The sequence below is a fragment of the Actinoplanes italicus genome, from assembly GCF_003001815.1.
In the GTDB taxonomy this organism is placed as follows: Bacteria; Actinomycetota; Actinomycetes; order Mycobacteriales; family Micromonosporaceae; genus Actinoplanes; species Actinoplanes italicus.
Genome location: NZ_PVMZ01000032.1, coordinates 1 through 56,015 on the forward strand (window position 1 = coordinate 1; position 56,015 = coordinate 56,015).

Here is a 56,015-nt window from a genome sequence, read left to right on the forward strand (position 1 = left end):
GCGCTGCTGCCCACGCCGAGCCACCGCGATCGTGCAGGCCATCCTCGTTCTGCACCACGTCGAAGCCAACCGCTACGCAGGATGAAAAAGGCTCACTGGATCGGGGACGAGTTCGGCCCGTACCTGCTGCACTTCGACCGGGCCGGCCGCCTGCTGTCCGCCCCCGTCGCGCTTCCCGGCGTGACCGCTCCGGAGACGGCCGCCCGTACCGGCAGTACCGCCAACCTGGGCGGCAGCAAGGGCTTCGAGGGCCTGGCCGAGTCGCCCGACGGCCGCTACCTGTACGCGCTGCTGGAGGGCTCGGTCACCGGTGACACCGCCGGCGACCTGCGGCTCAACGAGTTCGACACCCGCACCGGCAGGTACACCGGCAAGCGGTACACCTACCGGCTCGGCGCCGCGAACCTGGCCATCGGCGACGCCGTCGCGATCGACCGCAACCGTTTCCTGATCATCGAGCGCGACGGCGGCCAGGGTGCCACCGCCGTGATCAAGCGGATCTACATCGCCGACACCCGCGACCGCGACCGCGACGGCCTGCTCGACAAGACCCTGCTCGTCGACCTGATGAACGTCGCCAACCCGCGCGGGGTCGGCGGCTTCGGCACCACGTTCACCTTCCCGTTCCAGACCATCGAGGACGTGGTGATCCTGGACGAGAAGACTATCGCGGTATTGAACGACAACAACTTCCCGTTCTCCAGCGGACGCACCGCTTCAGCGGCCGACAACAATGAGTGGATCAAAATTGCGCTGCCCGGGTCGCTCCACCCCGACAAGCGCATCTTTCCAGATCGCAGCCGGTAGATAGACGTCGGGTAAACCACGGGAAAACGTTCGGGCGCGCCGTCGCGGAATTGCGGGAATGAATTACCGTGACGGCGTGCCCGCGATGATTCTTCGGCGCGAAACACCGATTCGCCTGCGATTGATCGCCACCCTCACGGCGGTCCTCGCCGCCGTCCTGCTGCTCGCCCTCACCCTCGTCATGATCAGCGTGCAGGACCGGGTGCGGGTCATCGGCCGGGAAGCGGCTCCGCAGGCCGCTACCGCCGCCGACCTCTACTTCGCCCTCAGTGACCTCGACGCCCAGGTCACCCGCATCCTGCTGGCCGGCGACAGCGACGAACTCGCCGGCAGCCGCGTCGACGCGCTCGGCGCCTACCGTGACCGCGGCTACCAGGCCGACCACGACCTGCAGACCTTCCTCAGCAGCGGCGCCGGAGAGGCCGAACAGGCGACCGCGCTGCGAATCATGGACGGGCTCGCCGTCTACCGGCAGCGGGTCGGCCAGGCTCTCGCCGCCCAGGCCGCGGTCGCGTCGACCCCGGCGGGGAAGGTCCCGCCCGACGCTCTCGGCTACTACACGCAGGCCACCGACCTGCTGCACCTGCGTCTGCTGCCGGAGGCCCAGCAGTTGCGCCGGCACAGTCAGGGCCGCCTCGACGGGGCGTACGCCCAGAAATCCGCGACCGAAGCGACCGGGGTGACCATCGCCGTCCTTCTCGGCGGTGCCCTGCTGGCGTCGCTGATCCATCTACAAGTGTGGATGACCCGCCGCTTCCGCCGCACCTGGAACCCGGCGCTCACCGCCGCCACCGCCCTCGGCCTGCTGCTGCCGCTCGCCGCGACGATCGTCCTGCAGGCGCAGTCCCGGCAGCTCGCCGACGGCCGCGACCACGGCCTCGCCCCGTACCTCGCGCTCGCCGAACTCCGCGCCCTCGGCTACGACGCCGCCGCCGACACCGGCCGCTACCTGGTCTCCGCCAACCTCTCCTACTACCGCGACGACTTCACCCAGAAATCCGCCTGCCTCACCGGCGACCCGGCCTGCAGTCCCGCCTCCGCCCGCGGTGGCCTGCCCGAACTGGCCGGAACCCGCGCCGCCGACCGGTGGGACGCCTACCGCACCGTGCACGACCGCATCCTGGAGCTGGCGGACGCGGGCCGGACCGGTGAGGCGGTGCGGCAGCTCACCGGCATCCGGCGCGGCGACGCGGCCTTCGACTTCGCCTACTTCGACGCGGCGGTGGCGGAGACCACCGCAGCCCGTGAACGGGACTTCGACCGGGCGCTGCGCGCCGCGGAGACCACCATGACCGGCTGGTCCCTGCTGCCCGGCGTGATCCTCACGGTGGTTCTGGCCCTGATTCCCTTGGGCGTACGCCCACGCCTGGCCGAATACCGATGACCCCTGTGGTTTCCGGCCCGCGTCCGGTTCCGGCTGTGCCGTTCCGCTGTCTCGGCCCGCTGGAGACAGCGGTGAGAGCCAGCTCGTTGATTTCAGGAAGGATGCGATGAAGCTGCGAGCCGCCGCCGTCACGGCGCTGCTGCTGGTGGCAGGTTGTGAGTCACCCGCCGAACCCGGGACGCCGATCGCCTGCGCCGCCGGGTCCGCCGCCGGTCAGGGCTCGTCCGCGCAGACCAACGCGGTCAACGCCTGGATCAAGGCGTACCAGATCGCCTGCCCCGACGCCTCGATCGAGTACAACAGCACCGGCTCCGGGGCGGGCGTCCGCGCCTTCCTGGCCGGAACCGGCGACTTCGCCGGCACCGACACCCCGCTCACCGCCGCCGACGAACAGCGAGCCGATGCCCGCTGCGGAACCGGCCAGGCGATCCACCTGCCACTCGTGATCGGCCCGATCGCCCTCGCCCACAACGTGGCCGGCATCGAGGACCTACGGCTGTCCCCGCCGACCATCGCCAAGATCTTCAGCGGGAAGGTCACCGTCTGGAACGACCGCGCCATAACCGACGACAATCCCGGTACGGCCATGCCCGCCACGAGGATCCGCGTCGTCCACCGGTCCGACGGCTCGGGCACCACCGACAACTTCCTGCGCTACCTGACCGCCGCCGCCCCGGCCGACTGGCCGCACGGCACCGGCAGCGAATGGCCCCTCCCCGGCGGCCTCGGCCAGCGCGGAAGCCACCGGGTCGCCGCCGCCGTCGCCCGCACCGACGGTGCGATCGGTTACGTCGAGTCCTCGTACGCCCGCGTCACCGACCTGGCAACCGTCCAGGTGGGCACCACCGACGGCAGTTTCGTCCCACCGACCGACCACGCGGCGGCCCAGACCGTCGCGGCGGCCCGGGTGACCGACGACCTGCGCCTGGAGATGGACCACGCCGCCGCGAACGGCGGCGCCTACCCGATCGTCCAGGTCACCTACGAAGTCCTGTGCGGCAGCACGATCTCGGGGACGGCGCGGAGCTTCCTTGTATACGCGGCGAGCGAGGCCGGCCAGCAAGCCGCCGAACGGGCCGGCTACGCACCACTCCCCGCTTCCCTCCGTGCTCAGGTGACCCAGGCGATAGCGAACCTCCGCTGACCACCCGCCGGTTGTTCTCGGCATTGTGGTGGTTGGCGACTCTCTGCTGTCCGTCGGCCGGTTGTTCTCGGCATTGTGGTGGTTTGCGGGCCTCCGCTGACCGCCGGCCGGCAGGCATCGCGCCGGGAGCCTCGTTGGTTACCGGCTCGACTTCCGCACGTTCTGGCCTGGCGCCACCTGCTGTGTGGTGACTTGTGCCCATGCGCGTGCCGTGGTTCACCCCCGCGACCGGGAAGGAGGCCTGCCGATGCGGGCGGCAGAGACGGTGGGACCTGGAGACGGAGCGGCAGGACGGGCCGGACGTCTCGATAACCGCATCATCACTGAGCTGGATGATCATCTAGGCCGGTTTTCAGAGGCCGGCTGTGCACTATGGCTGCTTCCCGGGCTGGGAAGGATGCACCAAGCGCAGCCGGCCGATCAACTAGCGCGCTCCGCCTCGGCGCTCGGTCTCGGCGCTCGACCTCCGCCCAGCCCTGACCTGCCGCTGACACATGAGGAAATACACCAAGCACGGCTCGAGCCCGCCCCTGGCGGCTTGCGTGGTGACCTGTGGCGCGTATGTGGGCGTAGGTCACCACGCTGTCGGGGGTGGCGGTGTGCGTGGTGACCTGTGGCGCATATGTGGGCGCGGTTCACCACGCAGCCAAGGGTGGCGGTGTGCGTGGTGGTCTGTGGTGCGTATGTGGGCGTAGGTCACCACGCTGTCGGGGGTGGCGGTGTGCGTGGTGACCTGTGGCGCATATGTGGGCGCGGTTCACCACGCAGCCAAGGGTGGCGGTGTGCGTGGTGGTCTGTGGCGCGTATGTGGGCGTAGGTCACCACGCTGTGCGTTTGACGGGGTGTGCCGGGCAGCCGGTCACGGACGGGGGTTGCCGTAGTAGGCGCCGGGCCCGTGCTTGCGCTTGAAGTGGCGCTCCTGCAGGTGGGCAGGGGTGCTGGCGTTCGGGTTGAGGGCCAGCGTCTTGAGTGCCATCTCGGCCACCGCTTCGAGGATGATGCCGTTCTCGACGGACTTCTGCGGGGTGGCGCCCCACGTGAAGGGACCGTGGTTGGCGACCAGGGCGGCGGGGGTGGCGGCGGCTGCCTCGTCGTCGCCGATGGTTTCGATGATCACTCGGCCGGTGTTGAGTTCGTAGTCGGTGGCGCACTCGTCGGGGGTGAGGGTGCGGGTCACCGGAACGGGGCCGTTGAAGGTGTCGGCGTGGGTGGTGCCGAGTACGGGGATGTCACGGTTCGCCTGGGCGAAGGCCACGGCGTTCGTCGAGTGCGTGTGGGTGACGCCGCCGATGGAGGGCCAGGCCAGGTAGAAGGCTCGGTGGCTCTCGCTGTCGACGGACGGGCGCAGGTCGCCGGCCAGGACCTTGCCGGTCTCGAGGTCGACGGGTACCAGGTGGTCCTCGGTCAGCTCGTCGTAGGCGACGCCGGACGGCTTGATCAGGTAGAAGCCGCCCTCACGGTCGATGCCGCTGACGTTTCCCCAGGTCAGTTGGGCGAGGCCGGCCTTGGGGATGGTCTGGTTGGCCAGCAGCACGGCCCGGCGCAGGGCCGGCGAACCGTAAGTCACGTCGCTCTTCTCCTCGACCGCGGAAATGTTAGCGCTAACGATAACCGAACGGATGTGCGCCGACACAAGGCCGCGGTGGTCCCGACTTGGTCGCGTTCAGTGGCGGGTGGCCTGGGTGACGACGCGGACCATGTTGCGGAGACGGGAACGGAGGCCGCCGGCCGGGGTCGGGGCCGGGGTGCCGCGGGTGTTGTTGGTGCGGGGTGGCGGCGTACGCAGGTTCCGGGGGAGATTCGACGCGGCCGGGCGCTGCTGCGGGATGCCGTTGGGCGGCGTCGACGATGCGCGCCACGTGAAGGTCACGTCGTCGAGGGCGATGGTCTGCCCGGCGGCGCAGAGGCCGGATGCCAGCTCTTTTGCGGATTCGTCCCGGCTGTAGACGATCATGAGGCTGGTCTCGGCCGCCGGGGCGGTGGTGTGCACGGCCCACACCTCGCCGTACCCGGAGAGCCCGGTGCCGCCCGCGGTCAGCAGTGAGGCCCGCCCGCGCAGCGTGATCACCAGCTCGTGACCGGTGGCGTCGCGGATGTGCAGGGTGCCTGAGAGCCGGGGTGTCCGTCGGCGGAACCATCCGTTCGATCCCGGAGCCATGGGCTCACCGTCCCTTTCATCGCGTCGTTGCGGCGTTGGGTGCTGGAGAAGACGAGTGTGTCGTCGCGGCGGTGGGCGTAGAAGAGGGAGCGGCGGGCAAGGCCGGTGGTTGTTGGAGGGGGAGCGGTGGGCGTAGGCAAGGCCGGTGGGCGCTGGAGGAGGAACTGTAGGCGTAGGGAAGGGCGGTGGGTGGCTGGAGGAGGAACGCGACGGGCGCGCTCGGGTGGGCGAACTGTCGGTGCAGGGGTCGGCGTCCCTGATGGCGAGCGTGTCGTCGCTGCGGTGGATGTCCTGGAGGCGAACGTCTCGTTACCGGAGGGCGTGGCTCCGGGGGCTAGCGGGCGTCGGGCACTCCTCGGACTGTAGCGGCGTGAAGCCACGACGCAACCGCCCGTCACCGCCGTGGGTGAGCGGGGGTGGGTGAGCCGGCCACACCGGAGAGTGTGGCCCGGCCCCGGACCGGGGTGCTGGCGCCGGTCCGGGGCCGGGGGTCGGGGAAGAGCCGGGTGCGGAGTTCAGGCGAGGGACGAGGGCGGAGGTCAGGAGACGGACGAGGGTGGGGCCGGGGACGGCCGGGGCGGGATCAGGGGAGCGATGGTCGAGGAGGGATGGCGCTGACCCGGGGGATCAGCCGGGGCGCGACCACCACGTCCTCCGGAGCGTCGCCGTCGGGGAGGCCGAGGTTGCGCAGCAGCAGGGCGAGGGCTCGCCGCCCGAGTTCGGCGAAGTCCTGGTGAACGGTGGTCAGCGGGGGCAGGAAGTAACCCGAGTCGGGCATGTCGTCGAATCCGACGACGCTGACGTCGTCGGGCACGCGGCGGCCTGACTCGTGCATGGCACGGAGCACGCCGAGGGCGATGCGGTCGTTGGCGCAGAAGACCGCCGTGACGGAGGGGTCCTCCGCGAGGCGCCGGCCCTGTTCGTATCCGGCGGCGGCGTCCCACCAGCCGGCGGTCACGGGAGGAACCACGGCGCCGGCCGCGTACAGCGTGTCGCGCCAGCCGTCGACGCGGGCCTGGGCCTCCGGCCAGTCGAGCGGGCCGGCCACGTGGTGGACGGTGGCGTGTCCCAGGTCGAGCAGATGCCGGGTGGCGAGACGGGCGCCGGCCGCGTTGTCGACCCGTACGGTCGGGAAGCCCGCCTGTCCGCCGTCGCCGCCGACCGCGACGCACACCATGCCTCCGGGGGCGTGGGTGAGTGCCGTGGTGACGGCCGGTTTGGGGGCGATCGCGATGATGCCGTCGACGCCGTGCTGGACGAGCCGGTCGACGGCTTCCATCACCGGGCGGTGTGACAGGTCGCGGACGGTGGCGACGCTGACCAGGTATCCGGCGGCCCGGGCGGCGCTCTCGATCCCGTACAGCATGGATTCGGGTCCGAAGAGGGTCGTCTCGAAGCCGACGATGCCCAGAGTGTGGGACTCGCGGGTGGCGAGCGTACGCGCGGCCAGGTTGCGCCGGTAGTTGAGCGATCGCATGGCGGCCAGCACCCGTTCCCGCGTCTCGGCGCGGACGTTGGGATGCTCGTTGATCACCCGCGACACGGTCTGGTGTGAGACGCCGGCCAGTTTGGCCACGTCACGCATGACGCTGCCGCGCTCCTTGCCGGATCTCGGCCGGGGCGCGGGCACGGGCAGATCGGTGGCCGGTTGGACGCCCGGTACCGGGTCAGATGTCGCCATTGAACGATTCCTAGCAGCTTCCGTTCGATCACCCCGGGTGAGGTGGGAGCTATTGCAACAGATCTGAAACAGCGATCCAAGTCTCTTGACGACCGGGATGAGAACGGTAACACTCCAGAAACGCAAGCTGTGACGGCGGTCGCAGAAGGACGCCGAACTTCGCGGATCTGGGCTGGTAGCCCTACCCGCTGCTTATTTGTGAACGGTAACAGTTTCTGGAGGTTGTAGTGCGTAAGAGCCTGTCTGTGGCGGTGTTCGGTGGCCTGCTGGCCGTCTCGGCTCTCGCCGGTTGTGGTGGCAGTGACAGTGGCGGCGAGAATGGTGGCGGCGACGACGGCAAGATCGTCCTCGGCTTCTCCCAGGTCGGTGCCGAGAGTGGTTGGCGTACCGCCAACACCGAGTCGATCAAGGCGTCCGCTGCGGCTGCCGGCATCGAGCTCAAGTTCTCCGACGCTCAGGGCAAGCAGGAGAACCAGATCAGCGACATCCGTGGCTTCATCACGCAGAAGGTGGACGTCATCGCCTTCTCGCCGGTGGTCACCTCCGGCTGGGACGCGGTGCTCAAGGAGGCCAAGGACGCCGGCATCCCGGTGATCCTGACCGACCGTGCCGTCGACTCGACGGACACCTCCCTCTACGAGTCCTTCATCGGCTCGGACTTCAAGGTCGAGGGTGAGAAGGCCGGCGACTGGCTGGTCAAGGAGTACGAGGGCAAGACCGGTGAGGTCGCCATCGTCGAGCTGCAGGGCACCACCGGTTCGGCTCCGGCCATCGACCGGCAGACCGGTTTCGCCGAGAAGATCAAGGCGAACCCGAACCTGAAGATCGTCAAGACCCAGACCGGTGACTTCAAGCGTGCCGACGGCAAGACGGTCATGGAGACGTTCCTGCAGTCGGTTCCGAAGATCGACGTGCTGTACGCCCACAACGACGACATGGGCCTCGGCGCCATCGAGGCGATCAAGGCGGCCGGCAAGAAGCCCGGCCAGGACATCAAGATCATCACCGTCGACGCGGTCAAGGACGGCATGACGGCCCTGGCCGCCGGCGAGATCAACTTCATCGTCGAGTGCAGCCCGCTCCTCGGTGACCAGCTGATGGAGACCGTCAAGAAGGTCAAGGACAAGCAGCCGGTGGAGAAGCGGATCCTCACCAAGGAGGGCACCTTCACCCAGGAAGAGGCCAAGGCGGCTCTGCCCACCCGCAAGTACTGATTGATTGCCCGCAGGTCGCCCCGGTCCGCCGGGGCGGCCTGCGGAGCTCGAAACGGAGCAAGTGATGGGCGAGCAGTCTCCGGTCCTCGAGATGACCGGAATCCGAAAAGTATTCCCCGGCGTCGTCGCCCTCGACGGCGTCGATTTCCGTTTGTTCCCCGGTGAGGTCCACGCCCTCATGGGTGAGAACGGGGCCGGCAAGTCGACCCTGATCAAGACCTTGACCGGCGTGTACGAGATCGACGGCGGCGAGATCAAGCTGGGCGGGGTGCCGGTGCGCATCTCCGGGCCGCTGCAGGCGCAGCAGGCCGGTGTCAGCACCGTCTACCAGGAGGTCAACCTCTGCACCAACCTCTCCGTCGCGGAGAACATCTTCATCGGCCGTGAGCCTCGTAGGTTCGGCAAGATCCAGTGGGGCAAGATGCGGCGGCGTGCCGCGGAGCTGCTCGCCCGGCTCGACCTCGACCTCGACGTGTCCGCGCCACTCAGCTCCTACTCCCTGGCGATCCAGCAGATGGTCGCCATCGCGCGCGCGATCGACATCGAAGCCCGGGTGCTCATCCTCGACGAGCCCACCTCCAGCCTCGACACCGCCGAGGTCGCGCAGCTCTTCCGGATCATGCGCCGCCTCAAGGAGTCCGGCGTGGCGATCCTCTTCGTCTCGCACTTCCTGGACCAGATCTACGAGATCTCCGACCGGCTCACGATCCTGCGCAACGGCCAGCTGATCAGCGAGCACCGGGTCGAGGAACTGACCCAGGTGCAGCTCGTCGAGAAGATGATCGGCAAGGAGCTCGCGGCCCTGGAGGACCTCGAGGACAAGGCACAGAGCAACCGGGAACGCGCCGCCGAGGCCAAACCGATTCTGGAAGCCAAGGGCCTTGGTCGTACGGGTGCGATCGCCCCGTACAACCTGACCATCCACCAGGGTGAGGTGGTGGGTCTGGCCGGTCTGCTCGGTTCCGGCCGCACCGAACTGGCCCGCCTGCTCTTCGGCGCCGACAAGGCGGACTCCGGCGAGCTGTGGGTGGACGGGAAGAAGACCACGCTGCGTGACCCGCAGGCCGCCATGAAGCACCGGATCGCCTTCTCCTCGGAGAACCGGCGCACCGAGGGCATCATCGGTGAGCTCAGCGTCCGGGAGAACATCATCCTGGCGCTGCAGGCCGCCCGCGGGTGGACCCGTCCGATCCCGCGCAAGAAGCAGGACGAGATCGTCGACAAGTACATCAAGGCGCTGCAGATCAGGCCCGCCGACCCGGAGCGCCCGGTCCGCAACCTCAGCGGCGGCAACCAGCAGAAGGTGCTGCTCGCGCGGTGGCTGATCACCGAGCCCCGGCTCCTGATCATCGACGAGCCGACCCGCGGTATCGACGTCGGCGCCAAGGCCGAGATCCAGCGGCTGGTGGCCGAGCTGTCCGACGGTGGCATGGCGGTGCTGTTCGTCAGCGCCGAGCTGGAGGAGGTCCTCCGGCTCAGCCACAAGATCGCGGTGCTGCGGGACCGGCGCCTGGTCGAGGAACTGGAGAACACCGCGGACGTCGACGCCGACCGCATCATGCAGACCATCGCCAGCGGAGCAACCTCATGACGACCATCTTCAAGAACCGGCTGTTCTGGCCGGCGCTGATCCTGGTGGTGATGCTCGGCATCAACGCGTTCACCTCCAACCAGTTCATCACGATCAAGGACGGGCACCTCTTCGGCTCCCTGATCGACATCCTGCGCGGCAGCGCCCCGCTGATCCTCGTGGCGCTGGGCATGACGCTGGTCATCGCGACCGGCGGCATCGACCTGTCGGTCGGCTCGGTGATGGCGATCTCCGGTGCGGTCGCCTGTCTGCTGATCAGCGACCTCGACAATCAGAACAGCCTCAGTGGTGTGTTCATCGCGATCGGCGCCGCGATCCTGGTGTCGCTGGCGGCCGGACTCTGGAACGGCACGCTGGTCGCGGTGGTCGGGATCCAGCCGATCATCGCGACGCTGATCCTGATGGTGGCCGGGCGCGGCCTTGCGCAGCTGTTCACCGAGGGCCAGATCATCAACGTGCAGTCCGGGCCGTACTCGGCTCTCGCCTCCGGTTTCTTCCTGACCCTGCCGATCGCGCTGCTGATCGCCGCGGCCGCGGTGGGCCTGACCGTCCTGCTGACCCGGCGCACCGCTCTCGGCCTGCTGCTGGAGTCGGTCGGCGGAAGCCCGACGGCCAGCCGGCTGGCCGGCATCGGCGCGCGCCGGATCACGATCATGACGTACGTGGTGGCGGGAGCGTTCGCCGGTCTCGCCGGCCTGATCGCCAGCGCCGACATCAAGAGCGCGGACAGCATCTCGGCCGGCAACCTGATCGAGCTCGACGCCATCCTGGCCGTGGTCATCGGTGGCACCGCACTCATCGGTGGCCGGTTCTCGATCATCGGCACGGTGCTCGGTGCGGTCATCATCCAGACGCTGCGGGTCACCGTGGTCGCGATCGGCATCCCCGCCGAGGCGAACCTGCTGTTCAAGTCCGTCGTGGTGGTGGCCCTCTGCCTGTCGCAGTCGCCGGAGTTCCGGGCGAAGGTCTTCGGGCGCTTCAAGTCACGTCCTGCTGCTGAGAAGGTTGGAGTACCGGCATGACCACCACGGACATGACTCCGGTCACCAAGGGCGGGGAGGGTCCGGAGCTCAACAAGCGGCGCCGGGTCTACAAGCCGAACACCAAGTACGTCCCGATCCTGGCGACGCTCTTCCTGCTGATCGTCATGTACAGCAGCGGTGTGGCCAACTACCGGAACTTCGACGACCCGAGCGTCATCGTCAACCTGTTCCGGGACAACGCGGTGCTGCTGGTGGTCGCGGTCGGCATGACCTTCGTGATCCTCACCGGCGGCATCGACCTGTCGGTCGGCGCGGTCATCTCGCTGACCACGATCCTGACAGCCACCCTGCTCAAGGCCGACTGGCCGCCGCTCGTCGTGCTGCCGGCGGTGCTGCTGCTGGGCGCGCTGATCGGCGCCGGCCAGGGAGCGGTGATCCACTTCTTCAAGGTGGAGCCGTTCATCGCCACGCTGGCCGGGCTCTTCCTGGCCCGCGGCGCGGCGCTGACCATCAACGACGAGTCGGTCCCGATCCGCGACGACATGTGGCGGGAGATCTCGGACTACCGGATCGTGCTGGCCGACGGCGTCGTCACCAAGCCGATCGCCATCATCGCGGTGCTCGCCGTGCTGGTCGCCGCGGCGGTGCTGGCCTGGACCCGCTTCGGCCGCAATGTCTACGCGATCGGCGGCAACTCCGACTCGGCGCTGCTGATGGGTCTGCCCGTCGGTCGTACCAAGATCGCCGTCTACACCCTGAGCGGTTTCTGCGCGGCGCTCGGCGGTGTGCTGTTCAGCATCAACTCCACCTCCGGCTGGGCCCTGCAGGGCAACGGCATGGAGCTGGACGCGATCGCCGCCTGCGTCATCGGCGGCGTGCTGCTGACCGGCGGTTCCGGTTTCGTGTGGGGCACCCTGCTCGGCGTTCTGGTCACCGGTCTGATCCGGACGATCATCAACTTCCAGGGCGATCTGAACGCGGCCTGGAGCCGGATCATCATCGGCGTGCTCCTGTTCGCCTTCATCGTGATGCAGCGGCTCGTCACGAGAAAAGCGAAGTAATCAGCATGACTTACACAAGTACGAGAAAGGCGACCACATGAGCAACGGGGAAATCTGGTTCCTCACCGGCAGTCAGGGGCTCTACGGGCCGGAGACCCTGGATCAGGTCGCCTCCCAGTCGCGGGAGATCGCCGCCAAGCTGGACGCCCAGCTCGACGCGGACGTGGTCTGGCAGCCGGTGCTGACCAGCGCCGAGCAGATCCTGGACGTGTGCCGCCGGGCCTCGTCGACGCCCGGTGTGCTGGGCGTGGTCGCCTGGATGCACACGTTCTCCCCGGCCAAGATGTGGATCGCCGGTCTGGACGCGCTGCGGGCGCCGCTGCTGCACCTGCACACCCAGCACAACGTCGAGCTGCCCTGGTCCGAGATCGACATGGACTTCATGAACCTCAACCAGGCCGCCCACGGCGACCGGGAGTTCGGGTTCATCGAGGCCCGGCTCGGCGTGCCGCGCAAGACGGTGGCCGGTCACGTCAGCAACCCGGCCGTGGTCGCGCGCATCGCGACCTGGGTGAAGGCGGCCCGCGGTTACTCCGCGATGCGCAACCTCAAGCTGGCGCGGTTCGGCGACAACATGCGCGACGTGGCGGTCACCGAGGGCGACAAGGTCGAGGCCCAGCTGCGGTTCGGCGTCTCGGTCAACACGTACGGGGTGAACGACCTGGTCGCGGTCGTCGACCAGCAGCCGGACGCCGAGATCGACAAGCTCGTCGAGGAGTACAAGGACACGTACGAGGTCGCTCCGGAACTGCTCGGCGACCGGCTCGACTCCCTGCGCTACGGCGCCCGGATCGAGCTCGGCCTGCGGCAGTTCCTGACCGAGGGCGGCTTCCGCGCGTTCACGTCGAACTTCGAGGACCTCGGCGGGCTCCGTCAGCTGCCCGGTCTCGCGGTCCAGCGCCTGATGGCCGACGGCTACGGCTTCGGCGGCGAGGGCGACTGGAAGACGTCGGTCCTGGTGCACACGCTGAAGGCGATGGCCCCCGGCGGTGGCACCTCCTTCATGGAGGACTACACCTACGACCTGACACCGGGCAACGAGGTCATCCTCGGCGCCCACATGCTCGAGGTGTGCCCGTCGATCGCCGCGTCCAAGCCGAAGCTGGAGATCCACCCGCTCGGCATCGGTGGCCGTGAGGACCCGGTCCGCCTGGTCTTCGACGCCGCTCCGGGTAGGGCGATCGTGCTCGGCCTGGCCGACCTGGGGGAGCGGTTCCGCCTGGTCGCCAACGAGATCGAGGTGGTGCCGCCGACCGCTCCGCTGCCGAAGCTGCCGGTCGCGCGGGCGGTCTGGAAGCCGGCCCCGTCGCTGTCCACGTCGGCCGAGTGCTGGCTGACCGCGGGCGGCCCGCACCACACCGTGCTGTCCTCGGCGGTGGGCGCGGAGGAACTGGCCGACCTGGCCGAGATGGTGGGCACCGAGCTGCTGGTGATCGACGAGTCGACCACGACCCGCTCGTTCGCCAAGGAGGTGCGCTGGAACCAGGCGTACCACCGTCTGGCCCGCGGTTTCCGCTGAGCCGTCGCCGCCCCGCCCGGACATCGTGCCGGGCGGGGCAACCGGAATTACCGTAAGATCCGCCGGTCTCGCCCATGTGGCTCGAGGCCCGTTTCTCTTGTGCGTCTCAGAGCCTCACGTTATTCGACTTGTTAACGGTAACTAGAGGCTTCGGGACCATGGCCCCGTAATTCGCAGAGCACCCGGCCGACCACGGTGGAGCGCCGGACGAAACCCCAGGTCCGTGAGTCCGCGCTGTCGGGGTTGTCGCCGAGCACGACGCAGGACCCCGGCGGGACCACGCCGGTCCCGACCGTCGGCACGACGGCGCGGGGCACCGGGTCCCCCGGTAGGGCCGCCATCCGTTTGACCAGGTAATCGCTGGCCCCCCGAGGGCGCGACGCCGCGTCCGGATGCCGGATGAGGATCACGTCACCACGTCGCGGCTGCGCGCCGCGCAGGGCGAGCAGGCGGGCGCCGCTCCGGTGGGCGGGTTCCATGCTGTGGCCGGTCACCTCGACGATCAGCAGCGACCGGCGCAGCGCCAGCACGCCGAGGATGCCCAGCCCGAGAGCGCCCACCAGGCGAGCGATATGACTTCTCATCATTCCCGAGCCTGTGATAGATAGCGCTAACATTCAAGTATTGACATCAATTACAGGCGAGGTTACTTTGCGGTGATCGTGGAGTCGTCGAATTCTTCGCCATGACCGACGTCAATGCGCTCCACGGTAAAACGCATCAGGAACGGGGGTTCCACCTTGATCGTTTTCGCCGTTGCCGTGCTCATCGTCGCGGCCGTCCTTCTCGTTTCCGCCGCCTCGATACCGCGGTCGCGTGACGCGTACGAACGATTCCGCGGTGGAGCCGTGGAGCTCGGCACCGTTCCCGGAAGGCCTGCCGGCCCCGCCCGCTGAGCGGGTTCCCGCCCTGCCGTCCCCGCTGAGCGGCTCCCGCCGGCACCGCCCGACGGGTCCGGCGCTCCCTCGCACCGGCTCCGCTCCCGGGCCGGCCGTGTCTTCGTACCGGAAGGATCTGCTCGTGTTGCTGACCGTAGCGGTCGTGGCCCTGACCGTCTTCGTCCTGATCGACCTCCTGCTGACCGCCGCCGTCATCCGGCGGCTGCGCGAGACCGAGGCCCGTCTCGCCGAGCTCACTCCGACGACCCGGCCGGGGGTGATGACCGGCACGTCCATGCCGGACTTCAGCGCCGCCGAGGACACGTTCACCCGGGCCGGCGTCAGTGGAGCCCCGCTGCTGCTCGCGTTCTTCGCCACCGGCTGCCGCTACTGCCCGACCCAGGCCGAACAACTCGCCCACCGCTCCGCGGAGATCACCGGCCAGGGAATCCGGACCGTCTCCGTGCTGACCGTGATCGACGACGACGCCCCCGACGACCTGACGCCGATCCTGGAGAAGTCCGGCACCGTGGTGACCGAGCACGGGCCGGGCGGCCTGATGGCCACCTTCTCGGTCACCGGCACGCCGACGTTCCTGCTGTACGACCGGAACGGCACCCTCCTCGGTTCCGGCAACGCGCTCGAGGAGGCCATGGAGCGATGGATCCCGTGAGGACCGGCGGCCTCCGGGTCGTCCGCGCGGCGGTCGTCCTCTGCGTGCGGGCCGCACCCGGCACCGTCGCCCTCTCCTTCGTGATGATGTTCGTCGGGGGCGTCACGCCGGTGGGTCTGGCCTGGTCGACGAAACTGCTGCTGGACGGAATCACCGCCGGTGATCCGGCCGGGCGCAACGCCGGGGTGGCCGGGCTGGTCGTCCTCGGTGTGCTGACCGCCCTGCTCTCGCACGTACGCCGCTACTGCGACCAGGAGCTGTCCCGGCGGGTCAAGGTGCGGACGCAAATCGAGCTGTTCACCGCGGTGTCGGCGTATCAGGGCCTGGCCGAGATCGAGGACAGCGCCTTCCACGACCGGCTCCGGATCGCCCGGGACGCGAGCGAGTTCGCCCCGGTACAGATCATGTCGTCGCTGCTCACGCTGGCGTCGTCGGTCATCACGCTGGCCGGGTTCGGGTACACGCTGCTGCGGGCCAGCCCCTGGCTCGCAGGCCTGGTGCTGCTGTCCGCCCTGCCGACGCTGCGGGCGCAGATCCGGCTGGCGCGGCGGCACGGCGAGATGATCGTACGAGCCAGCCCGTTCTGGCGGCGGCAGGCGTTCTACGCCGCGCTGCTGCTCGATCCGCGCGCCGCCAAGGAGATCCGGCTGTTCGGGCTGGCCGGGAACCTGCGTACCCGGATGGCCCGTGAGATCCACGCCGGCCAGGCCGAGGAACGCGCCCAGGACCGGGAGACCCTGCGTGTCGACCTGGGTCTGGCGGCGATGACCAGTGTCCTGAGCGGCGCGGCACTCGCCTATCTCGCGGCGCGCATCGCCGCCGGGCACGGCACGGCCGGGGACCTGGTGGTGCTCATCGCCGCGCTGGCCGCGACGCAGACGGCCCTGACCTCGGCGGTCCTCGACGTGGCCACCACCGGTGAGCTGATCACGACCTTCGGGCACTACATCGATCTGACGAGCCGGGCACGCCCTCAGCCACGTCCGGTCGCCGAGCTCGCGGCGCTCACCGGCGAGATCGCGTTCCATGACGTCTGGTTCCGTTATGCGCCGGGGCAGGAGTGGGTGCTGCGTGGCCTCGACCTGGTGATCCCGCGTGGCAGGTCGGTCGCCCTGGTCGGCGAGAACGGTGCCGGCAAGTCGACGATCGTCAAGCTCCTGTGCGGCTTCTACGCACCGGTCCGCGGCCGCATCACCTGGGACGGCGTCGACCTCGCCGACATCGAGCCGCTCGAGCTGCGCCGCCGGATCCGGGCCACCTTCCAGGACTTCATGACGTACGAGCTGTCCGCGGCCGACAACATCGAGGTCGGCGACATCGGCGGCGGCCGCGGCCGGGCGGACCTGGCGGCCGCCGCTGACTGGGCCGGTATCGGCGAGACCCTGGCCGGCCTGCCGAGGGGTTACGACACCCTGCTCAGCCGTACCTTCAGCGACAGTGCCGGCGACGGCGGCCACGAACCCACTCCCGGCGTGGTCCTGTCCGGCGGGCAGTGGCAGCGGCTCGCGCTGGCCCGCGCGGTCCTGCGTACCTCCGCGGACCTGCTGATCCTCGACGAGCCGTCGTCGGGACTCGACGTCCGCGCCGAGCACGAGATCCACCGGCGGCTGTCGGAGCTGCGCCGGGGGCGTACCTCCCTGCTGATCTCGCACCGTCTCAACACGGTGCGGGACGCCGACACCATCGTGGTGCTGCGCGACGGCGTGGTGGCCGAACGCGGCGACCACGCCGCGCTGATGGCGGCCGGTGGCGTGTATGCCGGGTTGTTCCGGCTGCAGGCCGCCGGATTCGCCGACGAGACGGTCCCCCGATGACCGTCGCGGTGACGCTGCTCGGCCCGCTGCGGATGACCGCCGGCGGCCAGGAGGTGCGACTCGGCGGGCAGGGGCGCCGGGCGGTGGTGGCCATGCTGGCGCTGCGGCCCGGGTCGGTGGTCAGTGTCGGCTCGCTCGTCGACGCGCTGTGGGACGAGACGCCACCGATGACCGCCGTCACCAAGCTGCAGGGCCACATCTGCGGGTTGCGGCGAGAACTCAACCGCCTCACCCCGGGCGCCGGGGCGGCGATAGCCACCGTGGCGCCCGGGTACCTGATGTGCGACGACCTGGTCACCACGGACCTGGCGGAGTTCGAGGTGCTGGCAGCGCGGGGGAGCCGCGAGCCCGATCCGGGCAGCCGCGCCACCGTGCTCGAGAAGGCGTTACGGCTGTGGTACGGCCACGCGTGCTCCGACGTGCGCAGCAGCCGGGTGGCCGCGGCCGCCGCCACGCTCGACGAGCGGCGCGCCCGCATCCGGGAGAACCTCGCCGATGCCCGGCTCGGGCTCGGTGACGTCGAGCCGGCGCTCGACGACATGCACCAGCTCGTGCTGGAGCAGCCTTTCCGCGAGCACGCCTGGGAGATGATCATGCGCTGCCACATCGCCCGCGGGGACTCCGCCGCGGCGCTGGCGACGTACCACCGGGTCGTCAGGCTCCTCGGCGCGGAGCTGGGCGCCACACCCGGCCGGCGACTGCGTTCCCTGGCCGCGGGAGTGGGCGCGCCCGTCGTGCCGGACCTGCCGTTAGCGGCGCGTTAGCGCCGTCGGCCATCGTCGGCAGAGAACCGAAGCGATGAGGAGGTTCCATGACCACCCTGCTCAAGACAGCCGGGGACAGGCTGCTCGGCGCGCTCGTGCCGACCCGTCAGGCAGCGGCCTGTTCCTATCCGGCTGACTGCACCTACGTGAAGCACGGCTGTGGCGGCGGCCAGTGTTACTACTACTACCAGTGGGGCCGGACCTGCTACGTCGGTCAGAGCCCGCCGTCCTGCTTCAACTACTTCCGCAAGTACTCGGGCTGCTGCTGAACGGTCTCCGTCGAGGCGGCCCGGCGGGGCGAGAGAACCGTCAGGCCGCCTCGACGGTTATCCAGTCGAGGTCGCCGGCGTAGTAGTCGCAGCCCACCTCGATCTGGTCGCAGTCGAGTTTGCCGCCGATCGACACCGGCCAGTCGTTGTCGATCGTGCCGGTCCAGCCCTCCCGCGACTTGGCCAGGATGCCGTCGACGGTGAGGTAGACACCCTGGCGCAGCCGGGTGCAGCGGACGACGTGCCAGGCGCCGTCGTTGATCTGGTTCGGGGCGATCAGCTCGATGGTCCCCTTGGAGCCCCGGTACGTGCAGGTGGCCCGGCCGTTGGGCAGCTGAATCTTCCAGCTTCCCCCGCGTACCGTCGCCTGGCCCTTCTGAATGATGTTGCCGAACTTGTGGGTGGTCCGCAGCCGCAGCGTCACGGCGAAGTCCCGATCCACCGGGTCGAGGTCCGAGTGGTCGGCGATCCTGACCACATGGCCGGGCCGGGTCGGCGGGGTGTCGGGTTCCAGGCGTTCGAACGTGTAGCCCATCCCGTACCCGGTGGACATACCTGTGCCGACCTCCAGTCCGATCTGGCCGTGGTGCCCGCGTCCGCTGGAGTCGAGCATCCAGGTGCTTCCGGCGGTCTCGTCCATCGGCCAGATCGCCATCCGATGGTCGGCCGAGGCGGCCCGCACCGGTGCCGGGGTGAGCGCGAACACGCAGGTCAGCACGGTGATTGCGGCCAGTGTGGGTCGGCATCGCATGGATCGTCCTCCGGTGGGTCCGACACAGGATCCAATTGAGCCTAAAACGTGATTTAGTTAGTTTTGTCGTAATCGTGGAAATTGCCTCTTCAGGTGATGGTGCGCGCACCCTCGCAAACGGGCAGCTCAGCTTGGTAGCATCCGCCGATCATGGCCAGCGTTCCGGCCTCCCCTCAGCATTTCCGGCCGGACGTCTGTGGACTCACCCCTCGAGTAAGGATCGTGTCGAAGTGCTGCTCAATGGGACGGACAGTCAGACCTCGGAGCATGCGATGATCGCCCCCAACCCCGGCATGCCGAACCAGGCTCTCCAGGTGCTCGCCCTGGCGCAGCGCACCGCCGAGGAGCACGTGGCGAGCGCCCAGCACCACGCGGACAAGATCCGTACGGACGCGCTGGCCGCGGCCGAGCAGATCGCCCGGGACGCCCAGAACCACGCCGGCAACGTGCGCCGCGAGGCCGACCGGGTGCTGGCCGAGGCCCGCGCCGGCGCCGAGCAGATGGCTCGGGACGCGCAGGCCCGTGCCGAGGAGGCACGGCGCACCGCGGAGAAGATCGTGGCCGACGCCCGCGCCCGGGCGGAGACCATCGGCGCCGACGCCCTGGCCGGCGCGGAGCAGCTCAAGCACCAGGCCCAGCAGCGCTTCGACGACGTGGTCGGCAGCCTGGGCGCCAAGCGCGAGGCACTGCAGCAGCAGATCGAGGCGCTGGAGCAGTTCGACCGGGAGTACCGCGGCCGGCTCACGGCCTTCATGCAGAGCCAGCTGCGCGCCCTCTGGGTCGACGCGCCCCAGATGAACGAGTACGTCGAGGAGGAGCCGGTCGCCGAGGTGATCGAGGCGGCTCCGGTCCAGCAGGCGCGGCACGCGCAGGCTGCCGAGGAGGCCGACCGCCACGACGAGCAGGACGACGACGAAGAAGAGAAGTGAGAACACGGGGCCCCGCGAGGGGCCCCGTTCCTCATGCGCCGTACACCCGGCGGCCGTCGATCCAGGTCCCGGCGACCCGGGCGCCGGCGATCTCGGAGGCCGGCGCGGCGAACGGATCACGGTCGAGCACGATCAGGTCGGCCCGGTTGCCGGTACGGATCGTGCCGGTGTCGTCGAGCCGGTTCACGTACGCCGAACCGGCCGTGTACGCCGCCAGCGCCGTCGCCAGGTCCAGCCTCTGCTCCGGCAGGAACGGCTCGTAGTCCTCACCCTGATGCACCCGGTTGACCGCCACGTGGATCGCCTGCAGCGGGTCCGGTGTGCTGACCGGCCAGTCGCTGCCGGCCGCCAGGTGCGCCCCGGAACGCCACAGGTCACCGAACGGGTACTGCCGCGCGACCAGCGCCGGATCCAGGAACGGGATCGTCAGGTCGTCCATCTGCGGCTCGTGCGACGCCCAGTACGCCTGCAGATTCGCCGTCGCGCCCAGCCGACGGAACCGCGGCACGTCGTCCGGGTGCACCACCTGCAGGTGCGCCAGGTGCGGCCGTGTGTCGGTGAAGCCGTTCTTCGCCCGGGCCGCCGCCACCGCGTCCAGGGCGTCGCGCACCGCCCGGTCGCCGAGCGCGTGGAAGTGCGTCTGAAAGCCGAGCGCGTCCAGCTCGGTGACATAGGAGGGGAGAAGTGAGGGGTCGATGAAGGACAGGCCCCGGTTGCCGGTGGCGCAGCCGCAGTCGTCCCGGTACGACTCGGTCATCGCGGCCGTGAAGTTCTCCGCCACCCCGTCCAGCATCAGCTTCACGCTGTCGCAGCGCAGCCGCCCCACGGTGAGCCGCTCCCGGTTGGCCACCAGCTCGCCGATCTGCTCGGCGCCCCGGTCACGGTCCCACCAGAGCGCGCCGACCACGGTCGCGGTCAGCCAGCCCTCGCTCGCCGCGGCCAGGTAGGCGTCGGACACCTCCGGATACCCGTTGGTCGCGCACACCATGGCGTCCTGCCAGGCCGTGATCCCGAGCGAGTGCAGCAGCTGCTGGGCCCGCTTCAACGCGGCGATCCGGTCGGCCGTGGTCACCTCCGGCAGCAGCGGGGTGATCAGCTCCATGGCGCCCTCCTGCAGCCCGCCGGCCGGGCTGCCGTCGGGCGCGCGGTCGATCCGGCCGTGCGCCGGGTCGGGGCTGTCCGCGGTGATCCCGGCCAGCTCCAGGGCCCGGCTGTTCACCCAGGCGCCGTGATGGTCGCGGTTGGCCAGGAACACCGGCCGGTCCGGAACCACCCGGTCGAGCAGCTCCTTCGCCGGCACCCCGCCCGGGAACGTCTCCATCGACCAACCGCCGCCGACGATCCACTCCACGCCCGGGTGCGCCTCGGCGTAGGCGGCGACGCGGCGCAGATACTCGTCCAGATCGGTGGTCTCGGTCAGATCGCACTGGTTCAGCTCGACGCCGCCCATCACGGCGTGCACGTGGGCGTCCTGGAAACCGGGCAGCAGCAGCCGCCCGGCCAGGTCCACCACCTCGGTCGACGGGCCGCGCAGATCACGCAGGTCGTGGCCGGTCGCGACGATCCGGCCGTCCCGGACCGCCACCGCCGTGGCCGGCCCGCCACCGGCGGAGAACACCGGACCACCGGTGAAGAGCAGGTCAGCGTAGGGCTGCGACATCAGCGGTTCCGATCTGTGGGTACGACGCGTGCCCTCATTCAATCGCGGAGTGCTTGGTCGGCCGCAAGGGGCAAACTATGGTTGGCGGATGGCGTCGACCCTTGTCGATCAAGAGCACGCGTCGTATCGGGACGAGGGTTTCTGCGCCGCTCTCGAGCTCGCCGTCGCCGCCGCCCGTGAACTCGGCCCGCCGCCCGGCCCCGGGGACGCCGGCCTCGACGACCGGATCCAGCGTGAGGCGATCCTGCGGCTGCGCTCCGGTGCCACCGTCAATCCGGCGCTGCTGCCGCTGCTGGCCGACGGCAGGTTCGCCGATCCGGGCGAGCACGAGCCCGGCACCGACGAGGTGAGCCGTGCTCTGGCCGTACCCGATCTGTTCTGTCTCGAGGCACCTCCCGGGACCGCGCGGACCCTGACCGTGCTCGAGATCGTGCGTTCGGCCGCCGGACGCGGTGAGCGCGTGCTGCTCGCGGCCCCTACGGCGCCGCAGGTCGACGCGGTGCTGGCGCGCCTGCCGGACGGCGCGACCGTGATCCGCGTCGATCAGCCGGGCTCCGGTCCCGGCAGCCTGGCGGCCGCGGCGGCCGGTGTGCAGCAGCGCATCCTGGCGAGATCCCAGGCCGCCGCCCGTTCGCTCGAACCGTGGCTGGGGGCGCCCTCGCCGGCTCTCGGGTGGCTGCGGCGGCTGACCACCGCGCTGGACGAGGCGGACGAGGCCCGTGGGCGCGCCGACCGGGCCGCCGCGCACCGGGAGGCGACGGCGGCGGCAGCACGGGAACGTCTCGGCGCCGATCTGCGGGAGCACGCGCGGGCGAGCGAGGCGGCCGAGACGTCCGTGGCGGCGGCGGACGCCGTGGTGGAAGAGCTGAGTGCGGCATTGCGGCGGTCCGAGTCCGCTCTGCACCGCCGGTGGCGGGCCGGGCGGCTGAGGCGTCGGCTCAGCGATGCGGTCCGGTTCGCCGCCGCGGCCCGCTCGCGGTCTTTCCAGGCCCGGGCGGCGTACGAGGAGAGCGCGCATTCGCTCGAACGCGGGGTCGAGCAGGACGCGACGGTCCGTGCGGCGGTGGACCGGGCCGCGTTCGCCGACCTCGCCGCGCGCCGCGCGCTGGAGTCCGCGGAACGCGCCGCTCACCACCTGACCCGGCTGCTCGACGGGGTCGCCGACGTGCCCGACTGGACCGCCGACCAGGCCGGACTGGCCGATCTGGCCGGTCGTTGCCGGGAGCTGGAGCCGGTGCTGCGCGGCCGCGCCGGGCTGCTGCGCGAGTGGCGGCACCGGACCGCCCGGCCGACCGCCCAGTTGCATGCCGAGCTGCTGCGATACGCCGACGTGGTCGCCGCGAGCTGTGTCGGCGCCGGCCGTCCGGAGTACGGCGACCTCGAGTTCGACCTGCTGATCCTGGAGGACGCGTCCCGGGTGCCGCTGCCCGCCGCGCTGGTGCCGATGGTCCGGGCCCGCCGGGCGGTGCTGGTCGGCCAGACCGGCCGGCCGGCCCTGCGCGACCCCGAGGTGGTCCGCGCCTGGGTCGCCGCGCGCTGCCCGGCCGGCGCCGACGCCGAGGAGCTGTCCGCCCTGCTCACCGGCAGTGTGTTCGAGCGGGTGTCGGCCCGGGCCCCGGCACGCAACCGAGCGGTGACTCGTTGAGCGAGGCCGCGCATCTGCCGATGCGGGAGGTGGTCCGGCGGGTCGGCGCGTTGCCGGGAGTGCGGCCGCTGCGGTTCGTGCCGCTGCTGCTGCCGATGTGGGCGGTCGAGGTGGTGGCCACGGTCCGGCAGGCGCACTCCTACGACGTCTTCGACCGCTACCTGTCGCGGGCGCTGGCCGAGGCCGGGCTGTCCGGGGTCGGCGAGCTGGCCCGGTTCTTCGGGGTCGAGCCGGTGCTGGTGGAACGGACCGCCCGGTTCCTGGAACGGATCGGGCACGTGCGGCGGGCTCCGGACGGGCTCACACTGACCGAACTCGGACGGCGATCGATCGCGGACGGGCGTCGCTATCGGCTGTCGCACGGGCGGCGGCTGACACTGCGGTTCGACGGCGGCGCGGGGGAGCCGGTGCCCTGGGCGCACGCCACGCACGCCGTGTGGCTGGCCGAACCCACGCTCACGCTGCCGGACGGGACGGTTTTCACACCGCTCACGGCCGGTGCGCAGCTGCCGCCCGACGCCGTGGACCGGCTGCTGGCCAGGGACGACGTCGTCGAGTTCACCGGGCCGTCGGTGCCGGTCGAGGTGGAGGTGGCGGGGCCGCGGGCGGTGTGGCTGCCGGTCTATCTGGTCGAGTGCGCGGACGATCCGCTGGTCTTCGGCTGGGCGGTGGACGGGCCCGATCCGTACCTTTTGAAGGTTTATCGGGGCTGCGCCGGGTAATGGGATCCCAACGTTCCGCAGTGTGGGGACCGACACGGTCCCCGACGGACCAGTCTGGTCCATAACGGTCTACGGTGGTCCCCATGCCCCGTCCCACCAAGCAGCAGATCGACGACGAGATCCTCGAGGCCGCGGCGCACCTGTTCGCCCGGCACGGGTTCAAGGAGACGTCGGTCCAGCGGATCGCGGACACGGTCGGCTACTCCAAGACCGGCCTGCTGCATCGCTTCCCCACCAAGGAGGCGCTGCAGACCGCGGTCATCGACCGGTGCGTGGAGCAGATCCGCGACACCGCCGGTGACGTCGCCGGGCTCCCGGCCGGGCCGGAGCGCGACCGGGTGGTCCTCACCGGGCTCGCTCACCTCGCCGTCGCTCAGCCCGGCATGGTGGCGTTGCTGCTGTCCTCGATGCTCGCCGAGCCGGAGAGCGACATCGGCCACGCCTGCTCGGTGCTCGGCCAGGCCCTCGCCGAGGCCTTCGGCGACGAGCTGAACGCGGACACCGACCGGGCCCTGCGGGTCACCGGTGCGCTGGGCGCCGTCGCGGTGGCCAGTCTCGCCCTGTGCGACCAGCTCACGCCGGATGCGCCGGCCCGGCTCGCCGAGATCGGATTCGACGCGCTCGGTCACTGATCGGCCTTCACCTCGACGGCTGGCGCCCCTCGTACAGCCGGTTTATCGGTTTTATCGTGAGAAAAGGACCCAGAATGGCAACGCTGCTGCACCGGCTCGGGCTGGCGTCAGTACGGCACCGCTTACTCGTCACCGTCGCCTGGCTGGTAGCCCTCGTCGCGGTCGGCGTCGGGGCGGGCACCCTCTCCGGCGCCACCGCGAACAGCTTCAGCATCCCCGGGCAGGAGTCGACCACGGCCCTGTCGCTCATGAAGGAGAAGTTCGGCGACGCCTCCGCGGGCGCCACCGTCCAGGTGGTGCTCGAAGCCCCGGCCGGTCAGAAGATCACCGACCCGGCGAACGCCGCCGAGGTCGCACAGATCGTCGCGACGCTCGGCAAGCTGCCCGGCGCCGTCGGCGCGACCAACCCGCTCGACCCGAAGGCGCCCGCCGTCTCCCGTGACCAGGTCGCGGCGTACAGCTCCGTCACCTACCCGGTGCAGCCGTCCGAAGTCACCGACGAGCAACGGGCCGCCGTCACCGAGGCCGTCGAGAACGCCCGGGCCGGAGGCCTGACCGTCGAGGCCCGCGGCGAGGCGCTCAGCAACCCGGCCGACATCGGCGGCGCGTCCGAGATCCTCGGCGTCGTGGTCGCGCTGATCGTCCTGGCCCTCACCTACGGCTCCCTGGTCGCCGCCGGGATGAACCTGTTGACCGCGATCGCCGGCGTCGGCATCGGCGCGGCCGGCATCGTCACCCTCACCGGCTTCACCGAGCTGCAGTCCACCACCCCGATCCTGGCCGTCATGCTCGGCCTCGCCGTCGGCATCGACTACGCGCTGTTCATCGTCACCCGGTTCCGGCACGAACTGCGACGCGGCCTGCCCGTCGAGGCCGCCGCCGCGATGGCCGTCGGCACCGCCGGATCGGCCGTGGTCACCGCCGGCCTCACCGTGGTCATCGCCCTGGCGGGCCTGTCCGTCGTCGGCATCCCGTTCCTGTCCGAGATGGGCATCGCCGCCGCGGCCACCATCGTGATCGCCGTCCTCGTCGCGATCACCCTGGTCCCGGCCATCCTCGGCTACATCGGCTCGCGGGCCCTGCCGCGCAAGCAGCGCGCCGTACCATCGGTCGAGGTCGGGCCCTACATCCCGCCGGCGCCTGCCGTCCCCACCGACGACCTGCCCGCCGGCCGTGGCTTCATCCGGGGCTGGGCGCGGGTCGTCACCGAGCAGCGCTGGCTCAGCCTGATCGCCGCGGTCGCCGTGCTCGCCGTCATCGCGATCCCGTTCTTCTCGATGAAGACCACGCTCGCCCAGCGCGCCGCCGAGGGCACCACCCAGGCCCGCGCCCAGGCGATCATCGACACCCGCTTCGGCCCCGGCGTCAGCGCCCCGCTGCTGGTCCTGGTCGACGGCCCGAAGTCGGCCGGGCACGCCGCAGCCGTGCAGAAGCAGGTGGCGACCCTGCCCGGCGTCGCCGTGGCGCTGCCGGCCCGGCCCAACAAGGAGAGCTCCGCCGCCCTGATCACGATCATCCCGGCGTCCGGCCCCGAGGACCAGAAGACCGTCGACCTCGTCCACGCCATCCGTGACCAGGTCGCCGACGCCCCCGGCGCCGAGGTCTACGTCACCGGCAACACCGCGGTCAGCATCGACGTGTCCCAGAAGCTCAACGACGCCCTGCCGGTCTACCTCGGCCTGGTCGTCGGCCTGGCGTTCGTGCTGCTGGTGCTGGTGTTCCGCTCGCTGCTCGTACCGGTCGTCGGCGTGCTCGGCTTCCTTCTCACCATCGGCGCGGCCTTCGGCGCCACGGTCGCCGTCTTCCAGTGGGGCTGGGCCGCCGACGCCGTCAATGCCGGCTCCACCGGCCCGATCCTGAGCCTCGCGCCGATCATCATCGTCGGCATCCTGTTCGGCCTGGCCATGGACTATCAGGTCTTCCTGGTCTCCCGGATGCACGAGGCCCACGCCCACGGCGCCGCTCCCCAGACGGCCATCGTGACCGGCTTCCGGCAGGCGGCCCCGGTCGTCATCGCCGCGGCGACCATCATGTTCGCGGTGTTCGCCGCGTTCGTCCCCGAGGGCAACGACACCATCAAGCCGATCGCGTTCGCGCTCGCGGTGGGTATCGCGTTCGACGCCTTCATCGTCCGCATGATCGCCGTGCCGGCCGCCCTGGCCCTGCTCGGCCGCTCCGCCTGGTGGCTGCCGTCCTGGTTGCGCTGGCTCCCGGAGCTCGACGTGGAGGGCGCCGCCCTCGAACGCCACCCGTCGTCCCCGTCCGACAGCCGCACCCCGTCCGACCAGATCCCGGCCGGCGTCTGACGTCGATCCCACCGTCAGCCGGGCAGATACCGAACCGTCCCGCGTTCGGTGTCTGCCCGACGGGGTCTATCCGGTCATGGGACCAACGCCGTCGTCTCGTGGTGCTGGGTTTCCTTCGTCGGCCGTACAAGAAGGAGAAGCCCGGTCCGGCTTCTGCCGGACCGGGCCGTCAAGCGGGACCGGGGGTCACGCCGTCCACTTGATGTAGGGGTTGACCTTGCCGCCCCAGTCGAAGGTGGCCATGTTGTCCCACCCGTCGCCGGTGCCGTTGATGTTCGCCGGGTCCCAGCCGTTGCCCTTGATGGCGTACCAGGTCGGCTCCCAGTAGAAGACACCGATCGCGCCGGCGTTGCGGGCCGTGTTCTGCACCCAGGTGAACTGCTGGGCCTGGCCCGCCGAGGTGGCCGGGATGTTGTCGCAGAGCACGGTTCCGGGGATGGAGTTCTTCTCGCTGTCGGCGTCGCCGGTCGTGAACTGGTACGCCGTCTCGACGATCGCCACCGGCTTGCCGTACCGGGTCCGCGCGTCGACGATCACGTTGTACAGGTTGGCGAGCGTGCCGTGCCACATGCAGTAGTACGACAGCCCGGTGATGTCCCAGGTCACGCCGGCGTTCCTGATGCCGTCGTAGAACCACCGCATGTTGCTCATGCTGTCCGCGTCCGCGGTGTGGATGATCACCTGCGTGCCGCTGTTGCAGGCCTTCGTCGCGTTGTAGCCCTGCTTGAGAAGCGACGCCAGCGGCGCGAAGTTGCTGTTCACCACCTGCCCCCGCGGCCACAGCATGCCGACGTTGATCTCGTTGCCGATCTGCACGCTGTCCGGCGTGAGCCCGGCCGACTTGAGGCTGGTGCACACGTCGTAGGTGTAGTTGTAGACGGCCGTCTGCAACTGGCTGAGCGAGTAGGAGGCCCAGGCGGCAGGGGGATACTGCTTGCCCGGGTCGGCCCACGTGTCGGAGTAGTGGAAGTCGACCATGAGCTTGAGACCCTTGGCCTTGATCGCCGCGGCCTGCTGGAGCACCTTGGCCTTGTTGTTGTAGCCGCTCGCCGGGTTGTTCCAGACCCGCAGGCGGGCGTAGTTGACGCCCGCCGTCTTGAGGATGTCGTACGGGTTCGCCTGGACACCCGAGGCGTTGTAGTACTTGCCGCCGAGGTCGAGCGTGCGCTGCAGCGACGACACGTCGGCGCCGAGCATGGTGAGGGGGGCTGCTTGTGCGGGGGCGGGTGACACCACCAGCGCGACCGCGAACACCGCGGCCGAGAAGGCGGCTCTGAGGGACGGTTTCATGGACTGCTCCTTTAAACGGGGATTTACCGGAGCCAGCGGACGTAGGGGTTGATCCGTCCGCTGTCGTCGAAGGTCGCCATGTTCTCCCAGGCGTTGCCGGAGTTCTCGATGTCCTCGGTGTCCCAGCCGTTGCGGGCGATGCCGGTCCAGGTGGGTTCCCAGTAGAAGACGCCGATCGCCCCGGCCGCGCGGGCGGTGTTCTGCACGGCGGCGAACTGCTGCGCCTGCCCCTGCTGCGTGGCGGGGATGCCGTCGCAGGGCGCGGGGGACAGGATGATGTTCTCGAGGTGGTCAAAATTCTCGGTGGTCCACGGGTACGCCGTCTCGGCGATCACGACCGGCTTGCCGTAGCGGGCCTTCACGTCACCGATGACCGTGGCCAGGTTGGCCAGGTCGCCGTGCCACATGCAGTAGTACGACAGCGCCGTGATGTCCCACTTGGCGCCGGCCGCCGTGATCCCGTCGTAGAACCAGTGCGCCGCGTCGATGTTGCCGACGAGCGCCGTGTGCACCATGACCTGCGTCTTGCGGCTGCACGCCTTGGTGGCGTCGTACCCGGCGTTCAAGAGAGAGGTGAGCGGGCCGAAGTCGCTGTTGTTGACGTAACCCGTGGGCCACAGCATGCCGACGTTGATCTCGTTGCCGATCTGCACGCTGTCCGGGGTGGTGCCCTGGCGCTTCAGGCTGGTGCAGATGTCGTACGTGTAGTCGTAGACGTCCTGCTGCAGCTGAGCAAGGTCGTGCCCCTCCCAGGCCGCGGGTGTGAACTGCTTACCGGGGTCGGCCCAGGTGTCGGAGTAGTGGAAGTCGATGAGCAGCTTGTGCCCGGCGGCCTTGGCTGCCCGCGCCTGCTTCAACACCTTCTGCTTGTTGGAGTAGCCGCTGGTCGGGTCGTTCCAGATGCGCAGCCGGACATAGTTGACGCCGGCCTGTTCGAGGATCTCGTACGGGTTGCCCCGGCGGCCGCGGGCGTCGTAGAACTTCTGCCCGAGCTCGATCGACCGCTGGAGGGTGGAAACGTCGGCGCCACGCATTGTTTCCTTTGCATGGGCCAGGGCGGGTGCGGGGATGAGGGCCACCGCGAGGAAAGCGGCGACGGCAAGGGACGGTTTCATGGCACTCCTTTGTGGTCGTCCATGACGAAAAGGGGTGTTGACGGGGGAGAAACGTCAGGCGGGGGAGCTGCCGCGGACCACGAGACTCGTGGGCACGGTGATGGAGAGCGGGGTACGCCCGGCGATCACATCCGTGAGCAGCCGGACCATCTCTTCGCTGATGCGTTCCAGCGGATGACGGACCGTGGTGAGCGGCGGTTCGGTGGTGGCCGCCAGCCCGGAGTCGTCGAAGCCGACCACCCGTACGTCGCCGGGCACCTCGCGCCCGGCCTCGCGCAGCACCGGCAGGGCGGCCGCGGCCATCGCGTCGGACGCCGCGAACACGCCGTCGACGTCCGGCACCCGGTCGAGCAGCGTACGCATCGCGGCCGCGCCGCTCGCCCGGCTCCAGTCACCGTGCACGACGTAGGCCGGATCGACGGTGATCCCGGCCGCGGCCAGCGCGTCGGTGTAGCCGCGCAGCCGGAACACCCCGCCGAACGTGTCCTGCGGCCCGGTGATCGTGGCGATCCGCCGGCAGCCCTGGGCGAGCAGGTGCTCGACCGCCGAGCGGCCACCGCCCCAGTCGTCGGCCGACACCGAGCTGATCCGGTCCTCGAAGCCGAGCACCTGGCCGCACGCCACGATCGGCACCTCGGCCTCGACCAGTTGCCGCAGCAGCGGGTCGCCGGAGTGCGGCGACACGAGCAGCACCCCGTCGACGTGCCCGCCGGACAGGTAGGTGACGGCCCGGCTGCGTTCCTCCGGCGTCGACGCGATCATCAGGATCAGCGTCAGCTGCCGGTCGGAGAGCGCCTGCGCCACCCCGCGCAGCAGCACCGAGAAGTTCGGGTCCTCGAAGAGCAGGTGCTGCGGCTCGGTGAGCAGGAACGCGATCGACCCGGACTTGCCGGTCGCGAGCGAACGGGCGTGCGGGTTGGCCGTGTACCCGGTGCGGGAGATGGCGTCGCGGACGGCCCGGACCGCTTCCGGACTGACCCAGTCCCGTCCGTTGAGCACCCGGGAGACCGTCGCGTAGGACACTCCGGCCTCACGGGCGACGTCGCGGATGGTGGGCCGTTTGCGCGACACGTTCGGGATCATAGTCACGCCTTCACACCACCGGCGGCCAGGTCGACCTGCCAGTAGCGCTGCAACGTGAGGAACAGGGCGATCAGCGGGATGATCGAGACCAGGGCGCCGGTCACCACCGAGGTGTACATGGCCGGCTGGTTGGCACCCTGGTTGAGCAGGCCGTTCAGCCCGACGGTGATCGGGTACAGCCGGTCGTCGCCGAGCATGATGTACGGCAGCATGAAGTTGTTCCAGATCGCCACGAACTGGAACAGGAACACCGTCACCAGCCCGGTCCGCATCATCGGCAGCACCACCGTGCCGAACGTGCGCCAGTCGCCGGCGCCGTCGATGCGGGACGCCTCCAGGATCTCGGTCGGCACCGCCGCGGCCGCGAAGATCCGGGCCAGGTAGATGCCGTACGGGCTGATGAAGCTGGGCAGCAGCACGGCCCAGTAGGTGTTGGTCATCCCGAGTTTGGCGAGCAGCAGATACTGCGGGATCGCCAGGATGACGCCGGGCACGAGGACCCCGGCCAGGATCACGTTGAAGACGGTGCCCTTGCCGGGGAAGTCGAACTTGGCCAGGGCGTACCCGGCCATCGCCGAGATCAGCGTGGAGACGGCCGCCCCGATCCCGGCGTAGACGACCGTGTTGCCCATCCAGCGCCAGTAGAGGCCGTCCCGGTAACCGGCCAGGTCGGCGAAGTTGTCGAACAGGTGGGTGCTCGGCGCCAGGGTGAACGTGGAGAACAACTCGGCGGAGCTCTTCGACGAGGCGATGAGCACCCAGAGGACCGGGAGCAGGCAGTACGCGGCGCCCAGCAGGAGCAGCGTCGTGGCGAGCGGGCTGCGCCGCAGCGTCGTGGTCATTCAGTCCTCCTGGTTGAAGGCCCGGCGCCCGACGAGCTTGAGGAAGCCGAAGGACAGGATGAACGTGGCGAGCGCGATGATCACCGAGGTGGCGGCGGCCGCGTAGAGGTCGTTGCGGGCGAACGCGTCCCGGTAGACCTTCATGAGCGGCGTCCACGTCGTGGAGATCGTGTTGGCCAGCGGCTTGAGCGTCATCGGCTCGGCGAAGACCTGCAGCGTGGCGATGAGCGAGAACACGAACGTCATCACCAGTGACGGCATCACGATCGGGATCTTGATACGCCAGGCGATCGCCACCTCCGAGGCGCCGTCGATCCGGGCCGACTCGTAGAGACTGGTCGGTACAGCCCGCAGCGCCGTGTAGATGACGATCATGTTGAAGCCGGTGCCACCCCAGACCGCGATGTTCGCGACCGCCCACAGGGTCAGATCGTTGGAGAGCAGGTTCGGCGCGCTGATGCCGAGCGCTTCGAGGGTGTCGTTGATCGGGCTGACCCGCGGCAGGTACAGGAAGCCCCACAGCAGCGAGGCCACGACGGCCGGCACCGCGTACGGCAGGAAGATCGAGATCCGGGCGAACTTGCCGACCGTCTCCCGCGTCCGGTTCGCGTCCAGCAGCAGCGCGAACAGCAGGGCCAGGCCGAGCATGGTGGGAACGACGATCAGGCCGTACGCCCCGACGCGTCCCACGCTCGGCAGGAAGTCCGGGTCGGTCAGCGACCGGGTGTAGTTGTCGAGCCCGGCCCAGATCTCGGTGCGCGACTTGGCGCCCAGCCCCAGGCCGCTCACCTTCACCTTGCGCAGGCTCAGGTAACCGGCGTAGACGATCGGCGCGGCCAGGAAGGCGGCGAAAAGGATCAGGGCAGGAGCGAGGAAGGCGTACGGGGTGCCGGCTCGCCGGGCGGCCGGACGGCGGCGTGCCGCGGCCGCGGGTGTGGCCGGTTTACTGGGTGCGGCAGTGGTGATCAGCGACATCGCCGACTCTCCTTGTTCGAGGAGCGCTCCTCCCCGGGCGTTCTCTCACAACCCGCCCGGGGAGGAGCCGATCTCATCCGGCGACGTTGAACCCGGAGTTCTTCAGGTCGTCGACGGTGGTCTTCTGCATGGTGGCCAGCGACTCGGTGAAGGCGGCGGCCTTCTTCGACTCGGCAGCCTTGCCGAAGGTGTCGTTGAAGGCGCTGTAGGCGACGTTCACGTTCGGGCCGTAGGTGAACGGCTTCAGCTGCTTGGAGGCCTCACCGGCGATGGTGTAGAAGTCGGCCTGGTCGGCGAAGAAGGCCGGCGGGCTGGTCAGGATGCTGGTCGACTCGTTCGCGGCCGGGTACACGAAGGCCTCGGTGGCGAGCAGCTTCAGGGCCTCGGGGTCGCTGTTGAGCCAGGCCACGAACTGGGCGGCCTGCTTCTTGTGCTTCGACTGGGTGGTCACGCTGGTGGCCGAGCCACCCCAGGCGCCGGTCGCCGGAGCGGCGGCGTCCCACTGCGGCATCGGGGCGGCCTTCCACTTGCCCTTGGTGTCCTTGGCGCTGCCGTCGAGCACGCCCGGCGCCCACACCGCGCTGACCCAGCCGACCTGGGTGCCGTCGTTGAGGGCCGCGTTCCACTCCGGGGTGTACATCGGCTTGTTGTCGATGACGCCCTTCTCGACCAGTCCACCCCAGTACGCGGCGACCTTCTGCGTGGCCGCGTCGTTGATGTTGACGGTCCAGGACTCGCCGTTCACGCCCCACCAGGAGGCGCCGGCCTGCTGGGCGAGACCGGTGAACAGGCCCGCGTCGTTGGCCGAGAAGGTGCCGAGGTACTGCTTCGGGTCCGCCTTGTGGATCTTCTCCGCGGCGGCCGCGTAGTCGTCCCAGGTCTTCGGCGCCTGCAGGCCGTTGGACTCGAACACGTCCGAGCGGTAGAAGAACATCAGAGGACCGGAGTCCTGCGGTACGCCGTACACCGCCTCCGAACCCAGGGTGACGCCGTTCCACGTACCCGCCGGGAATTTGTCCTTGATCGAACCGACCTCACCGGCGATGTCGGCCAGTGCGTCCGAGGAGACCAGGGTGGGGATCTTCTGATATTCGGCCTGCATGACGTCCGGCGCGCCGGAACCCGCCTTGATCGCGGTCAGCAGCTTGGTGACGGCCGGGTCGCCGCCGTCCTGCTTGTTGACCGTGACCTGGATGTTGGGGTTCTTCGCGTTCCAGGCGGCGGCGACCTTGTCCATGTTCGGAGCCCAGGTCCAATAGGTCAGCTCGACCTTCTGGTTCGGGTCGGTCGTCTCCTCCGGGGAGTCGGTGCTGCTGCAGGCGGTGCCGGTGAAAAGAGCCGCCGCGGTCAAAGCCGCCATGAGCGGTGCGAATTTAGTCTTCATCGATCCTCCTTGATCGGCTTGGCCGGATGACGGGAAGCCGTGACGGAAGCCGCCGGGAAGCGTTTCGCTCCGGTCGGCCCCTGTGACCGGTTACAGTGCTGGTGTTACGTCGATGTGTCAAGCCCTTGCGTCCTACCCGTTACGCCTGTGTATCGTTCGGGCTCGCCGGGCTGTGACCGGTTACAGTCAAAGTTGCAAGGAGCTGATCCATGTCCGAGCCACTCGCCGTACGCCACCAGGCCTGGGCGACCCCGCTGCGCCGGCCGCGGATGAGCAACGACGAGGACGCGCGCCCCGGGCTGTCACTGACGAACCGCTACCTCAGCCGTGACGGGGTGCCGCTCATCCCGGTCTCCGGCGAGCTGCACTACAGCCGCGTGCCGCGCGAGCGCTGGGCCGAGCGCCTGCGCCAGATGAAGGCCGGCGGTGTCACCGTGGTGGCCAGCTACATTTTCTGGCTGCACCACTCACCGGAGCCGGGTGTGGCCCGCTTCTCCGGCGGCCTCGACGTCGCCGCGTTCGTCGACCTGGCCGTCGAGACCGGCCTCGACGTGGTGCTGCGGATCGGCCCGTGGTGTCACGGCGAGAGCCGCAACGGCGGCTTCCCCGACTGGGTGCAGCAGGCCCCGGTCCGGCACCGCACCGACGACCCGGCCTATCTGGCGCTGGTCACCGACTGGTTCGCCCAGATCGCGGCGGCCGTCGGTGACCGGTTCGCCCACGTTCTCGGCATCCAGCTGGAGAACGAGTTGTACGACCAGCCGCAGCACCTGGTCACCCTCAAGCGCCTGGCCCGCGAGGCCGGCATGTCCGCGCCGCTCTGGACCGCCACCGCCTGGGGTGGCGCCGACCTGCCGGCCGGGGAGGTGCTCCCGCTCTACGGCGGGTACGGCGACGGCTTCTGGGTCGACGCCGACGCCCCGTGGGACCCGACCTTCCGCGACCACTACTTCTTCTCCCACGTCTGGGACGACGCCGGCATCGGCGCGGACGTGCGGCGCGCCCAGGCGATCGAGGCCGCGTCCGGCGGCCCGCGCACCCCGTCCGACGAGTTCCCGGCCGCCACCTGCGAGCTCGGCGGCGGCATGGCCACGGCGTACCACCGGCGCCCGCGCCCCGAGGCCCTCGACGTCGCCGCGATCGCCCACTGCAAGATCGGCAACGGGTCGGCCTGGCAGGGCTACTACATGTACGCGGGCGGCACCAACCCCGGCCCCGGCCTGCAGGAATCCCACGCCACCGGTTACCCGAACGACATCGCCCGCCTCGGCTACGACTTCCACGCCCCCATCGGCGAGGCCGGCACCCTGGCGCCCAGCCACGCCGCCCTGCGCCGGCAGCACGCCTTCCTGTCCGCTTTCGGCCATGTCCTGGCGGAGATGCCGTCCAGCCTGCCGGACGTGCGGCCGACCGGCGTCGAGGACTCGTCGACGTTGCGATGGGCGCTGCGCAGTGACGGCGAGAGCGGCTTCCTGCTGATCTCCTGGCATCAGCCGCACTTCCCGCTGCCCGCCTACCGCGGAGCCCGCTTCCGGGTCACACTGTCCCCGTCGCAGGTGATCGAGTTCCCCTCCCGGCCGATCGACGTCCCGCCGGGCACACTGGCCCGCTGGCCGATCAACCTCACTGCAGGTGGCACCACGATCACCTGGGCCACCGCCTCGGCCCTCACCCTGCTGCCCGGCGAGGTACCCACACTCGTCCTGCTGGCCGACGACGGCATCGACGTGGAGCTCGCCGTGTCCGGTTCCGTTCACGCCATCACTCCGGACCTCACCCCGCGACGGTTCGGCGGCCTCGACGTACTGGTCCTCCCGGCCACGACCGCCGAATCGGTCTGGGTCGCCGACGACGGCACCCGCCGCCTCTTCCTCAGCGACGACGAGCTGCAGTGGGACGCTTCCGGAGCGATAACGATCAAGTCCTTCAAGGCCGCGGACGTACGGGTGTACGACCCGGCAGTCGGCGCTTTCGCTCCGGTGCCCGTGCCCACGCCGACCACCCCGGTGCCCGTGTCCTCGGTGACCACTCCGGTGGCCGTGTCCTCGGTGACCACTCCGGTGGCTGTGCCTCGAACGGCCGGTTCCGCTCACAGTCCCGTGGCCGTGCCCCGGGCGGCCGACCCCGCGAGCGCCCCCGCGGCCACCCCGGTGACCGTGTCGGGGGCGGCTACCCCGGTGACCGTCGAGCAGCTGCGCCCGGCCGCCCCCACGGTTCCGGTCAGCTACGGCAAGCACGACGGCCGCCCGTCCGCACCGGCTCCGGAGGTCTTCGACGAGCTCGCCGCCGTCTACCGCCTGCGCCTGCCGTCCTGGGCCGCCGACCCGGCCCGAGACCCGCTGCTGCGCGTCCTCTGGGCCGGCGACGTAGGCGAACTGCGCGTCGACGGCCACCCGGTCACCGACCGTTACTGGGACGGCTCCGGCTGGACGGTCAACCTGACCGACGCCGGCTATCGCGAAGGCGCCCAGGTCACCCTCCACCTGCTGCCACTCGCGGCCGGCTCCCCGGTCTCGCTGCCGGCCGAGGCCCGGGCCCGCCTGGCCGCGACCGACACCCAGCTGCTGGCCATCGACGTCGTCGAGGTGTCGGCCCGGACAACCGTGACCGTCACCCCCTGACCGGGCGGGGAGCGCGGGCTCCGCCAGGGCCGGCGCTCCCCGCCCCCGCCGCCCCGTGGTGTTTTGTGGCGCGTCCGTGGGCGTGGTTCACCACGCTGTGGTGCTGGCCGTCGGGCGTGGTGTTTTGTGGCGCGCCCGTGGGCGCTGGTGACCACGCTGTGGTGCTGGTCGTTCGGGCGTGGTGTTTTGTGGCGCGCCCGTGGGCGCTGGTGGCCACGCTGTGGTGCTGGTCGTTCGGGCGTGGTGATTTGTGGCGCGCCCGTGGGCGCGGTTCACCACGCTGTGGTGCTGGCCGTCGGGCGTGGTGACCTGTGGCGCACCCGTGGGCGCGGTTCACCACGCTGCGCCAAGTGCCCGGTTGCGTGGTGACTTGCGGTGCACAGGTGGGCGTAGGTCACCACACAGGGTGTACCGCCCTGTGGCGTGGTGATTTGTGGCGTACGGGTGGGCGTAGGTCACCACACTGCGCGGATGGCGGCGGGTGAGACGTCCGAATCTGACTTCACGCCCGGCTGTTCGTGGAGCCGGGTGGGCGTAGGACGGCGACGAGCTGCCCGACGGGACGGTCGGCCCGCTCGGGGTGATCACGCCTTCGCGTACCCCCGGATATCGGAAGAACCCCCGGCTCACCGCGAGTTTCGAGCTCAACGGGTTCTGGCTCACCGGCGACGTGGCCAGGCGCGACCCCGAAGGCAACTCCTGCCACCTCGACCGTACGGTCGACGTGATCGGCACCTCCGGCGGCCCCGTCTACAGCCTCCCGATCGAGGAGGTGCTGATCGCCGACTGCGCCGACGTGGTCCGCGACTGCGCGGTCATCGGGGTGCCCGGCCCGGACGGGCACGCCCAGGTGCCGATCGCCGTGGTCCAGCCGCAGGACGGCGCCTCCCCGGACGGGCTGCTGGAGAAGGGCGGCAAGGAACTCTCCGCCGCCGGCCTGGCCACGCTCGCCGCCGTGGAGGTCGTCCAGGACTTCCCAAGGGCCTCGCCGAGCTCGTCACCACCTGCCCGCAGTACTGCGGCCACTGCACCCGGATGGACCTGGTCGGCCAGTCCACACCCGCGGTCGGCAGGGCGAGGTTCAGCCTGCGCTCCGGCACCCGCCGGGAGCTGATGCTCGACTATCTGAAACGCATCCCGGCGTACGTGACGTCGTCGTCTCCGGCGGTGACGTCGCCAACGTGCCCTGGCCGCAGCTGGAACAGTTCGTCACCGCGTGCAACCGTCCGTAGTGGAGGGGAGGTGTAGTCCTCCCAGGCTTGCGGTGTGAACTTGATGCTTAGCCGCACGCCGCGGCCTGGGCGTCGCCGTCCGCCCGGTCGTTGAGGGTGTCCGGGGTGACGAGGTCGTGTTCCTCGATCTCGCCCTTGTCGGCCTGAGCGATGCTCTCCAACAGGCGCCGGGCTGGCGGCGCTCCCGAGGACGTGCAGTGTCTCCCGCATCGAGTGCCACTCGTCGAGGGAGACGATCACCACCGCCTTACCCTCACCCCGGGGAATCACCGTCTCCTCGGCGTCGTCGATCACGGCGTCCACCACTGCCGCGAAGTTCCGCCGCACCTCACGGATCGTCATGACCTTCGTGTTGTACCTCCAGACGTACCTCTCAGCGCACGCCGCGTGCGAGGTCTGATTCGTGGTATTCACCAGGTGGAGGACTGGGCCGCGCCGGAGGGTGAGGTCGTCGCTCGTTGAGTTGAGTGGCCGGGTGCGCCGGGCGACCGGACGGGTTGTTGCGTAGTAATGTCCGTTCCATGGGCGATGATCGATCTCCGGCCCGTGCTGCGCAACGCCTGGCCGAGGCGGAGTCCAGTGCACCCGCCGTGCACTACGACGACGAGGAGCGGCCCGCCCGGGAGCTGAGCGGGCGGGTCGGCGCGGCCGTGTCGATCGCCGCTTTCGGGGTCGCCGTGCTGGTGCTGTGGCAGGTGTTCCGGCCGCTCGCTCAGGGCAGCCAGTTCTACCTGATCATCTTCCTGGCCGGGACACTGCCGCTCGTCTTCCTGGCGTACAAGTCGGGGTTCGGCAAAGGGCGGGAAAGGCCCACCGTGACCGACTGGGTTCTCGCGGGCGGTGCATTGCTGGTCTGCCTCTACCCGGTCAATCCGTTCGCCGGTGGATACAACGCGTTCCTGAACCGGCAGGGTCTTCTCGAACCGGTCGACATCGTTTTCGGTGCGGTGCTGCTGATCCTGCTGATCGAGGCCTGCCGGCGCACCACCGGCTGGGCGCTGCCGGTCGTCTGCCTGCTGTTCCTCGGCTACGGCTACTACGGCGGCCTGCTGCCGCAGACCTGGCCGATCGCCCACGCGGGGCTCGATTTCGGACAGATCGTCGACGCTCTCTACAATTCCGGGAGCGGCTTCTACGGCACCCCGCTCGACGTCGCGGCCACCTACATCGTGCTTTTCACGATCTATGGCGCGGTGCTCGACCTGTCCGGTGCGAGCCGATTCTTCGTCGACCTCTCGGTCGCCGCTTTCAGGAGATCACGGAGTGCGGCGGGACGCACGGCGGTCGCCGCCGGGTTCCTTCTGGGCACGGTCTCCGGCTCCGGTACGGCCACCGCGGTCAGCGTCGGCGCGGTCACCTGGCCGATGCTCCGCCGGGCCGGATATCCGCCGGAACAGGCCGGTGGGATGCTCGCCGCGGCCGGAGTCGGCGCGATCCTCTCGCCGCCCACCCTCGGCGCGGCCGCGTTCATCGTCGCCGAGTACCTCAACGTCTCCTATCTGACCGTCCTCGGCTGGGCGATGATCCCGACGGTCCTCTACTACCTGGGCATCCTGCTCGCCGTGGAGATCGACGTGCGGCGGTTCGCGGTCCGCGCGATCGACGCGCCCGAGACGAGCGCCTGGCGCCTGCTGGCCCGTTTCGGCTACCACTTCTCCTCGCTGATCGTCATCGTCGTGCTGCTGGCGCTCGGTCAGAGCGCGACTCGTTCGGTGGTCTACGCGACCGTGCTGGCCGGGCTGCTGTCCTTCCTGGACCGGTCCACCCGCCTGACCCCGCCACGGATCTTCGCGGCCCTCGCGGCCGGTGTCCGCGGCGTGCTGCCGGTCGTCGCCGTCTGCGCCGCCGCCGGGGTGATCACCGCGACGACCACCAAGACCGGACTGGGCGCCCAGCTCGCCTCACTGCTCGTCAACGGTGCCAAGGCGGTCACCGACGAACCACAGGTGGTGCTCGCGCTGACCGTGGTGATGGCGGCGTTCGCGCTGGCACTGCTCGGCCTGGCGGTGCCGGTGACGGCCAGCTTCATCATCGGCTGGGTGATCATCGGGCCGGCGCTGCTGGCGCTCGGGGTGCCGGCGCCGGCCGCGGCCATGTTCGTCTTCTACTACTCGGTGCTGTCCGAGGTCACCCCGCCGACCGCGCTGGCCGCCGTCGGGGCGAGCGCGATCACCGGCGGGCGCACGATCCCGACCATGTGGCAGGCGCTGAAGTACGCGTTGCCCGCGTTCCTCGCGCCGATCGCGTTCGTGCTCACCGCCAACGGCGAGCACCTGCTGGCCCGCGGATCGCTGGGCGGCATCGTGTGGACGACCGCGGTGGCGGCGCTCGCCGTGTTCGGGCTGGCGATCGCGACCGGCGGCTGGATCCCCGGTGCCGGACCGGCCGGTCCGGTGAGCCGGGTGCTGGCGGCGGTCGCCGGGCTGCTCCTGCTCTACCTGGAGCCGGTCGTCGTCGGCGCGGGACTGATCGCGCTGCTGGTGGCCGTACTCATAGCTGGTTTGCATCGCCGTCGAACCGTGCCCGCGGAAGTGCCCGGGCCGGACGCACCGCCGGCGCCCGTGGAACCGCCGGCCGAGCCGGCGCCCCGTCCGCAGAGCCGGACCGAGACCCCCCAGTAAGTCGCCCTTGCCGCAGCACCCTCTGGAGAGGAAACGCATGAGACGAATACTGAACCCCCGGAAGATGGGCAGCATCGTGCTGGCCGGCACGCTGGCGGCCGCCACCGCCGCGTGCGGGGGCCGGCAGGACGCCGCCAGCACCGACACCGGGGGCGCCGTCACCTGTGAGGTGGGTCAGGCCACCCGGGTCGGCATCGCCACCGGTAACGCCACGGGTGTGTACTTCGCCCTCGGCAACGCGTTCGCCGAGCAGGTGAACTCGGCCGGTAAGAACGTCCAGGCCACCGCGTCGGAGACCGGCGCGTCGGTGCAGAACATCCAGCAGCTGGTCGCCGGCACCTACGACGTGGCGTTCTCGCTGGCCGACACGGCCGCCGACGCGGTCAACGGCTCCGGCAGCTTCACCACGAAGCAGCCGGTGACCGCGCTGGCCCGGATCCACACCAACTACACGCAGGTGATCGTCCGCAAGGAAGCCGGTATCAAGGACGTCGCCGGGATGAAGGGCAAGCGGGTCTCCACCGGTTCCCCGAAGTCCGGCACCGAGGTCATCGCCAACCGGGTCCTGAAGGCGGCGGGTCTGGCGGAGACCGACGTGCAGGCCCAGAAACTGGACCTGACGAAGACCGTCGACGGGATGAAGGAGGGCACCATCGACGCCCTGTTCTTCTCCGGCGGCCTGCCCACGCCGGGCATCACCGATCTGCTCACCACCAGCGCGGACAAGGTTGAGTTCCTCGACATCACACCGCTGCTGCCGGAGATGCAGAAGATCAACGAGGTCTACCAGGAGGGCACGATCCCGGCCGCCACCTACAAGACCCCGGCCGACGTGAAGACGATCATCGTCCCGAACCTCCTGCTGGTCCGCGACAACCTGGACCCGAACGTGGCGTGCGTGCTGACCAGGGCGCTCTTCGACAAGAAGGCGCAGCTGGAGCAGGCCAACGCGGCGGCGAGGGAGATCAGCCTGGAGACGGCCCGTAAGACCGCCCCGGTCACCGTCCACCGTGGCGCCGCCAAGGCGCTGGACGACCTCGGCGCTCCGAAGTAAAGAAAGTGTGGAGAGGTCGGTCCGGCGGCCTCTCCACACTTATTTCGGACTTATTTCACTCGTGACACGCGGTTTCGTAATTTCTGAGTGATATCGGTCACAGTCGTGGCCTTGCCGTCAATCCACTTCGGAACTAGCATCCTCCGTGATCAATACGCTCTATTGGAAAACGGGGAGTTCCAGTGCGTAAGGGAATGGTTGCCGCCGCAATGGTGGCTGGGTTGGTTTCGACGGCTCTCGTTGGTGCGGCCCCCGCCTTCGCCAACCAGGTCTGCATCGACAACGACCTGTGTCTCTACGAGGACGGCCGCATGAGCGGCGGCTACACCTGGTTCGAGACGAACGACTCGCTCTACTCCGGCAACAGCTTCGACAACGGTCACAGCATCAACGACCGCGTCAGCTCGGTCTCCAACATGGACCACCGTTGCTGGAGGTTCTACACCGATTCGCTCTACCGTGGCTCGAGCTGGACCATCCAGCCGTACACGGCGACCAACCAGGTGCCGCACAACGACCAGTACAGCAGCCACAAGACCTGCTGACCTGGTCGTCGTGTAGTCGGTTTGCAGCAGTGCGGGGGCGTTCGCTGCGCAGTCGAGGTGTCGTTCCCGCACTGCCGCATCGTTGCTGAACCGAGGATTGTCTTGAGTGGGTCGAAAGTCGCCGCGTTCCGTCGCGTGCTCACCGGCGTCATAGTCGCCTCCGTGCTCGGCGGGTGCTCCGAGACTCCAGCGCGGGACATGCCCGAGCCCGCGATTCCGCAGGTCGTGCCCGTGGTCGAGATGAAGACTCTCACCCTCCCGCTGGACCGGTACGCGCCCGACACGGCGCAGTACAGCCTCGTCGAGCACGCCCGCGTGGTCCTGATCATCGAGTGCCTGCGCGGATTCGGCATCGATCATGAGATCCCGCCGCCGTCACCGCCCGGCCCGTCCGGGAAATACGCCGAGCGTTACGGGATCGCCGACGCGGCGCAGGCCCGCACCCACGGGTACCATCCGGCGCCGCAGGACACCGAGGCCGCCGGCCAGGCCGGAGACTTCTCCCTGAAGCCCGAGGCCCGGGCGATCGCGACGGGTCAGGTGGCCACGGCCGCGGGCAGGAAGGTCCCGGCCGGCGGATGCACGGGCGAAGCGGACCGGAAATTGCTCGAAGGCGTCAAGTACGACCTTCCGGAACTGTTCTACGAGAAGCTATTCTCCGAAGCTTTCGATCGCGCCCGAAATGACAGCAGGGTCCGGTCGGCCTATGCGGTGTGGTCGGCCTGCATGACGAAATCGGGTTTCAAGTATCCGGATCCCTGGGCGGCCAACAACGATCCCAGATGGCTGGAGTCCGAGGTGGCGTCGAAAGACGAGATCGCGACCGCCACAGCCGATGTCACCTGCAAGCAGGAAAGCAATCTGGTGAACATTTTCGCGGCGGTGGAACGTGCTTATCACGAGCAGGTGATCGAGCGGAACCCGGCACCGTTCGCCAAGCTCGAGGCACGCCTGCAGGCCCAGGTCCGCAACGCCCAGGCGGTCACTGCGGCGTGACACGACCGTTCACTGTCGTGAACCGGATGGCGGTCCCGGTGGTACATCCCTGATGATGTGATTTCACAGGGGGAGACCGGGATGACCGCCGTGACCCAGCCACAACCGCTCGCCGTCCGCCGCTATCCCGACCTGCTCGCGCGTGCCGCGATCGGGATGTTTCTCGTCGTCAACCTGGCGATCATCCATCTGATGTTCGTGAGTGCCGGGCCGCCCGCGTACAACGCGTTCGGGTCCGTGGGCCGGCTGCTCGGGCTCTACCTCGCTTTCGCGATGGTGGTGCAGGTGCTGCTGGTGGCCCGTCTGCCGCTGCTGGACCGCGCGTTCGGCATGGACCGGCTGACCGGCTGGCACCGGTGGACCGGTTTCACCGTCTTCTGGCTGGCCGTACTGCACCCGTCGTTCGTGGTCCTGGGTTTCGCCAGTCACGACGGGGTGTCCGTCTTCCGGACCGCGCTCACCCTGTCGGCGCAACTGCCGGTGCTGCTCGGCCTGGTCGCGGTCGCGCTGATCATGCTGATCGTCGGGCTGTCCGTGCGGATCGCGCGGCGCCGTCTCTCGTACGAGATGTGGCACGCCGTGCACCTGCTGCTCTACGTCGTGCTGCTGCTCGGCATCGTGCACCAGCTATACGAGGGCACCGCCTTCGCCATCAACCTGCTGACCTGGCTGTACTGGTGGGGGCTGTGGGTGTTCGCGCTGGGCGCCCTGATCACCGGCCGCCTGATCGTGCCGCTGCTGCGTAACAACCGGCACCGCCTACGGGTCGCCGCGGTGGTCCCGGAGTCCGACGACGTCGTGTCGGTGCACGTCACCGGCCGTGACCTGGACAGCCTGCGGGCGCGATCCGGGCAGTTCTTCCTGTGGCGGTTCCCCGGTCACAACCGGTGGTGGCAGGTGAACCCGTTCTCGCTGTCGGCCGCCCCCAACGAGCGGTCGCTGCGACTGACCGCGAAGGGTGTCGGCAGCACCAGCGCCGGGCTGCGTGACCTGCCGATCGGGGCGCGCGTGTTCGCCGAGGGGCCGTACGGCGCGTTCACCCTGGACCGCCGTACCCGTACGGCCACCCTGCTGATCGCCGGCGGCATCGGTGTCACCCCGATCCGCTCCCTGCTGGAGGACCCGGCACTCGGCGGTGACGTGGTCGTCCTGTACCGGGTTCGCAGCGGCGCCGACGCGGTCCTGCTCGGCGAGATGCGCAACCTGGCCCGCGAACGCGGTGCCCGGCTGCACGTCCTGACCGGCCGCACCGGCGGCGCCAACCAGCCGTTCGCGCCGGAGAACCTGCGCGCCCTGGTCCCCGACGTCACCGATCGCGACGTTTACGTGTGCGGCCCCATGGCGCTGACCAACGCGGTGCTGGTCTCGCTGCGCCGCTTGAAGGTCCCGTCCCGGCAGGTGCACGCCGAACTGTTCCGGCTGGCCGGCTGAGGTCAGTCCCGGTGTTCGCTCTCCATCAGGGCGATCAGGTTCGCCAGGTCGGCGGCGAGCACCTTCTCCAGGCCGGCGAATCCGTCCGCCAGCTCCCCGGCACGCGGGCCGTCGATCCGGGCGTGCAGTTCCAGGCGGCTGCCCGTGCCGAGCTGGTGCGACTCGTGCCGGACGGTCAGCTCGCCGCCCTCGAGCAGCAGCGTGTCCTGGAAGGCGAGCCCCGGCACGAGGTCGCTGACGAGGAACAGCGTCTCCTCGCCCTCGCGCGCCTTCATGACGCCGCGTGCACCGACCCGCAGCGGCCCCTCGAGGCGGATGTACTCCATCCCGGGTGCCCACTCGGGGTGCGTCGCCAGGTCGCACCAGCGGGCGTGGAAGTGCTCCGGAGCGACTCGGGACTCGGCGGTGATCAGCGGAAACTCGATCATGACGGTGGATGCTAGCTCATCCACCTGCGGAGACCAGTCCGCACTCGTACCCGAGGATGACGGCCTGGACCCGGTCGCGGAGGCCCAGCTTCGCGAGGATCCGCCCGATGTGGGTCTTCACCGTGCCCTCGGAGACGCGTAGCTCGACGGCGATCTCGGCGTTCGACAGGCCCCGCGCGATCAGCGTGAGCACCTCCCGCTCGCGGGCGGTCAGCGGGTCCAGCCGATGATCCGGGCGGGCCGTCGCCGCGGCCGGTGCGCTGACGAAGTGGGCGATCAGCCGGCGGGTGGCGCTCGGCGCGGTCACCGCCTCCCCGGAGACCACCACCCGGACCGCGGCCACCAGGTCCTCGGCCAGGGTGTCCTTGAGCAGGAACCCGCTGGCACCGGCACGCAGCCCGGCGAACAGGTAGTCGTCGAGGTCGAACGTGGTCAGGATGATCACCTTCGGGGCGGGGGAGAGGGCCCGGACCCGGCCGGTCGCGGTGATGCCGTCGACGCCGGGCATGCGGACGTCCATCAGCACCACGTCCGGCCGGGTGCGGGCGACCACCTCGAGCGCCGTCGCGCCGTCACCTGCCTCGCCGACCACCTCGATGTCACCGGTCTCGTCGAGGATCATCCGGAAGCCGGTCCGCACCAGGACCTGATCGTCGACGAGCACCACCCGGACGGCCATCAGCCGCTCACCACCGGAAGCGCGGCCGGCGTGAGGGGCAGGCGGGCCAGCACCCGGAACCCGCCGTCCGGTCCCGGCCCGGTCTCCAGGGTGCCGTCGAGCAGCCGGACCCGCTCGGCGATGCCCCGCAGACCGTTGCCGGTGTCCCGGCGGAACCGGAAGGCCGGCGTGCGGCCGTCGTCGCGCACCTCGATCTCCAGGTGATCCGGGGCGAAGCCGAGCCGTACCGCCGCGGCGGCGCCCTCACCGGCGTGCTTCAGCGTGTTGGTCAGCGCCTCCTGCGCGATCCGGTACGCGGACAGGTCGGCCCCGGCCGGCAGCGGCACCGGATCGCCCTCGACGGTGAACGTCACGGCCGTGCCGGTGGCCCGGATCCGGTCGATCAGCTCCGGCAGCGACTCCACACCGGGCTGCGGCGCGAGTTCCGGCTCCTCGCGGACGATGGCGAGCAGGCGCCGCATCTCGGCCAGCGACGACCGGCCGGTGGTGACGATGTCACGGAGCGCGGTCTCCGTACGATCGGGATGTCTCTTCAGAGCCGCGGCCGCCCCCTGTGCCTGGACCACCATGACGGAGAGGCCGTGCGCGACGACGTCGTGCAGCTCGCGGGTGATCCGGGAGCGTTCGGCAGCCGTCGCCAGGGCGACCCGCTGTCTCTGCTCACGCTCCAGGTCGGCGGCGCGCCGCTCCAGGGTCCGCAGATGGATGCGCCGGCCGCGCAGGTTGTCGCCGAGCAGGTAGGCCGCCGCCACCACGAGCAGCAGGCCGCTGCTCTGCATCAGGCGATCCCCCACGCCGTCCTGCTCCTGCTCGACCATCATCGCCGGAGGTCTCTCGGGCCGGAACGCGACGGCCCGTGGATCCGGGGTGAAGGCCGGCTGATCGCCGGCCGAGGTCGGGCCGAGCAGGCTCACCCCGGCGATCGCGGCCATCAGAACGCCGCACGTGATCGCGCCCGCCCGGCGTGGCCGGTCTGCGGCGGCCAGCGCGAACAGGGCGATCAGCACGGTCAGGTCGAGTGCCTCGACGCCGGTCGGCTCGGGCACGTGATGGCCGAACGAGCCGATCGCCGTCAGGACGACCGCGAGCAGCGGGCGGTGCCGGCACACCAGCAGGCCCGCCACCATGAACAGGGTGAAGATCCACCACCGGTCGACGTCGTCGCGCAGCTCCTCGGCGGACGCGGCGGTCAGCACGATCGCGGCCGTGAGGTCGACCGCGAACCACCGCAGGCGCATCAGCCAGGACATTCGTCCAGTTTAGATACGGCGGGCCGCCGCGACGTCGGTCCGTGGTCGGACGTTCGCGTACGACCGGGGGCATACGCGCGGCCCGGACCATCCGACCGCTCGCGGACGCCCGGCGGGTGCCCCGGCGGCCACCCTGTTCCCATGAGAGCCAGGAGAATCGCCATCCGATGCGTGGCGGCCGCCGTGCTGGTCACGCTCGCCGCCTGTTCCGGCAACGGCACACCCACGTCGTCCGCCTCCTCGTACGTCCCGGCCATGTCCGACGAGGCGCTGCTCGCCCTCGGCAAGGAGGTCGTGCAGTGCATGCGGGACAACGGCCTGACCGACATGCCGGACCCGTACGTCGAGGACCACCGCCTCGCCGTGCCCGACGACGAGATGGACGCCGCCGAGGAGAAGGCCGGTGAGCAGAAGTTCGAGGCCGCCAGGGACGCCTGCCAGAAGGCCTTCGACAAGATCCCGCAGGGCGCGATCGCACAGGAGGATCCGGAACAGGCGGCGCCGCCCGGCCCGCAGGACGTCGAGACGCTGCGCAAGCTCGCCCAGTGCTTCCGCGACAACGGCGTACCGGAGTGGCCCGACCCGGACTCGGAGGGCCGGTTCCCGCTGCGTGGCACGGCGCTGGAGGGCGAGCGGCCCGAGCCGGGCAACCGCCTCCACGCCGCCCACGAGGCGTGCGAGGGGATCTGGTCCGGCCCGATCGGGATCTCATGAGCGGCCGGCGAAGGGGCCGGACGGTCGCCGCGTCACTGACCGGGGTGGTGGTCGCGGCCGGCGTGCTGGTCACCGGCTACACCCTCACCGCGACGCCGGAGGCGCCGGCCGGCGCGGCCGAGGTGCCGACCGGCACGGTCGCGGTGAAGAAGGGGACGGTCACCCAGCGGTTCCGGATCTCCGGCACGTACGGCTTCGACGGCACCTACACCGTCATCCACCGCGGCGCGCCCGGCGTGCTGACCGGCGCCGTGGCGGCCGGTTCCACGATCGGCAGGGGCGGCGTCCTGTACCGGGTCGACGGCGCGGCGGTGCGGCTGCTGTACGGCACCGTCCCCGCCTACCGTGACCTGGACATCGGCGTCACCGACGGCGACGACGTGCGCCAGCTGGAGCGCAACCTGAAGGTCCTCGGCATGGATCCGGACGGCGAGATGACCGTCGACCGGGACTTCACCTGGGCGACGGCGGCCGCGGTGAAGCGCCTGCAGAAGAAGTGGGGCGTCACCCGGACCGGCGCCCTGGAGTTCGGGACGGTGGCGTTCCTGTCCGGTGAGGTCCGGGTCGCCGCGGCGTCGATCGAGGTCGGTGCCTCGGTGGGCCCGGATCGGCCGGTGCTCACCGGCACCACCACGAAGCGGGTGGTCACCGCTGACCTCACCGCTGACCGGCAGAACCAGGTCCGGGCCGGCGACAAGGTGTCGGTCGCCCTGCCCGGCTCCGGTGCGGTCGACGGCGAGGTGCTGCGGGTCGGCAGGGTGGCCACCTCCACCACCGGCGACAACGGCGAACCCGGGCCGGCCACCGTGCAGGTCGTCATGCGGATCGCCACGCCGAAGGGCGGCTCCTCGCTTGACCAGGCGTCGGTGCAGGTCAACCTGGCCACGTCGCAACGCAGAGGCGTGCTGATCGTGCCGGTGTCGGCGCTGCTGGCCGGCCCGGGGACCGGTGGGTACCGGGTGCGCCTGGCCTCCGGGGCCCATGTGGACGTCGAGCCCGGCCTGTACGACGACACGTCCGGGATGGTCGAGGTCGGCGGTGCCCTGAAGGAGGGCGACCAGGTGGAGGTGCCGGAACAGTGACAGCCGCCCTGGAACTTCTGAGCGTGCGCAAGACGTACCCCGGAAGCCCGCCGGTCGAGTCGGTCCGCGGTGTCGATCTCACGGTGCGCGACGGTGAGATGGTCGCCGTGGTCGGCCCGTCCGGCTCGGGCAAGAGCACCCTGCTGAACCTGGCCGCCGGACTGGACCGGCCGACCTCCGGATCCGTGCGGATCGCCGGCGAGGCCCTGGAGAAGCTGAGCGAACGACGGCTCGCCGGGCTGCGCGCGCACCGGCTGGGCGTGGTCTTCCAGCAGTTCTTCCTGCTCGACCACGCCGACGCCCGGGACAACGTGGCCACCGGCCTGCTCTATCGCGGGGTGCCGGCCCGGCAGCGGCGCGCCGCCGCCGAGGAGACCCTGGAACGGGTCGGGCTCGGGCACCGGATGAACCACCGGGCCCGGCTGCTCTCCGGCGGCGAACGGCAGCGGGTGGCCATCGCCCGCGCGCTGATCGGGCGGCCCGCGGTGCTCTTCGCCGACGAGCCGACCGGCAATCTCGACTCAGGCACCGGCGACGGCATCCTCGCCCTGCTGCAGGGGCTCAACGAGGCCGGTACGACCATCGTGGTGATCACCCACGACAGCCACGTGGCCGCTGCCGCACAGCGCCGGGTCACCATCCTCGACGGGAGGGTCGCGTCATGAGCCCGCTGTCCCGGCTGCGCCTGGCCGACCTGCTGCCGGTGGCGACGATCGGGCTACGTACCCGGCCGGGCCGCGCCGCGCTGTCGGTGCTCGGCGTGGCCATCGGCATCGCCGCCCTGGTCGCGGTCCTCGGGGCGGTCCGGTCCAGTCAGGCGCAGGTGCTGGCCCAGCTCGACCGGCTCGGCACCAACCTGCTCACCGTCACCAGCGGCCAGCCCCGCGGCGGTGCCGAGGAGCAGCTGCCCGACTCCGCGGCCGCGTCGATCCGGCGTACCGACGGAGTCCTGTCCGCCTCCGCGACCGCACTGCTCGACGACGTCCACGTGTTCCGCAACGATCAGATGCCGGACAACCGGCGTGGTGGCCTGGACGTCCGGGCCGCCGACACCGCCCTGCCGTCCACCCTGGACGCGTCGCTGCTGCGGGGCCGGTTCCTGGACGGGGCCACCGCGCGGTACCCCGTCGTGGTCCTCGGTTTCCAGGCCGCGACCGTGCTCGGCATCTCCGAGGTGACCGGTCAGGACCGGGTCTGGCTCGGCGATCGCTGGTTCGTGGTGGGCGGCGTCCTCGAACAGGTCGAGCTGGCACCGGAGATCGACCGGGCCGCGCTGATCGGGTTCGGGGTGGCCGCGACCGAGTTCGGCTACGACGGGCACCCGAGCCGGGTGTACGTACGGGCCGGCACCGACCTGGTCGGGCAGGTCCGGGTGATGCTGCCCCGCGCGGCGAACCCGGAGAGCCCCGGCCGGGTCGCGGTCAGCCAGCCGTCCGAGGTGCTCACCGCCCGGCTGGCCGTCACCGAGACAACCACGTCGCTGTTCCTCGGTCTCGGCGCCGTGGCCCTGCTGGTCGGCGGGATCGGCATCGCCAACGTCATGGTGATCTCGGTGCTGGAGCGGCGTGGTGAGGTGGGCCTGCGGCGGGCCCTGGGCGCGGCTCGCCGGCACGTGGCGGCCCAGTTCGTCATCGAGTCGATGCTGCTCGGCACGGTCGGCGGGGGAGTGGGCGTGCTGCTCGGAGCCGCGGTGACCGTGATCCTGGCGAACCATCAGGGCTGGCAGCCGATCGTCCCGCCGGAGGCGGCCGCGGGCGGGCTGGCGGCTGCCGTCCTGGTCGGCACGCTCGCCGGTCTCTACCCCGCGTTGCGGGCGGCCCGGATGGCCCCGACCGAGGCCCTCCGGACGGCCTGATCACACCGTTACGGCCCGCTTCGAGACGACGCCGAGCAGGGTGTCGCTGAGTTTGCCGAGCACCGCCAGCAGGATGATGGCCAGCAGCATCACATCGGTACGCCCGGTGTTCTGGCTGTCGATGAGCAGGAAGCCCAGCCCCATCGACGAGGCGATCAGCTCCGCCGCCACGAGGAACAGCCAGCCCTGTGCCAGCCCGAGCCGCAGCCCCGACAGGATCGCCGGGGTCGCGGCCGGGAACAGCACGGTCGCGAGCAGTGGCAGTCCCCTGCGCCCGTACGCCCGGCCGACCTCGATCAGGTGCGGGTCGATGTGCGCGAGCGCCGCCGACACGGTGGTGTAGACCGGGAAGAACGCGCCGATCGCGACCAGCACGATCTTCGGGGTCTCGCCGATGCCGAGCCAGAGCAGCAGCAGCGGAACCCAGGCCAGCGACGGGACCGCCCGGATCGCCTGCACGGTCGGCGAGATCACGGCACTCGCCGCACGGGACAGACCGACCAGCCCGCCGAGGGTGAGACCGAGCGCCGACCCGGCCGCGAATCCGATGAGGACCCGCTGGGTGCTGATCGCCAGGTGGTGCCAGAGCTCGCCGCGCCGGACGAGCTCGCCGAGCGCGGACAGCACCTCGCCCGGTGGCGGGAGCTGCGCGGCCGAGTAGATCCCCGCCGACGCCGCCAGCTGCCAGACGACCAGGATCGCCGCCGGGAGCAGGGCCCCGGCGGCGATCCGGCCGATGTGCGGAACCGTCACGAAACGGTCCGCGCGGTGGCGTACTTCGGTTCGAAGAGGGTGTCGATCGCGGTGCGCGCGTCCGCCTCGCTCTTGACGTTGGCGTCGGCGACGAGCACCGGCAGGATCTTCTCGAAGACCGCCTTCTGCGCGGCGCCCGGCACCGGGTCGATGTCGAGCCTGGTGCGCTCGGTGAGCACGGCCTTCGCCACCGGCTCACTGATCTTGGCCTCCTTGGCGTACAGCGCCACCGCCTGGTCCGGGTTGTCCTTGATCCACTGACGGGCCTTCTCGTACGCGTTGACGACCGCCTGCGCGAGGTCGGGGTGCTCGGCCAGGAACTTCTCCCGCGCGTTGAGCACGCCGTAGGAGTTGAAGCCGACGTTGCGGTAGATCAGCTTGGACCCGGCGTCCACCTCGGACGTCGCCATCAGCGGGTCGAGGCCGGCCCACGCGTCCACGTCACCGCGTTCCAGCGCCGTCTTGCCGTCGGCGTGCTGCAGGTTCGTCACCGTCACGTCGGCCGGCTTGAGGCCCGCCTCATCGAGCGCCTGCAGGAGGAAGAAGTACGGGTCCGTACCCTTGGTCGCCGCGATCTTCTTGCCCTTGAGCTGCGCCACCGAGCTGACCGTCGAGTCCTTCGGCACCACGATGGCGGCCCACTCGGGCTGGCTGAACACGTCGATCGTCTTGATCGGCGAGCCGTTGGCCCGCGCCACCAGCGCCGCGGCCCCGGCGGTCGAGCCGACGTCGATCGCCTCCGCGCGCAGCGCCTCGTTGGCCTTGTTGCTGCCGGCCGAGAGCTGCCAGCTGACCGTGACGCCCTTGCCGGCCAGCTCGGTCTCCAGCCATTTCTGCTGGCGCAGCACCAGGCTGGCCGGGTTGTAGTAGGCGTAGTCCAGCCGCAGCGCGACGGTCTTCGCCCCGTCCGTGCTCTCGGCGGGCGCGTCCTCGCCCTGCACGCAACCGGCCAGCAGCGCGGTCGCGGCTGCCGCCGCGGCAACGGCGCGCAGAATCTTCATATCGGTCCTTCCAGGGGATCTTCTCACGGTGGTGCGGTGGTTCAGGGGGCGACGGCCGCGGGCGTACGGACCCCGAGCTCGCCGAGCAGCGACGAGCGCAGAGCGGCGAGCCCCGCGTCGCCACGGTCCCGGGGGAGGGCGCCGGGCACGTCGAGCACCAGGCGCACGGACGCGGGGCCGTCCGGGGAGGCGCCGAGCAGGACGATCCGGTCGGCCAGGTGCAGCGCCTCGTCGACGTCGTGCGTGACCAGCAGCACCGTGGTCCCGGCCTCGCGCTGCACGTCGGCCAGCAGGTCCTGCATCCGCAGCCGGGTCAGCGCGTCGAGGGCCGCGAACGGCTCGTCGAGCAGCAGCACACCGGGGCGCCGGGCCAGTGCGCGGGCGAGGGCGGCGCGCTGGGCCATGCCGCCGGAGACCTGCCGCGGCCGGTGCCGGGCGAAGTCGGCGAGGCCCACGACCGACAGCCAGTGCGCGACCTCGTCGCGGGCGCGGTCGCCGGTGACGTCGCGGGGCAGCCCGAAGGCGACGTTGCGGGCCAGGGTGCGCCAGGGCAGCAGCCGGGGCTCCTGGAACACGACGGCGCAGCGGGGCTCGAACTCGCGTACCGGCTCGCCGTCGACGAGCACGCTGCCGGCGGTGGGGGTGTCCAGTCCGCCGGCCAGCCGCAGCAGCGTCGACTTGCCGCAGCCCGAGGGGCCGAGCAGGGCGACCACCTCACCGGCGGCCACCTCGAGGTCGACCCCGGCCAGGACGGCGTGCCGGCGCCCGCTCGCGGTGAACTCCTTGGCGACACCGGAGATCTTCAGGGGTACGGCACTCATGGCGCGGAGCTTACCTAGTATTCCTACCTATTTACTAGATCTAATGGGTTACGTAATGACGTGGCGCCCGCCGCGTCTTTCACCGAAGATCGTCGGCATGAGCGCCAGACTTCGCGCGATCGCGCACGAGACGGTCTCCATCGTGGAGCGCGGGTGGTACGAGGGACCCGAGGGTGGCGTCGTCGACATCGCGGACGCCGTGACCCGCTCGGTGGCCGGCACCCGGTTGCACCTGCCCGGCGACGAGCTGCCCGAGCCCGTTCCCGCGGCCGGGCCGCCGGTGATCGAGGTGACCGGCGAGAGCAGCCTCTACGCGGCCCGGCGTCTCGGCGGCTCGGTGGCGTGCCTCAACTTCGCGTCGGCCCGCAACCCTGGCGGCGGCTTCCTGACCGGGGCGCAGGCGCAGGAGGAGAGCCTCGCCCGCGCCTCGGCGCTCTACGTGTCGCTGCGGGAGGCCGCCGACTTCTACGCCTTCCACCGGGCGGAGCGGAGCCTGCTCTACACCGACCGGGTCATCTACTCGCCGGCGGTGCCCGTCTTCCGCACCGACCGCGGGCGGTTTCTCACGGAGGCGTACAACGTCTCGTTCCTGACCTCGGCCGCCCCGAACCGGGCCATGATCACCCGCAACCAGCCGGATCTGCTGCCGGAAGTGCGCGGAGCGCTCGCCCGGAGGGCGGCGCGGGTGTTGCGGGTCGCCGCCGCGCACGGCCACCGGGAGCTGGTCCTCGGCGCGTGGGGATGCGGAGTCTTCGGCAACGACCCGGGCGAGGTCGCGCGGGTGTTCGCCGAGGCGTTGCACGACGGCCCGTGGTTCGACCGGGTGGTGTTCGCGATCCTGGACCGCCGGGAGACCGTCCGTGACGAGTTCCGGGCCGCCTTCGGCATCTGACGGTAACGTTGCGGCCGGGGTGCCGCATGACGACCGTTGCCGAGGATCCGCTCGTCCGTCTCGGGCGCTGGGCGCTCGCCAAGATCTGGTTCGGCGTGGTGCTCTCCGGTGCCTGGGCCCTCGGGCGGCATTTTCACTGGCCACAGGCGTTCCTCACGGCAGCGGCGGTGCTCGGCGCCGTCGGGCTGGCGCTCGCCTCGTCGTTCCTGCCGATCTGGACCCGGCAGCGGCCCAGCGGCATCCCGGTCGCCGACATCGGCCTGCGGGTGATGGTGTGGGGCGGTCTGACCGTCTCGGCGATCGCCCTGCTGGTGGGCGAGCCCGCGGTCGGGATGGTGGCCGCCGCGCTACTTCTCAACACGGCGGCCCGTACCTTCGGTGACCCGTTCGGCCCGCTCCTGCGCCGGATGCGGATCACCCCGCATGCGCGATGGGTCAGTCCTTCTGCGCCTGCCGCCAGTCGCGGACGGCATCCCGCGTCCGGTCGAAGATCGCCAGCGGCGGACCGGCGATCAGGTTCGCCACCGGATTCTCGCCCGCGGCCGGGTGTGGCCGGGTCGGCGAGACCGCCTCGGCCGCCCGCACCGCCCCGGCCATCCGGACCAGAGCGTCCGGATCGGTCTTCGTCCGCAGCAGCGGGAACTCCTCCTGCTCCTCGTGCAGGGCGTGGCTGAGCACCGCGGCCTCGAACGCGGCGAACCGCTCGTCGAACCCGGGTGACTCCACCCCCAGGTCGTAGAGTTCGGACAGCGCCCGCTTGGCGTCGTTCTCCTCCTGGAGGCGCGCCTCCACCACGGCGTCCCCGGCGTCGTTCCGGGCAGCCGGGTGAACCACCTGCTCCTCGGCGCTCTCGTGCACCGCGAGCAGCCGGGTCAGCTCGTGGAAGGCGTCCCGCCTCTGCTCACCCGTGGACTGGTTGACCCTCGTGAAGAGGGCCTTGATCTGTTGATGCTGGCTCAGCAGCAGCTCGATGACGTCCTGTTCGCTCTGCACCGTCGTCATGTCTGACGTCTACCCGCGGGCATGCCGGCCTAACGTCCCGGCGGGGCCTGCCGACGAGATGGTTACAGGCAACTCTCCAGCACCCGAACCGGGGGGAATCAAGGATGAGTGGAGTGGCCGGTGGTCGGTCCCTGTGGGCGGACCTCAGTGTCAGCTTCAAGATCATGACGACGGTAGCGGTGGCCGCTGTCGTCGCGTTGCTGGTCGGTGTGCTCGGTCTTCGCGCGCTCGCCTCGGCCAGCGACTCGGCCCAGGGGATCTACCGCAGCAACGTGGTCGGGGTCTCCGCGCTCGGCGAACTCAAGGCCGGGATCAACCAGACCCGGGTCGACCTGCTCAACCATGTCGTCTATCGGGACGCCGCCACGAAGGAGAAGTACCGGAAGGCCTTCGCGGACGATCTCGCCGAGGTGGCCGCCGCCCTGGAGGCCTACGAGGCCAGCGGCCCCGTGGTGAGCACCGAGACGCTCGACGGCGTCAAGGCCGACTGGCAGGGCTACGTCGGGATCGCCGAGCAGGAGCTCTTGCCCCTCTCCGACCGCAACGACCTGACCCGCTGGGCCTCCATACGCACCGAGAAGATCGGCCCGCTGGTCACCGCTTTACGGGAAGCCCTGGACGGCATCGAGGCAGCCGAGAACAAGGCGGCCGCGGCCTCCGCCGCCGACGCGCGCTCCGCCTACGAGTCCAGCCGGCTTCAGTCGATCCTGCTGCTCGTCCTCGGCATCGCCCTCGCCGCGGCGATCGGACTGATGGTCGCCCGCGGCATCGTCCGCTCCCTGACCCGGGTCACCGTGGTCTGCGAAGGCCTCGCCGACGGCGACCTCACCCAGCAGACCGGGCTCACCAGCCGCGACGAACCCGGCCGGATGGGCCGCGCCCTCGACGCCGCCGTCGCCCGGCTCCGCGACACCGTCAGCACCATCGGCGGCTCCGCCGTCACCCTCGCCAGCGCCTCCGAGGAACTCTCCACCGTCAGCGCCCAGCTCCAGGCCGGCGCCGCCGACGTCGCCGACAAGGCCGGCACCGCGAGCCACGCCAGCGAGAACGTCAACGTCGGCGTCCAGTCCATCGCGGCCGGCGCCGAAGAGATGAGCGCCTCCATCACCGAGATCGCCTCCAACGCCGCCGACGCCGCCCGCGTCGCCCAGGAGGGCATGGGCGTCGCCGAACGCACCAACGACCAGGTCGCCCAGCTCGGGGCGGCCAGCGCCGAGATCGGCGACGTGGTCAAACTGATCACCAGCATCGCCGAGCAGACCAACCTCCTGGCACTGAACGCCACCATCGAGGCCGCGCGTGCCGGTGAGCTCGGCAAGGGGTTCGCCGTCGTCGCCGGTGAGGTCAAGGAACTCGCCCAGCAGACCGCCAAGGCCACCGAGGAGATCACTGATCGGATCGGCGCCATCCAGGAGTCCAGCGGCTCCGCGGCCACCGCGATCGGCGAGATCACCCAGGTCATCCAGCGGATCGGCGACTACACCACCACGATCGCCTCGGCCGTCGAGGAACAGACCGCGACGACCGGCGAGATGAGCCGCTCGGTGGCCGACGCCGCCACCAGCAGCGGCGAGGTCGCCCGTACCGTCTCCGGGGTCGCCGAGGTAGCCACCGCGACCGCCGACGGCGCCCGGGCCACCCAGCAGGCCGCCGTGGACCTCACCCGGCTCGCCGGGGACCTGACCAACCTGGTCGGCGGCTTCCGCCACTGACCTGACCACGGCTCGGCAGAGAGGACGCCGGTGATCACGGAGACGCCTTACG

The 56,015-nt window shown here is 70.4% G+C and carries 50 protein-coding genes and 3 pseudogenes (1 of these 53 running past the window's edge); 32 read left to right on the forward strand and 21 right to left on the reverse strand.

The features are described 5' to 3' along the window. The 4 genes and pseudogenes from CLV67_RS52415 to pstS all read left to right on the forward strand — a co-directional run. Positions 1–85: pseudogene (locus CLV67_RS52415) on the forward strand (IS5/IS1182 family transposase); the annotation flags it as partial. Beyond that, on the forward strand, positions 82–807 hold the full coding sequence (locus tag CLV67_RS45605; protein WP_106330232.1) for an esterase-like activity of phytase family protein: 726 nt from the start codon (positions 82–84) through the stop codon (positions 805–807). The pseudogene CLV67_RS52415 and the gene CLV67_RS45605, both read left to right, overlap by 4 nt. Before the next feature lie 85 nt (positions 808–892). Further along, on the forward strand, positions 893–2,191 hold the full coding sequence (locus CLV67_RS45610; RefSeq protein ID WP_239166887.1) for a hypothetical protein: 1,299 nt from the start codon (positions 893–895) through the stop codon (positions 2,189–2,191). A gap of 106 nt (positions 2,192–2,297) precedes the next feature. After that, a complete protein-coding gene (gene pstS / locus CLV67_RS45615) occupies positions 2,298–3,335 on the forward strand; it encodes a phosphate ABC transporter substrate-binding protein PstS (protein WP_106330234.1) in 1,038 nt (345 codons plus the stop codon). A gap of 859 nt (positions 3,336–4,194) precedes the next feature. On the opposite strand, the gene araD is transcribed toward pstS, so the two are convergent. The 3 genes from araD to CLV67_RS45630 all read right to left on the reverse strand — a co-directional run bounded on the left by araD (position 4,195) and on the right by CLV67_RS45630 (position 7,078). Next, entirely contained in the window at positions 4,195–4,902 is a 708-nt protein-coding gene (gene araD, locus CLV67_RS45620; RefSeq protein WP_106330235.1) for an L-ribulose-5-phosphate 4-epimerase AraD, read from the reverse strand. Positions 4,903–4,998: 96 nt separating this feature from the next. Then, the gene (locus tag CLV67_RS45625; RefSeq protein ID WP_106330236.1) at positions 4,999–5,493 is read right to left on the reverse strand and encodes a hypothetical protein; all 495 of its coding nucleotides are present in this window, start codon (positions 5,491–5,493) and stop codon (positions 4,999–5,001) included. A 583-nt stretch (positions 5,494–6,076) separates the two neighbouring features. Then, entirely contained in the window at positions 6,077–7,078 is a 1,002-nt protein-coding gene (locus CLV67_RS45630; RefSeq protein ID WP_106330310.1) for a LacI family DNA-binding transcriptional regulator, read from the reverse strand. A gap of 323 nt (positions 7,079–7,401) precedes the next feature. Between CLV67_RS45630 and CLV67_RS45635 the strand changes: the two genes are divergently transcribed. From CLV67_RS45635 to araA, 5 genes are all read left to right on the forward strand, one after another. After that, entirely contained in the window at positions 7,402–8,388 is a 987-nt protein-coding gene (locus CLV67_RS45635) for an ABC transporter substrate-binding protein (RefSeq protein ID WP_106330237.1), read from the forward strand. Between the two features lie 64 nt (positions 8,389–8,452). Further along, positions 8,453–9,979, forward strand: coding sequence for a sugar ABC transporter ATP-binding protein (locus CLV67_RS45640; protein ID WP_106330238.1), 1,527 nt, complete (start codon positions 8,453–8,455; stop codon positions 9,977–9,979). After that, positions 9,976–11,001: an ABC transporter permease gene (locus CLV67_RS45645; RefSeq protein WP_106330239.1), complete on the forward strand. Its 1,026-nt coding sequence runs from the start codon at positions 9,976–9,978 to the stop codon at positions 10,999–11,001. The genes CLV67_RS45640 and CLV67_RS45645 overlap by 4 nt, the downstream gene beginning before the upstream one ends. After that, complete coding sequence (yjfF, locus tag CLV67_RS45650) at positions 10,998–12,023, forward strand: galactofuranose ABC transporter, permease protein YjfF (protein WP_239166886.1); 1,026 nt, start codon at positions 10,998–11,000, stop codon at positions 12,021–12,023. The genes CLV67_RS45645 and yjfF overlap by 4 nt, the downstream gene beginning before the upstream one ends. Positions 12,024–12,060: 37 nt before the next feature. Then, positions 12,061–13,542, forward strand: a complete 1,482-nt coding sequence (gene araA, locus CLV67_RS45655; protein ID WP_106330240.1) for an L-arabinose isomerase — start codon at positions 12,061–12,063, stop codon at positions 13,540–13,542. 131 nt (positions 13,543–13,673) lie between these two features. On the opposite strand, the gene CLV67_RS45660 is transcribed toward araA, so the two are convergent. Then, a complete protein-coding gene (locus tag CLV67_RS45660) occupies positions 13,674–14,102 on the reverse strand; it encodes a S26 family signal peptidase (protein ID WP_170154251.1) in 429 nt (142 codons plus the stop codon). A gap of 86 nt (positions 14,103–14,188) precedes the next feature. Then, positions 14,189–14,311: a hypothetical protein gene (locus tag CLV67_RS54475; RefSeq protein ID WP_282958722.1), complete on the reverse strand. Its 123-nt coding sequence runs from the start codon at positions 14,309–14,311 to the stop codon at positions 14,189–14,191. A 251-nt stretch (positions 14,312–14,562) separates the two neighbouring features. On the opposite strand from CLV67_RS54475, the gene CLV67_RS45665 reads away from it, so the two are divergent. The 4 genes from CLV67_RS45665 to CLV67_RS45680 are packed head-to-tail and all read left to right on the forward strand — an operon-like array spanning position 14,563 to position 17,940. Next, positions 14,563–15,093: a TlpA family protein disulfide reductase gene (locus CLV67_RS45665; RefSeq protein ID WP_146169565.1), complete on the forward strand. Its 531-nt coding sequence runs from the start codon at positions 14,563–14,565 to the stop codon at positions 15,091–15,093. Further along, entirely contained in the window at positions 15,081–16,907 is a 1,827-nt protein-coding gene (locus CLV67_RS45670) for an ABC transporter ATP-binding protein (RefSeq protein WP_146169566.1), read from the forward strand. The genes CLV67_RS45665 and CLV67_RS45670 overlap by 13 nt, the downstream gene beginning before the upstream one ends. Then, positions 16,904–17,671 (forward strand): AfsR/SARP family transcriptional regulator, encoded by a 768-nt coding sequence (locus CLV67_RS45675; RefSeq protein WP_106330244.1) that lies wholly within the window; start codon positions 16,904–16,906, stop codon positions 17,669–17,671. The genes CLV67_RS45670 and CLV67_RS45675 overlap by 4 nt, the downstream gene beginning before the upstream one ends. Before the next feature lie 47 nt (positions 17,672–17,718). Then, positions 17,719–17,940, forward strand: a complete 222-nt coding sequence (locus CLV67_RS45680) for a hypothetical protein (RefSeq protein ID WP_106330245.1) — start codon at positions 17,719–17,721, stop codon at positions 17,938–17,940. A gap of 40 nt (positions 17,941–17,980) precedes the next feature. Here the strand turns inward: CLV67_RS45680 and CLV67_RS45685 are convergent, their stop codons facing one another. After that, on the reverse strand, positions 17,981–18,691 hold the full coding sequence (locus CLV67_RS45685; RefSeq protein ID WP_106330246.1) for a laminin G domain-containing protein: 711 nt from the start codon (positions 18,689–18,691) through the stop codon (positions 17,981–17,983). A gap of 272 nt (positions 18,692–18,963) precedes the next feature. Here CLV67_RS45685 and CLV67_RS45690 point away from each other — a divergent pair, with 272 nt between their 5' ends. Beyond that, positions 18,964–19,620, forward strand: coding sequence for a hypothetical protein (locus CLV67_RS45690; protein ID WP_239166885.1), 657 nt, complete (start codon positions 18,964–18,966; stop codon positions 19,618–19,620). A gap of 31 nt (positions 19,621–19,651) precedes the next feature. Here CLV67_RS45690 and CLV67_RS45695 read toward each other — a convergent pair whose 3' ends face one another. Beyond that, a complete protein-coding gene (locus CLV67_RS45695) occupies positions 19,652–21,280 on the reverse strand; it encodes an amidohydrolase (protein WP_106330248.1) in 1,629 nt (542 codons plus the stop codon). Positions 21,281–21,368: 88 nt separating this feature from the next. On the opposite strand from CLV67_RS45695, the gene CLV67_RS45700 reads away from it, so the two are divergent. The 4 genes from CLV67_RS45700 to CLV67_RS45715 all read left to right on the forward strand — a co-directional run bounded on the left by CLV67_RS45700 (position 21,369) and on the right by CLV67_RS45715 (position 26,585). Beyond that, entirely contained in the window at positions 21,369–22,925 is a 1,557-nt protein-coding gene (locus tag CLV67_RS45700) for an AAA domain-containing protein (protein WP_106330249.1), read from the forward strand. Further along, complete coding sequence (locus CLV67_RS45705) at positions 22,922–23,647, forward strand: MarR family winged helix-turn-helix transcriptional regulator (protein WP_106330250.1); 726 nt, start codon at positions 22,922–22,924, stop codon at positions 23,645–23,647. Before CLV67_RS45700 ends, CLV67_RS45705 begins: the two co-directional genes overlap by 4 nt. Before the next feature lie 83 nt (positions 23,648–23,730). Next, entirely contained in the window at positions 23,731–24,279 is a 549-nt protein-coding gene (locus CLV67_RS45710) for a TetR/AcrR family transcriptional regulator (RefSeq protein ID WP_106330251.1), read from the forward strand. A 74-nt stretch (positions 24,280–24,353) separates the two neighbouring features. Next, complete coding sequence (locus tag CLV67_RS45715; protein WP_106330252.1) at positions 24,354–26,585, forward strand: MMPL family transporter; 2,232 nt, start codon at positions 24,354–24,356, stop codon at positions 26,583–26,585. 186 nt (positions 26,586–26,771) lie between these two features. Here the strand turns inward: CLV67_RS45715 and CLV67_RS45720 are convergent, their stop codons facing one another. The 6 genes from CLV67_RS45720 to CLV67_RS45745 form a co-directional block, all read right to left on the reverse strand. Next, positions 26,772–27,875 carry a glycoside hydrolase family 53 protein gene (locus CLV67_RS45720; protein WP_106330253.1) on the reverse strand — a complete coding sequence of 368 codons (1,104 nt, stop codon included), beginning with the start codon at positions 27,873–27,875 and terminating at the stop codon, positions 26,772–26,774. Between the two features lie 23 nt (positions 27,876–27,898). Next, positions 27,899–28,990, reverse strand: a complete 1,092-nt coding sequence (locus CLV67_RS45725) for a glycoside hydrolase family 53 protein (protein WP_106330254.1) — start codon at positions 28,988–28,990, stop codon at positions 27,899–27,901. A gap of 54 nt (positions 28,991–29,044) precedes the next feature. Then, a complete protein-coding gene (locus tag CLV67_RS45730; protein ID WP_239166884.1) occupies positions 29,045–30,061 on the reverse strand; it encodes a LacI family DNA-binding transcriptional regulator in 1,017 nt (338 codons plus the stop codon). Between the two features lie 14 nt (positions 30,062–30,075). Continuing rightward, complete coding sequence (locus CLV67_RS45735) at positions 30,076–30,915, reverse strand: carbohydrate ABC transporter permease (RefSeq protein ID WP_106330256.1); 840 nt, start codon at positions 30,913–30,915, stop codon at positions 30,076–30,078. Then, positions 30,916–31,890, reverse strand: a complete 975-nt coding sequence (locus tag CLV67_RS45740) for a carbohydrate ABC transporter permease (RefSeq protein WP_106330257.1) — start codon at positions 31,888–31,890, stop codon at positions 30,916–30,918. Between the two features lie 73 nt (positions 31,891–31,963). Further along, positions 31,964–33,274 carry an ABC transporter substrate-binding protein gene (locus CLV67_RS45745; RefSeq protein WP_106330258.1) on the reverse strand — a complete coding sequence of 437 codons (1,311 nt, stop codon included), beginning with the start codon at positions 33,272–33,274 and terminating at the stop codon, positions 31,964–31,966. A 209-nt stretch (positions 33,275–33,483) separates the two neighbouring features. Here CLV67_RS45745 and CLV67_RS45750 point away from each other — a divergent pair, with 209 nt between their 5' ends. Together CLV67_RS45750 and CLV67_RS54020 are read left to right on the forward strand one after the other, a co-directional pair. Next, the gene (locus CLV67_RS45750; protein WP_239166883.1) at positions 33,484–35,895 is read left to right on the forward strand and encodes a beta-galactosidase; all 2,412 of its coding nucleotides are present in this window, start codon (positions 33,484–33,486) and stop codon (positions 35,893–35,895) included. A 978-nt stretch (positions 35,896–36,873) separates the two neighbouring features. Further along, positions 36,874–37,106, forward strand: a pseudogene (locus tag CLV67_RS54020) (lysine 2,3-aminomutase); the annotation flags it as partial. A gap of 195 nt (positions 37,107–37,301) precedes the next feature. Here the strand turns inward: CLV67_RS54020 and CLV67_RS54640 are convergent. Next, positions 37,302–37,469 (reverse strand): annotated as a pseudogene (locus CLV67_RS54640) (type II toxin-antitoxin system Phd/YefM family antitoxin); the annotation flags it as partial. A 179-nt stretch (positions 37,470–37,648) separates the two neighbouring features. Between CLV67_RS54640 and CLV67_RS45765 the strand changes: the two are divergent. The 5 genes from CLV67_RS45765 (at position 37,649) to CLV67_RS45785 (ending at position 43,774) form a co-directional block, all read left to right on the forward strand. Continuing rightward, positions 37,649–39,748 (forward strand): TRAP transporter permease, encoded by a 2,100-nt coding sequence (locus CLV67_RS45765; protein ID WP_106330259.1) that lies wholly within the window; start codon positions 37,649–37,651, stop codon positions 39,746–39,748. Between the two features lie 37 nt (positions 39,749–39,785). Next, the gene (locus CLV67_RS45770) at positions 39,786–40,802 is read left to right on the forward strand and encodes a TAXI family TRAP transporter solute-binding subunit (RefSeq protein ID WP_239166882.1); all 1,017 of its coding nucleotides are present in this window, start codon (positions 39,786–39,788) and stop codon (positions 40,800–40,802) included. Positions 40,803–41,023: 221 nt separating this feature from the next. After that, positions 41,024–41,347: a peptidase inhibitor family I36 protein gene (locus CLV67_RS45775; protein WP_170154252.1), complete on the forward strand. Its 324-nt coding sequence runs from the start codon at positions 41,024–41,026 to the stop codon at positions 41,345–41,347. A 198-nt stretch (positions 41,348–41,545) separates the two neighbouring features. Then, positions 41,546–42,343, forward strand: a complete 798-nt coding sequence (locus tag CLV67_RS45780; protein WP_146169570.1) for a hypothetical protein — start codon at positions 41,546–41,548, stop codon at positions 42,341–42,343. Between the two features lie 81 nt (positions 42,344–42,424). Next, a complete protein-coding gene (locus tag CLV67_RS45785; RefSeq protein ID WP_106330263.1) occupies positions 42,425–43,774 on the forward strand; it encodes a ferredoxin reductase family protein in 1,350 nt (449 codons plus the stop codon). 2 nt (positions 43,775–43,776) lie between these two features. Here the strand turns inward: CLV67_RS45785 and CLV67_RS45790 are convergent, their stop codons facing one another. The 3 genes from CLV67_RS45790 to CLV67_RS45800 are packed head-to-tail and all read right to left on the reverse strand — an operon-like array spanning position 43,777 to position 46,131. Continuing rightward, the gene (locus CLV67_RS45790) at positions 43,777–44,202 is read right to left on the reverse strand and encodes an SRPBCC family protein (protein ID WP_106330264.1); all 426 of its coding nucleotides are present in this window, start codon (positions 44,200–44,202) and stop codon (positions 43,777–43,779) included. A gap of 16 nt (positions 44,203–44,218) precedes the next feature. Next, positions 44,219–44,881 (reverse strand): response regulator, encoded by a 663-nt coding sequence (locus CLV67_RS45795; protein ID WP_106330265.1) that lies wholly within the window; start codon positions 44,879–44,881, stop codon positions 44,219–44,221. Beyond that, on the reverse strand, positions 44,881–46,131 hold the full coding sequence (locus CLV67_RS45800; protein ID WP_106330266.1) for a sensor histidine kinase: 1,251 nt from the start codon (positions 46,129–46,131) through the stop codon (positions 44,881–44,883). Before CLV67_RS45800 ends, CLV67_RS45795 begins: the two co-directional genes overlap by 1 nt. Positions 46,132–46,272: 141 nt before the next feature. On the opposite strand from CLV67_RS45800, the gene CLV67_RS45805 reads away from it, so the two are divergent. The 4 genes from CLV67_RS45805 to CLV67_RS45820 are packed head-to-tail and all read left to right on the forward strand — an operon-like array spanning position 46,273 to position 49,782. Then, positions 46,273–46,845, forward strand: coding sequence for a hypothetical protein (locus CLV67_RS45805; protein ID WP_146169571.1), 573 nt, complete (start codon positions 46,273–46,275; stop codon positions 46,843–46,845). Beyond that, entirely contained in the window at positions 46,842–47,927 is a 1,086-nt protein-coding gene (locus CLV67_RS45810) for a peptidoglycan-binding protein (protein ID WP_106330268.1), read from the forward strand. Before CLV67_RS45805 ends, CLV67_RS45810 begins: the two co-directional genes overlap by 4 nt. Next, complete coding sequence (locus tag CLV67_RS45815; protein ID WP_106330269.1) at positions 47,924–48,592, forward strand: ABC transporter ATP-binding protein; 669 nt, start codon at positions 47,924–47,926, stop codon at positions 48,590–48,592. The genes CLV67_RS45810 and CLV67_RS45815 overlap by 4 nt, the downstream gene beginning before the upstream one ends. Next, positions 48,589–49,782, forward strand: a complete 1,194-nt coding sequence (locus tag CLV67_RS45820) for an ABC transporter permease (RefSeq protein WP_106330270.1) — start codon at positions 48,589–48,591, stop codon at positions 49,780–49,782. The genes CLV67_RS45815 and CLV67_RS45820 overlap by 4 nt, the downstream gene beginning before the upstream one ends. Here CLV67_RS45820 and CLV67_RS45825 read toward each other — a convergent pair whose 3' ends face one another. Genes CLV67_RS45825 through CLV67_RS45835 form a run of 3 tightly spaced genes read right to left on the reverse strand, consistent with a single transcriptional unit; the run spans position 49,783 to position 52,357 of the window. Further along, entirely contained in the window at positions 49,783–50,535 is a 753-nt protein-coding gene (locus CLV67_RS45825) for an ABC transporter permease (RefSeq protein ID WP_106330271.1), read from the reverse strand. After that, entirely contained in the window at positions 50,532–51,536 is a 1,005-nt protein-coding gene (locus tag CLV67_RS45830) for an aliphatic sulfonate ABC transporter substrate-binding protein (RefSeq protein ID WP_106330272.1), read from the reverse strand. The genes CLV67_RS45825 and CLV67_RS45830 overlap by 4 nt, the downstream gene beginning before the upstream one ends. A 41-nt stretch (positions 51,537–51,577) precedes the next feature. Then, a complete protein-coding gene (locus CLV67_RS45835; protein WP_106330273.1) occupies positions 51,578–52,357 on the reverse strand; it encodes an ABC transporter ATP-binding protein in 780 nt (259 codons plus the stop codon). Positions 52,358–52,454: 97 nt separating this feature from the next. Between CLV67_RS45835 and CLV67_RS45840 the strand changes: the two genes are divergently transcribed. After that, positions 52,455–53,249: a TIGR02452 family protein gene (locus CLV67_RS45840; RefSeq protein WP_106330274.1), complete on the forward strand. Its 795-nt coding sequence runs from the start codon at positions 52,455–52,457 to the stop codon at positions 53,247–53,249. Between the two features lie 435 nt (positions 53,250–53,684). Here CLV67_RS45840 and CLV67_RS45850 read toward each other — a convergent pair whose 3' ends face one another. Then, positions 53,685–54,251 (reverse strand): hemerythrin domain-containing protein, encoded by a 567-nt coding sequence (locus CLV67_RS45850; protein WP_106330276.1) that lies wholly within the window; start codon positions 54,249–54,251, stop codon positions 53,685–53,687. A gap of 164 nt (positions 54,252–54,415) precedes the next feature. Here CLV67_RS45850 and CLV67_RS45855 point away from each other — a divergent pair, with 164 nt between their 5' ends. Continuing rightward, positions 54,416–55,963 carry a methyl-accepting chemotaxis protein gene (locus CLV67_RS45855; RefSeq protein WP_239166881.1) on the forward strand — a complete coding sequence of 516 codons (1,548 nt, stop codon included), beginning with the start codon at positions 54,416–54,418 and terminating at the stop codon, positions 55,961–55,963. A gap of 30 nt (positions 55,964–55,993) precedes the next feature. After that, on the forward strand, positions 55,994–56,015 hold the 5' end (the start) of the coding sequence (locus tag CLV67_RS45860; protein ID WP_239166880.1) for a hypothetical protein. The gene runs 290 nt beyond the window's last position; only the first 22 of its 312 coding nucleotides appear in the window; the start codon lies at positions 55,994–55,996; its stop codon lies beyond the right edge, outside the window.

What these genes read in the sequence shown, in the direction of transcription:
- CLV67_RS45605 (WP_106330232.1), top strand. Translation starts at nt 82, where the DNA reads ATGAAAAAGGCTCACTGGATCGGGGACGAGTTCGGCCCGTACCTGCTG.
- CLV67_RS45610 (WP_239166887.1), top strand. Translation starts at nt 893, where the DNA reads ATGATTCTTCGGCGCGAAACACCGATTCGCCTGCGATTGATCGCCACC.
- pstS (WP_106330234.1), top strand. Translation starts at nt 2,298, where the DNA reads ATGAAGCTGCGAGCCGCCGCCGTCACGGCGCTGCTGCTGGTGGCAGGT.
- CLV67_RS45625 (WP_106330236.1), bottom strand. Translation starts at nt 5,493, where the DNA reads ATGGCTCCGGGATCGAACGGATGGTTCCGCCGACGGACACCCCGGCTC.
- CLV67_RS45630 (WP_106330310.1), bottom strand. Translation starts at nt 7,078, where the DNA reads ATGCGTGACGTGGCCAAACTGGCCGGCGTCTCACACCAGACCGTGTCG.
- CLV67_RS45640 (WP_106330238.1), top strand. Translation starts at nt 8,453, where the DNA reads ATGGGCGAGCAGTCTCCGGTCCTCGAGATGACCGGAATCCGAAAAGTA.
- CLV67_RS45645 (WP_106330239.1), top strand. Translation starts at nt 9,976, where the DNA reads ATGACGACCATCTTCAAGAACCGGCTGTTCTGGCCGGCGCTGATCCTG.
- yjfF (WP_239166886.1), top strand. Translation starts at nt 10,998, where the DNA reads ATGACCACCACGGACATGACTCCGGTCACCAAGGGCGGGGAGGGTCCG.
- araA (WP_106330240.1), top strand. Translation starts at nt 12,061, where the DNA reads ATGAGCAACGGGGAAATCTGGTTCCTCACCGGCAGTCAGGGGCTCTAC.
- CLV67_RS54475 (WP_282958722.1), bottom strand. Translation starts at nt 14,311, where the DNA reads ATGAGCACGGCAACGGCGAAAACGATCAAGGTGGAACCCCCGTTCCTG.
- CLV67_RS45670 (WP_146169566.1), top strand. Translation starts at nt 15,081, where the DNA reads ATGGATCCCGTGAGGACCGGCGGCCTCCGGGTCGTCCGCGCGGCGGTC.
- CLV67_RS45675 (WP_106330244.1), top strand. Translation starts at nt 16,904, where the DNA reads ATGACCGTCGCGGTGACGCTGCTCGGCCCGCTGCGGATGACCGCCGGC.
- CLV67_RS45680 (WP_106330245.1), top strand. Translation starts at nt 17,719, where the DNA reads ATGACCACCCTGCTCAAGACAGCCGGGGACAGGCTGCTCGGCGCGCTC.
- CLV67_RS45685 (WP_106330246.1), bottom strand. Translation starts at nt 18,691, where the DNA reads ATGCGATGCCGACCCACACTGGCCGCAATCACCGTGCTGACCTGCGTG.
- CLV67_RS45690 (WP_239166885.1), top strand. Translation starts at nt 18,964, where the DNA reads ATGATCGCCCCCAACCCCGGCATGCCGAACCAGGCTCTCCAGGTGCTC.
- CLV67_RS45695 (WP_106330248.1), bottom strand. Translation starts at nt 21,280, where the DNA reads ATGTCGCAGCCCTACGCTGACCTGCTCTTCACCGGTGGTCCGGTGTTC.
- CLV67_RS45700 (WP_106330249.1), top strand. Translation starts at nt 21,369, where the DNA reads ATGGCGTCGACCCTTGTCGATCAAGAGCACGCGTCGTATCGGGACGAG.
- CLV67_RS45710 (WP_106330251.1), top strand. Translation starts at nt 23,731, where the DNA reads ATGCCCCGTCCCACCAAGCAGCAGATCGACGACGAGATCCTCGAGGCC.
- CLV67_RS45715 (WP_106330252.1), top strand. Translation starts at nt 24,354, where the DNA reads ATGGCAACGCTGCTGCACCGGCTCGGGCTGGCGTCAGTACGGCACCGC.
- CLV67_RS45720 (WP_106330253.1), bottom strand. Translation starts at nt 27,875, where the DNA reads ATGAAACCGTCCCTCAGAGCCGCCTTCTCGGCCGCGGTGTTCGCGGTC.
- CLV67_RS45725 (WP_106330254.1), bottom strand. Translation starts at nt 28,990, where the DNA reads ATGAAACCGTCCCTTGCCGTCGCCGCTTTCCTCGCGGTGGCCCTCATC.
- CLV67_RS45735 (WP_106330256.1), bottom strand. Translation starts at nt 30,915, where the DNA reads ATGACCACGACGCTGCGGCGCAGCCCGCTCGCCACGACGCTGCTCCTG.
- CLV67_RS45740 (WP_106330257.1), bottom strand. Translation starts at nt 31,890, where the DNA reads ATGTCGCTGATCACCACTGCCGCACCCAGTAAACCGGCCACACCCGCG.
- CLV67_RS45745 (WP_106330258.1), bottom strand. Translation starts at nt 33,274, where the DNA reads ATGAAGACTAAATTCGCACCGCTCATGGCGGCTTTGACCGCGGCGGCT.
- CLV67_RS45750 (WP_239166883.1), top strand. Translation starts at nt 33,484, where the DNA reads ATGTCCGAGCCACTCGCCGTACGCCACCAGGCCTGGGCGACCCCGCTG.
- CLV67_RS45765 (WP_106330259.1), top strand. Translation starts at nt 37,649, where the DNA reads ATGGGCGATGATCGATCTCCGGCCCGTGCTGCGCAACGCCTGGCCGAG.
- CLV67_RS45770 (WP_239166882.1), top strand. Translation starts at nt 39,786, where the DNA reads ATGAGACGAATACTGAACCCCCGGAAGATGGGCAGCATCGTGCTGGCC.
- CLV67_RS45780 (WP_146169570.1), top strand. Translation starts at nt 41,546, where the DNA reads ATGCCCGAGCCCGCGATTCCGCAGGTCGTGCCCGTGGTCGAGATGAAG.
- CLV67_RS45785 (WP_106330263.1), top strand. Translation starts at nt 42,425, where the DNA reads ATGACCGCCGTGACCCAGCCACAACCGCTCGCCGTCCGCCGCTATCCC.
- CLV67_RS45790 (WP_106330264.1), bottom strand. Translation starts at nt 44,202, where the DNA reads ATGATCGAGTTTCCGCTGATCACCGCCGAGTCCCGAGTCGCTCCGGAG.
- CLV67_RS45795 (WP_106330265.1), bottom strand. Translation starts at nt 44,881, where the DNA reads ATGGCCGTCCGGGTGGTGCTCGTCGACGATCAGGTCCTGGTGCGGACC.
- CLV67_RS45800 (WP_106330266.1), bottom strand. Translation starts at nt 46,131, where the DNA reads ATGTCCTGGCTGATGCGCCTGCGGTGGTTCGCGGTCGACCTCACGGCC.
- CLV67_RS45805 (WP_146169571.1), top strand. Translation starts at nt 46,273, where the DNA reads ATGAGAGCCAGGAGAATCGCCATCCGATGCGTGGCGGCCGCCGTGCTG.
- CLV67_RS45810 (WP_106330268.1), top strand. Translation starts at nt 46,842, where the DNA reads ATGAGCGGCCGGCGAAGGGGCCGGACGGTCGCCGCGTCACTGACCGGG.
- CLV67_RS45820 (WP_106330270.1), top strand. Translation starts at nt 48,589, where the DNA reads ATGAGCCCGCTGTCCCGGCTGCGCCTGGCCGACCTGCTGCCGGTGGCG.
- CLV67_RS45830 (WP_106330272.1), bottom strand. Translation starts at nt 51,536, where the DNA reads ATGAAGATTCTGCGCGCCGTTGCCGCGGCGGCAGCCGCGACCGCGCTG.
- CLV67_RS45835 (WP_106330273.1), bottom strand. Translation starts at nt 52,357, where the DNA reads ATGAGTGCCGTACCCCTGAAGATCTCCGGTGTCGCCAAGGAGTTCACC.
- CLV67_RS45840 (WP_106330274.1), top strand. Translation starts at nt 52,455, where the DNA reads ATGAGCGCCAGACTTCGCGCGATCGCGCACGAGACGGTCTCCATCGTG.
- CLV67_RS45850 (WP_106330276.1), bottom strand. Translation starts at nt 54,251, where the DNA reads ATGACGACGGTGCAGAGCGAACAGGACGTCATCGAGCTGCTGCTGAGC.
- CLV67_RS45855 (WP_239166881.1), top strand. Translation starts at nt 54,416, where the DNA reads ATGACGACGGTAGCGGTGGCCGCTGTCGTCGCGTTGCTGGTCGGTGTG.